Origin of the sequence: Nocardia callitridis (assembly GCF_039543305.1) — a bacterium.
Taxonomy (GTDB): domain Bacteria; phylum Actinomycetota; class Actinomycetes; order Mycobacteriales; family Mycobacteriaceae; genus Nocardia; species Nocardia callitridis.
Genome location: NZ_BAABJM010000005.1, coordinates 1 through 57,671 on the forward strand (window position 1 = coordinate 1; position 57,671 = coordinate 57,671).

Annotated in this window: 43 protein-coding genes (1 of these 43 running past the window's edge); 4 read left to right on the forward strand and 39 right to left on the reverse strand. The window is 66.1% G+C overall.

From position 1 onward, the window contains the following. The 17 genes from ABEA50_RS22605 to ABEA50_RS22685 all read right to left on the reverse strand — a co-directional run. Positions 1-2,544, reverse strand: a 2,544-nt coding sequence (locus tag ABEA50_RS22605; protein ID WP_345497727.1) for an NAD-glutamate dehydrogenase domain-containing protein, incomplete at its 3' end; no start/stop codon positions are given. 109 nt (positions 2,545-2,653) lie between these two features. Then, the gene (locus ABEA50_RS22610; protein ID WP_345497728.1) at positions 2,654-3,352 is read right to left on the reverse strand and encodes a hypothetical protein; all 699 of its coding nucleotides are present in this window, start codon (positions 3,350-3,352) and stop codon (positions 2,654-2,656) included. A 5-nt stretch (positions 3,353-3,357) separates the two neighbouring features. Continuing rightward, positions 3,358-4,431 (reverse strand): discoidin domain-containing protein, encoded by a 1,074-nt coding sequence (locus ABEA50_RS22615; RefSeq protein WP_345497729.1) that lies wholly within the window; start codon positions 4,429-4,431, stop codon positions 3,358-3,360. A gap of 73 nt (positions 4,432-4,504) precedes the next feature. After that, entirely contained in the window at positions 4,505-4,858 is a 354-nt protein-coding gene (locus ABEA50_RS22620) for a helix-turn-helix domain-containing protein (protein WP_345497731.1), read from the reverse strand. Positions 4,859-4,873: 15 nt separating this feature from the next. Further along, positions 4,874-6,574, reverse strand: a complete 1,701-nt coding sequence (gene eccE, locus ABEA50_RS22625) for a type VII secretion protein EccE (RefSeq protein ID WP_345497732.1) — start codon at positions 6,572-6,574, stop codon at positions 4,874-4,876. Between the two features lie 26 nt (positions 6,575-6,600). Then, a complete protein-coding gene (mycP, locus tag ABEA50_RS22630) occupies positions 6,601-7,965 on the reverse strand; it encodes a type VII secretion-associated serine protease mycosin (protein WP_345497734.1) in 1,365 nt (454 codons plus the stop codon). Further along, the gene (gene eccD / locus ABEA50_RS22635) at positions 7,965-9,497 is read right to left on the reverse strand and encodes a type VII secretion integral membrane protein EccD (protein ID WP_345497736.1); all 1,533 of its coding nucleotides are present in this window, start codon (positions 9,495-9,497) and stop codon (positions 7,965-7,967) included. The genes mycP and eccD overlap by 1 nt, the downstream gene beginning before the upstream one ends. After that, positions 9,494-10,546, reverse strand: a complete 1,053-nt coding sequence (locus tag ABEA50_RS22640; RefSeq protein ID WP_345497738.1) for a MinD/ParA family ATP-binding protein — start codon at positions 10,544-10,546, stop codon at positions 9,494-9,496. The genes eccD and ABEA50_RS22640 overlap by 4 nt, the downstream gene beginning before the upstream one ends. Positions 10,547-11,198: 652 nt before the next feature. Next, positions 11,199-12,035 carry an ESX secretion-associated protein EspG gene (locus tag ABEA50_RS22645; RefSeq protein WP_345497739.1) on the reverse strand — a complete coding sequence of 279 codons (837 nt, stop codon included), beginning with the start codon at positions 12,033-12,035 and terminating at the stop codon, positions 11,199-11,201. Positions 12,036-12,085: 50 nt separating this feature from the next. After that, complete coding sequence (locus tag ABEA50_RS22650; RefSeq protein ID WP_345497740.1) at positions 12,086-12,388, reverse strand: hypothetical protein; 303 nt, start codon at positions 12,386-12,388, stop codon at positions 12,086-12,088. Between the two features lie 46 nt (positions 12,389-12,434). Then, on the reverse strand, positions 12,435-12,743 hold the full coding sequence (locus ABEA50_RS22655; RefSeq protein ID WP_345497741.1) for a WXG100 family type VII secretion target: 309 nt from the start codon (positions 12,741-12,743) through the stop codon (positions 12,435-12,437). Between the two features lie 19 nt (positions 12,744-12,762). Then, positions 12,763-14,079 (reverse strand): PPE family protein, encoded by a 1,317-nt coding sequence (locus ABEA50_RS22660; protein ID WP_345497743.1) that lies wholly within the window; start codon positions 14,077-14,079, stop codon positions 12,763-12,765. A gap of 35 nt (positions 14,080-14,114) precedes the next feature. Continuing rightward, positions 14,115-14,429 carry a hypothetical protein gene (locus tag ABEA50_RS22665; RefSeq protein ID WP_345497745.1) on the reverse strand — a complete coding sequence of 105 codons (315 nt, stop codon included), beginning with the start codon at positions 14,427-14,429 and terminating at the stop codon, positions 14,115-14,117. A gap of 96 nt (positions 14,430-14,525) precedes the next feature. Then, positions 14,526-18,533 (reverse strand): type VII secretion protein EccCa, encoded by a 4,008-nt coding sequence (eccCa, locus tag ABEA50_RS22670; protein WP_345497747.1) that lies wholly within the window; start codon positions 18,531-18,533, stop codon positions 14,526-14,528. Continuing rightward, positions 18,530-20,089, reverse strand: a complete 1,560-nt coding sequence (eccB, locus tag ABEA50_RS22675; RefSeq protein ID WP_345497749.1) for a type VII secretion protein EccB — start codon at positions 20,087-20,089, stop codon at positions 18,530-18,532. Before eccB ends, eccCa begins: the two co-directional genes overlap by 4 nt. Positions 20,090-20,150: 61 nt before the next feature. Next, positions 20,151-21,911, reverse strand: a complete 1,761-nt coding sequence (gene eccA / locus ABEA50_RS22680) for a type VII secretion AAA-ATPase EccA (protein ID WP_345497750.1) — start codon at positions 21,909-21,911, stop codon at positions 20,151-20,153. A 676-nt stretch (positions 21,912-22,587) separates the two neighbouring features. After that, positions 22,588-23,559: a C40 family peptidase gene (locus ABEA50_RS22685; protein ID WP_345497752.1), complete on the reverse strand. Its 972-nt coding sequence runs from the start codon at positions 23,557-23,559 to the stop codon at positions 22,588-22,590. Between the two features lie 196 nt (positions 23,560-23,755). Here ABEA50_RS22685 and ABEA50_RS22690 point away from each other — a divergent pair, with 196 nt between their 5' ends. Further along, positions 23,756-24,850, forward strand: coding sequence for a hypothetical protein (locus ABEA50_RS22690; protein ID WP_345497754.1), 1,095 nt, complete (start codon positions 23,756-23,758; stop codon positions 24,848-24,850). Between the two features lie 66 nt (positions 24,851-24,916). On the opposite strand, the gene ABEA50_RS22695 is transcribed toward ABEA50_RS22690, so the two are convergent. The 9 genes from ABEA50_RS22695 to ABEA50_RS22735 all read right to left on the reverse strand — a co-directional run bounded on the left by ABEA50_RS22695 (position 24,917) and on the right by ABEA50_RS22735 (position 36,515). Then, positions 24,917-26,896 (reverse strand): hypothetical protein, encoded by a 1,980-nt coding sequence (locus ABEA50_RS22695; RefSeq protein WP_345497755.1) that lies wholly within the window; start codon positions 26,894-26,896, stop codon positions 24,917-24,919. Positions 26,897-26,965: 69 nt separating this feature from the next. Next, positions 26,966-28,900, reverse strand: coding sequence for a type VII secretion target (locus tag ABEA50_RS22700; RefSeq protein WP_345497756.1), 1,935 nt, complete (start codon positions 28,898-28,900; stop codon positions 26,966-26,968). A gap of 89 nt (positions 28,901-28,989) precedes the next feature. Next, entirely contained in the window at positions 28,990-31,470 is a 2,481-nt protein-coding gene (locus tag ABEA50_RS22705; RefSeq protein WP_345497758.1) for a hypothetical protein, read from the reverse strand. 6 nt (positions 31,471-31,476) lie between these two features. After that, entirely contained in the window at positions 31,477-31,785 is a 309-nt protein-coding gene (locus tag ABEA50_RS22710) for a hypothetical protein (protein ID WP_345497760.1), read from the reverse strand. Between the two features lie 38 nt (positions 31,786-31,823). Then, positions 31,824-32,198, reverse strand: a complete 375-nt coding sequence (locus tag ABEA50_RS22715) for a hypothetical protein (RefSeq protein ID WP_345497761.1) — start codon at positions 32,196-32,198, stop codon at positions 31,824-31,826. Beyond that, on the reverse strand, positions 32,195-32,875 hold the full coding sequence (locus ABEA50_RS22720) for a hypothetical protein (protein ID WP_345497763.1): 681 nt from the start codon (positions 32,873-32,875) through the stop codon (positions 32,195-32,197). The genes ABEA50_RS22715 and ABEA50_RS22720 overlap by 4 nt, the downstream gene beginning before the upstream one ends. A 46-nt stretch (positions 32,876-32,921) precedes the next feature. Beyond that, positions 32,922-33,266, reverse strand: a complete 345-nt coding sequence (locus tag ABEA50_RS22725; protein ID WP_345497765.1) for a hypothetical protein — start codon at positions 33,264-33,266, stop codon at positions 32,922-32,924. Beyond that, a complete protein-coding gene (locus ABEA50_RS22730; protein WP_345497767.1) occupies positions 33,263-34,747 on the reverse strand; it encodes a PE family protein in 1,485 nt (494 codons plus the stop codon). Before ABEA50_RS22730 ends, ABEA50_RS22725 begins: the two co-directional genes overlap by 4 nt. 46 nt (positions 34,748-34,793) lie before the next feature. Next, positions 34,794-36,515 (reverse strand): hypothetical protein, encoded by a 1,722-nt coding sequence (locus ABEA50_RS22735; protein ID WP_345497769.1) that lies wholly within the window; start codon positions 36,513-36,515, stop codon positions 34,794-34,796. An 883-nt stretch (positions 36,516-37,398) separates the two neighbouring features. On the opposite strand from ABEA50_RS22735, the gene ABEA50_RS22740 reads away from it, so the two are divergent. Continuing rightward, positions 37,399-38,853 carry a C40 family peptidase gene (locus ABEA50_RS22740; RefSeq protein WP_345497771.1) on the forward strand — a complete coding sequence of 485 codons (1,455 nt, stop codon included), beginning with the start codon at positions 37,399-37,401 and terminating at the stop codon, positions 38,851-38,853. 15 nt (positions 38,854-38,868) lie between these two features. On the opposite strand, the gene ABEA50_RS22745 is transcribed toward ABEA50_RS22740, so the two are convergent. The 10 genes from ABEA50_RS22745 to ABEA50_RS22790 form a co-directional block, all read right to left on the reverse strand. Next, positions 38,869-39,966 carry a transglycosylase SLT domain-containing protein gene (locus ABEA50_RS22745; protein WP_345497773.1) on the reverse strand — a complete coding sequence of 366 codons (1,098 nt, stop codon included), beginning with the start codon at positions 39,964-39,966 and terminating at the stop codon, positions 38,869-38,871. Between the two features lie 259 nt (positions 39,967-40,225). Next, the gene (locus tag ABEA50_RS22750; RefSeq protein WP_345497775.1) at positions 40,226-41,089 is read right to left on the reverse strand and encodes a hypothetical protein; all 864 of its coding nucleotides are present in this window, start codon (positions 41,087-41,089) and stop codon (positions 40,226-40,228) included. Between the two features lie 47 nt (positions 41,090-41,136). After that, positions 41,137-43,635, reverse strand: a complete 2,499-nt coding sequence (locus ABEA50_RS22755; RefSeq protein ID WP_345497776.1) for a hypothetical protein — start codon at positions 43,633-43,635, stop codon at positions 41,137-41,139. After that, positions 43,632-46,151 (reverse strand): ATP-binding protein, encoded by a 2,520-nt coding sequence (locus ABEA50_RS22760; protein WP_345497778.1) that lies wholly within the window; start codon positions 46,149-46,151, stop codon positions 43,632-43,634. The genes ABEA50_RS22755 and ABEA50_RS22760 overlap by 4 nt, the downstream gene beginning before the upstream one ends. Continuing rightward, the gene (locus tag ABEA50_RS22765; RefSeq protein ID WP_425577693.1) at positions 46,151-46,519 is read right to left on the reverse strand and encodes a hypothetical protein; all 369 of its coding nucleotides are present in this window, start codon (positions 46,517-46,519) and stop codon (positions 46,151-46,153) included. The genes ABEA50_RS22760 and ABEA50_RS22765 overlap by 1 nt, the downstream gene beginning before the upstream one ends. A gap of 152 nt (positions 46,520-46,671) precedes the next feature. Next, positions 46,672-46,914, reverse strand: a complete 243-nt coding sequence (locus tag ABEA50_RS22770) for a hypothetical protein (RefSeq protein WP_425577694.1) — start codon at positions 46,912-46,914, stop codon at positions 46,672-46,674. 37 nt (positions 46,915-46,951) lie between these two features. Beyond that, the gene (locus ABEA50_RS22775; protein ID WP_345497782.1) at positions 46,952-48,046 is read right to left on the reverse strand and encodes a conjugal transfer protein; all 1,095 of its coding nucleotides are present in this window, start codon (positions 48,044-48,046) and stop codon (positions 46,952-46,954) included. A gap of 78 nt (positions 48,047-48,124) precedes the next feature. Then, positions 48,125-49,252, reverse strand: coding sequence for a GAF domain-containing protein (locus ABEA50_RS22780; RefSeq protein ID WP_345497783.1), 1,128 nt, complete (start codon positions 49,250-49,252; stop codon positions 48,125-48,127). Between the two features lie 386 nt (positions 49,253-49,638). Continuing rightward, a complete protein-coding gene (locus ABEA50_RS22785) occupies positions 49,639-50,526 on the reverse strand; it encodes an ROK family protein (protein ID WP_345497785.1) in 888 nt (295 codons plus the stop codon). Positions 50,527-50,569: 43 nt separating this feature from the next. After that, entirely contained in the window at positions 50,570-50,902 is a 333-nt protein-coding gene (locus ABEA50_RS22790) for a hypothetical protein (protein ID WP_345497787.1), read from the reverse strand. Between the two features lie 444 nt (positions 50,903-51,346). Between ABEA50_RS22790 and ABEA50_RS22795 the strand changes: the two genes are divergently transcribed. Then, positions 51,347-52,129, forward strand: coding sequence for a MerR family transcriptional regulator (locus ABEA50_RS22795; RefSeq protein WP_345497789.1), 783 nt, complete (start codon positions 51,347-51,349; stop codon positions 52,127-52,129). Here the strand turns inward: ABEA50_RS22795 and ABEA50_RS22800 are convergent. Further along, on the reverse strand, positions 52,124-52,495 hold the full coding sequence (locus tag ABEA50_RS22800) for a nuclear transport factor 2 family protein (protein WP_345497791.1): 372 nt from the start codon (positions 52,493-52,495) through the stop codon (positions 52,124-52,126). The genes ABEA50_RS22795 and ABEA50_RS22800 overlap by 6 nt on opposite strands. Positions 52,496-52,735: 240 nt before the next feature. Between ABEA50_RS22800 and ABEA50_RS22805 the strand changes: the two genes are divergently transcribed. Then, on the forward strand, positions 52,736-54,223 hold the full coding sequence (locus ABEA50_RS22805) for a short-chain fatty acyl-CoA regulator family protein (protein ID WP_345497792.1): 1,488 nt from the start codon (positions 52,736-52,738) through the stop codon (positions 54,221-54,223). Here the strand turns inward: ABEA50_RS22805 and recG are convergent. After that, positions 54,205-56,472: an ATP-dependent DNA helicase RecG gene (recG, locus tag ABEA50_RS22810; protein ID WP_345497793.1), complete on the reverse strand. Its 2,268-nt coding sequence runs from the start codon at positions 56,470-56,472 to the stop codon at positions 54,205-54,207. The genes ABEA50_RS22805 and recG overlap by 19 nt on opposite strands. Positions 56,473-56,474: 2 nt before the next feature. Then, positions 56,475-57,671, reverse strand: partial view of a DAK2 domain-containing protein gene (locus ABEA50_RS22815; protein ID WP_345497794.1) — the 3' portion only. It continues 957 nt past the right edge of the window; the window shows 1,197 of its 2,154 coding nt (coding positions 958-2,154); the start codon falls outside the window, past its right edge; its stop codon occupies positions 56,475-56,477.

Here is a 57,671-nt window from a genome sequence, read left to right on the forward strand (position 1 = left end):
CTCCAACCGATCCGACCACCGCAAACCACCACGCGCCACCGCACCGAAACGCAAATGCACACCCTCGACCCGAGGCGAATACACAAAAATCTCGAACTTCGGCCTCGGCTGCGGCAATTCGGCGATCGCCTGCGGATTCAGCTTGAACGACAGGTACTCCCGTGGCTGCCGGGTCGCCTCGACCCGGTAGTAGTTGGTGCGCAACGTCGCGGTGATCAGGCCGAGCAGCGCGCGCAGAATCCGGTCGGTGTCCAGACTCAGCACGGCGTCGATCTCGTCCTGCACCCGCTGCGCGATCGTCGAGGCACGCCGCTGGGCTTGCTCGCCGACACCTTCCGGATCGAAGTAGGCGCCGAACAGTTCGGTGCACGAGCGTGCCGTCACCGGGTGGGCCAGCAGCACGCGAGTGATATTGCCGATGGTGTAGGCGAAACCAGCCTGTTGCAGGTATTTCGCGTAGGCGCGCAACACCGCGATCTGACGCCAGTGCAGACCGGCCCTGAGCACGAGCTCGTTGAGACCGTCGACCTCGGCGTGGCCGAACCACATCGCCGCGACCGCCTCGGGGAAGCGGCGCCGCAGACTGGTTTCCGCCACGGCGGCCAGGTCGGTGGTGGCGGCGAGATCGGCCTCGATACCGGTGTCGAGCGCGCCGCGCAACAGGGCGGAGGGCACACGGAGGCCGAAGTCGTAGATCCAGCGGAAAGAGCCATCACGCAGAGTGATTCGGTAGGGTTGCTCGTCGACCACCTCCACCCCGAGGCTGTGTACCACGGGAAGCACCCGACTCAGCGAGACACCGTCACCCGCGACGTACAGCGTGAACCGCCACTCCCCCGACGCCGCGGCCGGGTCGCGGTAGAGATTCGTATCGATGGCGCCCTCGGCCAGTCGCTCCAATCGCCGCAGATCCGCGAGCGCGCGGGCAGGTTCGTGGTCGGCCTGATAACTCGCGGGGAAGGCATTCGCGTAGTCCTGCACCACCGACTGCACGATGCCGGGATGACTCGCCGACTCCGAGACCAATCGGTCCGACCAGCTGCGCGTCGTCGCGAAGAGCAGGTCCTGAATACGCTCGCGGTCGGACTCGGTGACCGGCTCTGCGGTGCCGGTCGCACCGGGATGCACCGTGAAATAGACGACCGCCAACTCGGATTCGGTGGCGCGCGCGGAGTAGGCGACCTGTTCGGCGTCGAACTCGGTGCGCAGCACCTCCCCCATCCGCACCCTGACCTCGGTGGAGTATCGATCGCGCGGCATGTACACCAGGCAGTAGATGGTTCCGCTGCTTCCGTCGCGCCGCAAGAACAAGCGGATCTGCCTGCGCAGTCCCAAATTCATGACCGCCGAGGCGGTTTCGAACAGGCGCCGCGCGTCGGTGGAGAACAGCTCGGCGCGAGGGAAGGACTGCAACATCTCCAGCATCGCCTGGCCGGAGAACGAATTCAGCCCGAATCCAGCCCACTCGATGACCTGGAGCACGCGCCGCGAGATGATCGGAATATCGAGGATGTCCTCGTGCAACCCGGTGACGGTGAAGGTGCCGACGAAGACATGCTCGCCACGCACCGCCGGCTCGTCGTCGGTCGTCGGCGCGTCGGTGTCGTAGTCGGGGACGCTGACGAAGTAGAGATCGCGCGAGCCGGGGACCAGGGAACGCACCGACCCCGTGGCCAGGCGCAGGGCCGAGTGTTTGGCGCCCGATGCCGGTGGATTCACGTCGGCGACGGCCCCATTGCGCAGGATACCGAGCAGTCGGCCGGGAACCCGCTGCGGTTCGACGCCGTGCTCGGCGGCACCGGAGGACCGGAATCGGTAGTAGCCGTAGCCGAGTGGCGCGAAGTGCCCTTCGGTCAGCCAGCGCAGGAACTGCGCGCTTTCGGGGAACTCGGCGTCGTCGGTCGAATCGGCGGCGGTGTCGAGCTGTTGCGCGACGGTGTGCATCGCCTCGAGCATGGTCGGGTTGTCTTCGGCGACACGACGCAGATCGTCCAGCAGCGGGCCCAGCGCGCGTTCGATGCGGTCGACAACGTCGTCGGCCAGGCCCGGTGCGAGTTGTACGTGCATCCACGATTCGGCGAGGGTGCGCGTCCTTCCGGTGTTCTCTACCGTGAGCTCACCATCGTGAGGCGACAGTGACTGCAAGCGGCCCCGCACGTCGCGTACGACATCGAACACCGGGTGCACGACCTCGGTGACCGTCGCACCGAGGCGGCGCAGCGCCGCGGTCACCGAGTCGACAAGTAGCGGCATGTCGTCGTTCACAATTTGAATCGAGACACCCTGCGCCTCAGCGGGTTTCCCGTCCGATGCGGCGTCTTCGACGCTGTCGGCGCCGCGGTCGACCCGGTAGACCCGCGTCCGCACCGACCCGCGCGCGCGGACCTGCGCGAGCTCCAGGTGCTGCAGAAAGATCCGACCGGCCCGTTCGGTGATCACCGAGGCCGCGCCGGGTTGGATCCAGCGGAAGTAGGCCGCCTCCAGGTCGGTGGGCTCATTGCGGAACCGCTTCGAGGGGATCGTCTGCTGCGTGGGGGCCACCATGGATCTTTGCCTTCCCGAGAACTGCGCTCGCTACTGATGACAATCGATGTTACTTGACTAACGTGCCGTTGTATAGTGGCGCATTCAACGGTGGCACGGAGTGCCAGCCCTACTGCGCGAGGCCGGAGCGATCCAGGAACGTTCGCACCGCGGCACGGCCGGTGAAGGCGCCCGTCTCCAGTCGCAGTCCCGTCCTCGTGTCGACATAACGCACCGTCTCCGACGGCCCGATCGCGATGAAGACCTCACCGTCGACCAAGACGGTCCCGCCTGCCGCTCGCCACTTGCGCACCGCGTCGGCCAGGCGCTCGGCGGTGGGCTTCTCCGCGTAGAAGGACATCGCCCTGCCGCCCGCGATCCCACCCGCGAGTATCGAGTGGTCCGCGGCGATCACACACCGCTCGGAGCCGGTGGCCTCCGGAGCGGGCTGGCAGGTCGCGGCCGACCGCAGCGGCGCGGGCAACGTCACCGTGTTCGCGCCGAACCCGTCGGGTGCGACGAACATCGTCGAACACGAACGCACCGCGACAACGGCGAGCACCACCATCACCCCGAGCGCGCCCGCGACCAAGAGCCACTGCACCCGAGGATGGCGCTTGGTGACAAGGCTTTCCAGCTTCGACGCGCCCTCGACCACACGCTCGGCGGACTTCACCGCGTCGGTGACGCCGTGTTCGACAGCGGTTTCCACTCGGCGCACACGGGCACGCAACGGCGCGCCGCAATGGCCGCAACGAGATTGCGCGCCCGTGTTGCGATGCGTGCAGTACTGACAGACGGCGTCGGTGAGATCGGAGAGCTCAGGCATGGCATTCACCGCCCGGTGATCGAGATCGACGAGATCGCGGTGACATTGATCGTCGGGTCACCGGCGGATTGCAGGACCGTCAGCTGGATCTTGGACGCGCGGATCGGCGGATCGAAGTCGGTGACGACGAGCATGCGCTGGTCGAGGGTCTGCTGGGTGGAGACGGTCGTGTCATCGTCGTTGAAACGGTAGGAAACCCGGCTCACCGTGCGGAACTTCGCCCACTGGTCGACGCCTTCGGAATCGACGTGATCCCAACCGGGCACGATGCCGATCGAATCGACCTCGTAGGTCTTGCCGAGGTCGATCGTCATGACCTGCCCGTCCACCTGATAGGCCCGTGGGCACGACCACGCCTTACCCGGTTCGGGGCCGAACGCGTCCATCGCGGGGGTGCCACCCGGCGGACATTTCGACTGCGCGCCCTTCACCTCGATGGTCGAACTCGCGGCGGGCGCCGCCGACGTCGTCGGCGCGGGCTCCGCGGCCGCGGTCGGCGTCGGTGTGACCACCAACAGCGCCTGCTGTTTGTTGTCGTCTCCGCCGCCGGTGGTGATCAGCAGCAGAACGAGCAGAACCACGAGCACGCCCGCCACCGCGAACGCCACCTTGGGCTTGCGCAGTTGGGTGAGCGCGTCACGCGCCACGGCCTCGGCTGGCGCGAACTTGCCGCGGCTACCGGAGGTCGGCGGTGAATTCACACCGGACGGCGCCGATTCCCGCGTGGCCTCGGTGCCGTTGGACGCCGAAGATACCGGCGACGATTCGATCGGGTTCATCGTGGAGTACTCCACGGCGGGGCCCGAGCTCGGTGACTCGCCGTTGAGCAGCGCCAGAATGCGCTCGCTGGCCTTCGGCCCGTCCGGACTCTTACGCGGGACGGGAGCAGAAGGCTCCGAAGAGGGTTCCGGCGCGACCAGCGTCAGGCCGGGTACGCCCGATTCGGTGAACTCTTCCGGTCCGAGCGCCGACGCGGCGGAGCCGGGATCGGCGGGAGCGAATGCCGGATTCGACAGCAACGCGTCGAGGACCGCACCGCGATGGCGGAGAAGGGGATCTCCCGTGTCCTCGTCGGGCATGGTGCGGATCGTATCCACCGCGAGCGCGCGAAACGGGCCGCACTATTCCCGTCATCGAGAACACCGAAAAGAATCAGCGCTTCTTTTCCTCGGTCACGAAATATTCAGGGGGAACATCGAATACGCGCGCCAAAGCGATAACCAGATCCAGGCGCGGAATCGCGTCACCGTGAATGAGCCGATATAAACCCGACTGGGAGACCGGCACATCCGGATAGGCCAGCTCGAGGTGCTGCGCCAACGAATACAAGGTGAGCGACCGCGTCGACCCGTCCTCGGTCGAAACCACCGACTCCGCGATCAATTCCGATAACCGAGACGAGAAGATCGCCGCGGCGGACTGCCGAGGAGTCAACGCTTCCCCACCGTCCGCTGGCGAGAAATCGTCTCCTTCTACAGGGGAGTCCGCAACCACACTGATAGACACTACCGACCCTTTCCGTCAGCTGACCCGACGCCCGCCAGGTTGACCCACCGCCACGGGCGCGCTGGCTTCGGAAGGCCCCGCGCCGATCGCGGGCTGTTCTTCCACGGCATCGAAATAGCGAGTCTCTCCTCTGGGCTCGATGAGATCCACCCGCACAGTGCGCATCGGGATGCCCACATCGATCGCGGCCGCACCGACCTGACTGATCGACAGGTCGGCCGCCCGGCGACGCGTGCTGCCCGGCTCACTGATGGTGAGGGTGGTGTGCGCCTGCGAACCGCGCGGCGGTACTCGATCGAACACGGCGATCGTCGCGGCGGACTCGTAATCGGCGCCGCCGTCGGCGCCCTCGGTGGGCGTCGGCTCGGCGGCCAACCGCAACGACCGAGGATCCCCGACCGCCGCGACGAGCTGGCGCCAGTTGTTCGGCCGCGAGGAATGGATCTCCACCTCCGCTCCGACGACCATCGCACGCAACAGGATCTGTTGCACCACAGGGAGTTTCGCTTGCACGTCAATGGTGCGATGCCGCGGGTTATAGCGTACGGGATCGAACAGCGGCAAGGCGAGGGTATGACGCGGTTGGCCGCTGATCGCGCCGAGAATCTGGCCGTTGGGGCCGATCGAGACCGCAAGATCGGCGGCGAACTCCTCGGCGGCGACGTCGGCGGTACCGGCGTCGGGACGCAGCGCGTGCGTGGTGACCGAGGCGGGCAGCGAGGCCAGCAAGGCCTGCGACTGACCACCATTCAAGGTACGCAGGTACGCGGGCAAGGAATCCGACACCGGCGGGCCGACGAAACGCACCAGCGCGCGCGGGCCGACGGCGCTAGAGGTCAGGCTCACGACCATCGTGGTCCTTCCCCGATTCCACGACCAACAGTCGTCGAGTTCGGCGCCGTCGAGCTTGTCCCAGTCGATCAGGAAGCTGGTGACGGTGCGCCCCGGCACCGACGACTCCAGGCAGCTCCACGTCTCACGCAGATCCGTGAGTTCGACACCGGCATGTAGCTGCCGCGTAGCGTCCCGCAGGGCCGACGCCGGTAGTACGTGTGCGGCGATGCCGCGTTCGCGCAGCCGTCCCGCGATCCGATGTGCCGCGCTGGCCACGGCTTTCGGCGCCACCTCCGCGCACAGGCCACGCTTGCTGAGCGTGTGCAGGTTGCGCTCCTGATCCAGACGCACCACCAGCCAGGTCAGGCGCTCGCCTACCACGGGGTGGGTACCGATCAGCTGGTCGTAGAGCATGCTGTAGCTGCCGGTCTGGCGCACCCGCTGCCCGGTGGTCACGATGTCGATGTCCACATGGATGCCGAACTGATCGAGCATCGGCAGCAACATCCGCACCGGGATCGTATCCTCGGTGTAGAGGGTGTGATCGGCGATGACCGTCGGCAGGTCCAAGTCCGGAGCCAACTGGATCATCGCGACCACCGTCGTCCCGGCTTCGTGCACGCCGCACACACCCGCGGCGACCTGAACATCCACCAGCCGAGCGGGTTTCGTGCGTTCCCGCGCCCGCGCCTCGTGGCCGAAACGGTATTCCGCCCAGTCGATCAACCACCTCGCCGCGGTTCGCCCTGCGACCCGCACAGTCACCATCACCACCAACCCGACGAGGACCACCGCGCCCACCCACCACGGGGCGTGCGTGAACAGCCGAACCAACACAGGACTACCGACAACAACGATCGCGGCGAATGGTCCACGTTCCACGGCAGCCACCCGAATACTCGGAAAGCTCACCGATTACCCCGATTCGCCCGCATCGACTTGTTCATCCGGCTCGCGCCGAACCCGAGGCCCGCGGCCACCAGAATGATCACCAATGCGATGATCCCCGGCCGCGCGTCACGCGCCCGCGGTGGATCGGGTATCGCCAACGGCGAGGAACGGAAAAGGCCGGCGGGCGGCTGCGGTGCGGTGCGATAGGCCAGCGCGGCGGCCGGATCGATCAGACCGGCGCCGACCAGATTGTCGACACCGTGGGCCGGCGCGTGCGCACCGGCTTGCAGACGCGCACCGATCTCAGCGGGCGTCTCGTTCGGGTACCGAGAACGCAGTAACGCCGCGACACCGCTCACATAGGCCGCCGCGAACGACGCACCGCCGACCGGAACCAAACTGTCGGGCGCACCGACACCATTGATCAGCCCGGCGCCGCCCGGCCCGAGCGACTCGATCCCGGTGCCGGGTGCCGCCACCGAAACCCACGGGCCGGTCAGCTGATCCGGCATCGCCGCACCGGTCGCTGTGGTGAATCCGACGCTCAACACATCGGGGGCGAACCAACTCGGTGCCGAGATCGTCGCGACATCGCGCCAATTGCGACTGTCACCGGGACGCGCGGGATCGGGGTAGGGATTCTGCGCGCACCCCGCCGCATTCGTGTCACCGGCACCGGCGACGATGAGCGCGCCACGCACCCGCACCGCGTACCCGATCGCCGCCGACAACATGGATTGGTCCAACCGCAGCTTCACCGGAACGCAGACCGGCAGCGATACCGTGATCACCCCCGCGCCGAGATTCGCCGCACGGGTGATCGCGCGCGCCAGCGTTCGTAGCTCTTGCGAGATACGTTGGGCCTCATCAGAACCCGAATGCTCCTGGGTTATCGCGCCGGAGCGGGTGCGAATCGAGATGATGCGGGAATCCGGCGCGACACCGGAGAAGCCGTCGGCCGGATCGGACCCGGCGCCGATGATGCCGGCGACCAGGGTGCCGTGCGCGTCACAATCGGAGAGGCCGTCACCCCCGGCCAGCATGTAGTCGCCGCCGCCAACCAGATTCGGCAACCGAGTGTTCGGCTGCACGCCGGTATCGATCACGGCGACGGTAACCCCTTCGCCCCGGCTCAACGCCCGCGCCCGCGGCAGATCGAGCGCGAGTTCCGGCGGCGGAGTGCGCGCGATGTCGCTGTCGCGCAACACACCCGAGGCAAGGCAGCCTTTGTCCTGTTTCGTCGGGAGCTCGGGACCGGGCGGATCGTCCTGTGGTGGCGCGCCGACCACGACCACGGGCGGGTCGAGTGCCACGGCTGGCGCGGCGGTGGCCAGCAGCACGATCCCCGCCAGCGCCGCTGCCGCGACGTGGGCGAGCCGCATCAGATCGCTCGCATGGCGGTGTAGACACCCATGATCCAGAAGGCGATGATCGGCACGACGAGGATCAGCGCGTACTCGATCAGATCGATCACCCGCCTGGTCACCGGCGAGAGTCGCTTGCCGGGCAGTTGCAGTGCGGCAACACATCCCGCGCACGCGGCGAGCACAACGACCAGACCGACAACCAGCCGGGCGAACGAGGTCTCGTACGCGCACACCAGCACGAACCCGACGCCGACAACGGTCACCACCGCGGCGCTGATCAACGCGATCGACTGGACCCGATCCGGGTACCACCGCGAGCGCATAGCCAGAATGCCCGCCACCGCGGCGGCCATCACGATCTCACGCACACCGCCGGGCGCGGCCGCCGCCGTCAGCACCGACGAGACCGCGAACACCGTGGAGATCGCGCAGATCAGGCCGCGCAGACTCGTGACAGCCAGCCGTGCCCTGGTCTCGATGCCCACCTCGGCATTGCGGCGCTGTTGCTCGGCCGCCTCGGTGTGCTCGTGATCCTCCCGAACGGTCTCGGCGTCGAAGATGTCGGTGAGGGTGTTCTGCGAAACCTCTGTCCCAGGATCGGGCAGGTCGGGCGGCCGAATCCTGGCTATTACCACGGCAAGTCGAGGTGCCGCGGTCAGCAGGACCAGGCCGACGAACACCACGCCACCGGCGACCTGCGCCACCGAGAGATCCAGGTACGTCAACGGCAGAGCCGCCGCCGTGACGATCACACCGAGCACGGTGACCGTCATCAGCGTGGCGATCCCGAGTCCGGTCAGGCGCAGCATCGTGGCCGCGGCGATGGCGGCGACCACCGCGCCAGCGGCGACATTGGCGGCGGCGAACGGACCTGGCTCCCCGTACGCGGGTGGCACCAGCATCGCGGCACCGGCGAAAAGCAACGGTGTCGCCGACAGCGCGAGGCCAAGGGACATGCGCGCTCCGACAGCCCGATCTTCGCGTTTGCGCGCCGACATGGCGCCGCCCCAACACAGCATGCCGAGCAGCAAGGCGGGCAGTCCGCACCAGAGCGCCGAACCGGTTTCGGTCCACGACCAGGACAACATCGCCGCGACGGCGCTTGCCCCGACCCCGAGCACACTCAGCCCGACGATCGCGGCTGTGCCAGCGTCGAATTCGGCGAATTCGCGCTCGTTGATCAAGGCGAGCGCGTCGGTGATGTCCTCGACGACCGGGGTGAACACCTCCGCCGATTCGACCACCGTGAGCATCAGCACGGCCCCGTCGGAGACGGCGTGATCGGCGAGGCTGCGCCAGCGCGGCATCGGCGGCTCACCGGGCCGCGCGAGGCTCCATTGCCCCTGCGGCGGAACGAAATCGACACTCTCGTCCTCGATCGCCGCGGCGAGCACGACGAGCAGATCATCGATGAAGGTCTCGATGGTGAATTTGGTCGGCACGACCACATCGACCTGATAGGTGGCGACCATGATGGCGATTCTGGCCCTTGCCACCTCAGCTGTCGGCTGTGCCCCGGCAGGCGCTGGCGCGACGGCTGTGCTCATAGCCACGCCCCTCGGTCAGCGGATTCGCCGCCGCCGGTGAGATAACCCGGGAATCCGTCGGCCAGCCAGGCTGCCAGGTCCTCGAATGCCAACAGTGTGTCCTTCTCCAACAGGCGTAGGTCGATCTCGCCGCCTTCGGCAAGATGTTCGTCGTAGGGCACCACGCAGGTGGGGCGTTGCGCGGTGGCGAACAGCTTCTCGATCGCGGAAACCTCGACGGTGGGTTTGGCGGGGCGATGGTGCACGATCGCGACGATCGACTTCGCGATCAAGTGCTGCATGCCGTGCGCGCCGAGCCAATTCAGCGTCGCCACCGCACCGGTGACGCCGCCGACGGTCGCGGGGGTCACCACGACGACGGCGTCACTGGTCTGCAACACCGTGTCGGTGGCGGAATCCAGTACCCCGGTGCCGCAGTCGACCATCAGCAGGTTGTAGTGACGACGCAGGACCTCGGTGGCGATCGCGTACTCGCGACCCGACAGCGCCTCGGTCGCCTCGGTGGTCCACGGCGAGGCGACCACCGCGAGGTCGGCGTTGTTGATCGAGGTGAACGACTGCACCGAGGAGAACGCGTCCAGATAGGTCGATTGCGCGAGATCGCGCAGGGTCAACCCGTAGGGGTGGCGGCTGGTGCGGGTGGCGAGGTCACCGAAATCCGGGTTCGCGTCGATGGCCGCCACCCGGTCGGGCCGCAGCCGGGAGAACGTCGAACCGAGGGTGGCCGCGGTGGTGGTGCGTCCGACGCCGCCCTTCACGCTGACCACGGCGATCTGGTAGGTCGTGGTGAGCTGGCGGCGAATTCGCGCGCGCCGATCCTCCGCACGCTGCTCGGTCGCCGAGAGTCCGAGGTTGAATCCCACCTTGTTCAACGCGCCACGCATACCCGCGTTCGACTTCAGCTGCGCGCGCCTGGCCGCCGCGATGTCGGCGAGCAGGTCCATCGAGGACAGGGTCGCGGGCAGCACCTCGACGCGGGATTGGTCGTAGGCCGCGTGGTTGATCCGGTCGGGGACACGGGAATTCGCCTGCTGCGCGGCGGGCTGCACGGGCAGGCCAGGCGGCGAGTCCTGGTGTGCGGTCGGAGGGTTGGGCTGCGTATGCGAGGACTGACCGGTCGAGTGAGCGGCGGACGCCTGGTGGGTTGTCGTTTGCCGCGGCGCGGACGGATTCGGCGCGGCCACGCTCGGCGCTGAGGCGGGTGGGGCAGCGGTCGATCGCGCGGCAGACGACGACACCCCGGTCGATGTCGAATCCGCCTGCGGTGCGGGCCTGTTCATCGCCGACTGCGGCGGGTTGGCCCACGCGTCGGCAGCGGGCTGCGGCGCGGGGTCGTGCGGCGGCGGCGCGAGAGAGAAGGGTTGCTCCTGCGAATTCGCCGACGGCACTGTGCTGTTCGATGACGCGGCTGGGCTGTTCAACGACGCGGCAGGGTTCGATGACGCGGCAGGGTTCGACGTGGGCGGTGTCGACGCGGAACCGGCGTCGCCGCCTGGTGCCCGCACAGCACCCGGACCCGAGCTACCCGACGGATAACCCTGTCCACCAGTGCCGTTCGGCGCATCGCTAGCAGCCATATCGATCGGCTGCGAGAAGTAGGCGTCGTACCCACCCCGAGCCCGTCCGGGCTCGACCGCATGCCCATTCGTCACCGGCGCTCGACTCATTTCCCTCATCCTCTCGAAAACCCCAGCGGCACATTCAATCTGTTCTGCTGGTGTCGAACCAGCTACGCCCCGGCAGCAATTCGACCAACGCGGCGACCCCCGCGTGCACCGCCGCATCGTCGCCGGGGGCGTACGTCGACCACACCGTCCCGTCCATCGCGACCCTCGGGGTGACGACTATCCGACCCGAGGGGGTGTCGAGGACACTCAGGCTCAACCGCGGCTGCGCCTGGGTGCCGTCGTGGTACTCGAACATCACGATCTCCGCACGACGGGTCACCTCGTCGAGCACTCGACTCAACACACTCGCGGTGTGTGGCGGCGCACCCAATTCCAGCAGGGCTTGCCGCCGTTCATCCTGCTGTGGCGGTACCTCCGTGAACTCGTCGAGCGTCGCGGTCATCGGTGCGAACGACAACGCCGGATTCGATCCCATCGCCGCGACGACCACCGCGGCGAGGGTGTGCAGTTCGCGGTCGGGGTGGTACACCGTTTGAAAGACGACCTCGTCGCCTGAGCGCACGGCCAGCACCGTGGATTCACCCCTGCGCACGAACGACATTCGCAGCATCGCTTGCGGACTCTCGTCACGACCGGTGTCCACAATGCGAGCAACCAGCTCCACATCCGGGCGGTACAGGCATTCCAGCCAGCCCGTGATCGCCGGATGCACCCGGTCGTCCTCGATGACACCCGCCTCGACGAGCTCGCCGAGAACGACCTTGTGGACGCGGTCCCGGTCATCGTCGTCGTAGATATTCGGCGTCAACGCCAAGACCGAAGGATAGGCATCAATTCCCACCATGGTCTGCAACAGCAGCGCCGCATCCACGTTGACGGTGACCGAGACCGGGTCTACTGCCGATGTCACATCGTCCACCGGGTCGATCGCGCGATATCGATCGAGATCACGCTCCCCGACTAGCCGATACCGGAGAACCGGTGACTCTGACCGAGATCCGTCACTCGGAACGTGCCGTCGGAGCCACCCGCCTTCGCCGTCGCGTGTTTCAGCGCGTCGAGCGCCTCGTTGTACTGAACGATCAGCGTCCGCAGACGATCCTGAAGTTCGCCGTTCGCGGTACCGGCGTCACCCTGGAACGACTCCTTGACCTCGGCGACCAGTCGGTCACGCTCCTCGTCCGATACCTTCATCTGCTCGAGCGTCGACTGTGTGCGGACCACCAGATCGTCGACCTGGCCGTAGTTGTTTACCAAAGGCATTGTCTGAACAACCTTTCCCGATTTTCGAATAATTTTCCGGCAGTGCTCAGAAGTCCAAGTTGTTCCTGTTCACCATCGACGCGTTGTTCTGGTCCTCGCTGTCGAATGTGGAACCAGCGGTGTGGAGTGCGTCAACCATTTCCATGAATGTCCGGTGCAGCCGGTTTCCCTTGTCGAGCGACTGCTGCATCGAAGTCTGGACAGCATTACCGGTTTGACCCTGGATCGCGGTGGCGTACTCCATTTTTATGCCTTCCAACACCGCAAGGTTGTTCTTGAAGGTGTCGGCATGTGTGAAGAACCTCTTGGATGCCGCGAAAAGCTGGTCGGAGTCACCGGTGTAGGTAACGGCCATTTCTGTTTCCTCTCTGGATTCAAGCCTTGACTTCGCCCCGGTCTGGTTCGCCGAGGATGTTCATGAGTGGTGATTCTGAGCGCTCGACCGACGGCTCCACGTCGTCGGTGTACTCGATCACCCCGATAACAGGGGGTTTCTCCAGAACCGGTACCTCCTGTGGTTCGCCAGGAACGAAAACTTGTTTCGTGGACTTCTCGTCATCGCGACGACGACGTCGGGTCTTGGGTGCAATGACACCGCGCGGCGCAGCCTTGCGCGCGGGTGACGCACCCGAGGGGTTGTTGTTGAGCGGGGCACCGAACGCGGTGCCGCCCGGCTTTCCGAGCGACCAGTTCGTCGGCAGACGGAATCCGGTAGCACCACCCGGCATCGCCCCCGGACCGCCACGCAACAGTCCGACCGCGACCGAACTACCCATGCCGCCGTTGAGGCCCGCCAGCGTCGACGACTGCGGTGAAGTCCCGAGATACCCCATTTCCGAGGAAGTTCCGTCGATGAAGTCCTCGGAGCCGTAAGGCAGGTCGGTCATCTGCGCCGGATCGGGAAGTGCCTCCGACGCGGGGTTGTCGGCCAGATCGACCGGCGGCTGATCGACCGGCGGCTGATCCGGCTGCACGGGCGCATCCGGGTTTCCACCTGGATCACTCGCCCGACCCGGACCCTCACGCCCTGCGGTGTCACCGAACCCCGCAGTATCCTTGGGTACCGCCGCACCGCCTCCTCCTGACCGGTTCAGCACAGGCAGCCCGGAATGCTGACCGCCGTCGAATCCCGAACCCGGCCCCTGACCCATCCCTGGCAACGACGGACTGGTGATCTCCGGAGCCGGGGGTGGCGGCGGCATACTCCCGGTGTTCGCCGCAGTCTCGGCGTGGTATTCGTACATGACGGCGGCGGCGGTCGCCCACATGATGTCGTAGGCGAATTCGTTGGCGGCGATGGCCGCCGAGTTCTGCGCCATCGAATTGGTGAGTACCAACCCGGCCAACGTGGCTCGGTTGGCGACGATCGCCAGCAAAGACGGCATCTTGGCGAGTGCGGCGCTGTACAACTCGGCTTGGACCATCGCGTGCTGGGAAACCGTCATGGCGATCATGCCCTGATCACGCAGCCACCCGGCGTGTTTGTGAAACGCCAGTTGGGCCTTGTCCGCCGAGTCACCCTGGTAGGTGACGCCCATCGAACGAGTGTCGCTCTCGGAGGCAGCCGCAGCCGCGAGCAAACCGTCGGCGATGCTCGCGTAGGCGGCTGCCGCGCCCAGCATCGGAACAGGTCCTCGGCCGGACATCAGGCGTGCGGAATTCTGCTCCGGGGGATACGCCCCGTACAACACTTCGGCCTCCTCTCAGGACCGCAGGAGTGCTTCGTTCAGAAACTCCCCGAGGCTCGAACGGCCTGCCCGTCCGCGATATCAATATCGCGATAATCGGAGCTCACCGGAACCAGGACCTCGGCGCCGTCGAGCAGATTGCTCAGCCCGGTCTCGGTGCCGTGCAGAAAAACCTTCGTGTAAGCCTTGAACAGCGTCGCCCCGAGCGCACTCGCATCATCGAGCGCGGCGCGACCCGGACTCGCGGCCGTCGCCGCGGCGCTCACCAATGCCGTGATCGCCGTATGATTTCCGCTCATCATCCCGCTGACCGCCAAGAGATGATCCGTTGAGACAGTGGTGGTCTTCGGCATCGTGTTGCTCCAATCAAGGGGTTTACTACCATCCCCGGAAGCGAGGGGTACTGAGGAAAAAGGTAATTCATTCCCAATGGAGGGAATAGTGCTGTGTCACAGCTGTTGTGGCACCCAGCCGACCTGTACCAGGTCCTTATTGGAGCTCATCGGTTCGATGAAAATGCCACGCCCCGGCGGCTGCTTGGTCGCGCGCACGTCGCCGATCAGCACACCGTCCATCTTCGAGCCGTCCATGATCAGGCCGGAGGAGTTCAGGTTCTTCATCTGCCCGATGACGTTGTCGTACAACGCGGTATCGGCCTGCGCGATATTGCGGGCCGCGATCACGTGGAACCCGGTATCGCGGCCGTCGACCAGGATGTCCTTCAACGGCTCAAGCGGGTTCATCTGACCGCGCTGCGCCACCATGTGGTAATCATCGATGAACACATACACCTCGGGTCCGCTCCACCACGAGCGCTCCGCGAGTTGCCGGGTGGTCACGTCCTCCGGTGGCCTCCTGGACTGCATTTTCTGCACCAACGAGGGCAGTGCGTCACGCAGATCCCGCTCGTTGGTCACGTGCCGGATCAACATCTCCTCGGGTACGGTTTCCAAATGCCTGCGGCGGTAATCGATGAGCATAATGCGCGCCTGCGTGAGATCATTCTGTCGCACAATTGATTTCACCAAGGCGGCCAACGTCGTCGACTTACCCGAACCCGGCGAGCCGAGCACCGTGAAGTGCGTCGACGAACCGAAATCGATCGTGGCCGCGGCGAGATCGGACTCCCGAACGCCGAACGGCACGGTCAATCGGTGCGCCAATGTCCTCGGTGCGGGCGAGTTCTCGCGAATCTGTTCGAGATCGATCTGCGCCGGGAGCAATTTCACCTGCGGTGCTCGATGTCCCGGATAGCGCCGACCGATCTCGGCGATCGCGGCGGCCAGCCCTTCGGCGGCGGAATCGACGTCGCCGACACCATCGATACGCGGCAACGCGGTCAGCATATGGAGTCCGTCGTGCGACAGGCACCGTCCCGGCCGGTTGGCGGGAATCGCGGCGACGATCGCGCGATGGGCACTGAACGCGGTATCCGCCAGGTCACCCAGGCGCATCTCGATCCGCGTCTGCATCAGGTCCTTGATCGCCGGCCGGATCGCCATCCACCGAGAACTACTGAACACCAAGTGGATGCCGTAGTTGAGTCCCTGCAGGGCAAGCGATTCCATGACCGGCATGTATTCGTCGAAGTACGGGCCGTTCGTGCCGAACCCGATGTCCCAGCCGTCGATCACCAGGAATACGTCGCCGTACGGGTCTCGATCCCACCACGGCGGTCGTTGTCCCTCGACATTGCGTTGTGCACGAAACTTGCGGGTGGTATCGATGCCGAACTCGGCGAATGTCGCTTGACGGGTCTCGAGCAGGTTGGTCACCAAGGCGATCGTGCGCCTGATCCGGTCGACGTCGCGCGCGGCGGCGACCGACCCCACGTGCGGCAACGCGGTCAGCCCCGCCAGACCACCGCCGGAGAAATCCAGGCAATAGAACTGCACCTGTTCGGGCGTGTGCGTCAACGCCGCGGAGAGGATCAACGTTTGCAAGGCGGTCGATTTACCCGACTGGGTGCCACCAACGATCGCCATATGCCCACCCGCACTGGACAAATCGACCGACCACACTTCTTGGCGCTGTTGGCGCGGCTTGTCGACCAGCGCCAACGGAATCTGTAAGCCACCCGGCGGCACACCCGCCACGAACTGATCGAGCGTCGCCGGAACGATCAACGGGGGCAACCACATCCGGTGCGCCGGCTGTCCGTGGTCGGCCAGTTGCGCAAGCACCGTCTCCATCACCGTCACCGAATCGCCTTCGGGGACTTCAGGTGCCTGGTCTACGGTCGGCTCCACCACCGAGGGCCGCGTGTCGACGATGTGTCTGGCGGTGAAAGCCAGCGGCGGACGGTAGCCGCCCCCGCGTCGGTGCACCCGCTGCGCCGACGTCGTCGCGACGTGCGCGGGCGGAGTGTAGCGCTCGCCGACGTAGGCGGCCTGGAAACGTTGCAGGTCACCGGCGCCCACCCGGAGATAGCCCGCGCCGGGTTTCTTCGGCAGGTGGTAGGCGTCGGCGGTGCCGATGGCATCACGCGAGTCACTGGTCTGGTTGGTGCGCAGGGCGATTCGATATGACAGATGCGCTTCCAGCTCGCCCATTCGGTTCGCCGGGACCTTCTGCGAGGCCAACAGCAGGTGGATACGCAGCGACCGACCGAGCCGTCCGATCGCGACGAACAGCTTCGAGAACGTGGGGTGCTGTTCGAGCAACTCGGCGAACTCGTCGAGGATGATCAACAGTGTCGGCAGCGGACGCAGGTTGGCGCCTTGCTCGCGCGCGCGTTCGTAGTCGGCGACGTTGGCGAAGTTGCCCGCGTCGCGCAGGATGCGCTGTCGCCTGCTCATCTCGCCGGTGATCACGTCCTCCATGCGGGTGACGAGGTCGGCTTCTTCCTCCATGTTCGTGACCACCGCGGTCACGTGCGACAACCGGTCGAAACCGAGAAAGGTCGCACCGCCCTTGAAGTCGACCAGCAGCAGGTTGAGCGAGTCCGGTGAGTGCGTGGCTATAGCCGAAAGGACGAGGGTGCGAAGGAATTCCGACTTCCCCGAACCGGTGGCACCGATGCACATACCGTGCGGGCCCATGCCCTCCTCGGCCGATTCCTTGATATCGAGGTGCACGACGGCACCGGCGGGGTCGTAGCCGAACGGAATGTTCAGTCGAGCACGATCCTCGTCACGCAGTGCGCCCCACGCGCGCTCCACCACGATCGCGCCGGGATCGATGACTCCCACCAATTCCTCCCACGAGGTCCCTCCGCTGGCCTGTTCGGCGGCGACGGCCTCCACCACGGTGGACAGTCGGTAGGGCGAGAGACTGCGGGCCAGCGCGGTCATGGCGGCGGGCGAGCAGGTGTCCACCTGGCCGACGTGGCGGTGGCCACGGGGGGTGACCTCGCTCATCGCACCATCGGGTCCGACCGTGAAACGCAGTGCGCGTGGCGGATTGGACTCCGCGGGGCCCATCCGCAGCCAGGTGCAGCCGTCGATGCCGGAGATGTCGCGCTCGCTCGCCGTGCCGCCGACGTCGACGAGCAGGAGGAAGTGTTTGCGGTCGAGGGTCGGTTGGGAGTTCGCCGAGAAGGGGCCTCGGTTGAGTCCAGCGAGCACCTTGGTGCGCAGTTCGGCGACGGTGCGGTAGACCATCCGGCTGGAGCCGATGGCGTCGGTGTCGCTGGGATGTTGGGTGTGCGGCAACCACTTCAGCCAAGACCAGTGCGCCGCATCGGGGTCGGCGAGCACCGCGGCGATCCCGACCTGGTCGGGACCGTGCAGGATCATGGCCTCGGCGATCATGGCGCGCACGAGCCCGGCGACCGCCGCACTGTCACCGTCGATGCCGACCAGCGGCGCGGACAGCAGATTGATCGCGACCGGCATCCCGCCGACGGTCGAGTACGCCTTCGCGAATCGGGTCAACTCGACCACGCCCACCGGATCCAGATCCGAGGTCGGCGCGGCCTCGGGCACGATCACCCGCACCTGATTGGCGATGCGGCCGCGCCCGACGCGCACCCGAAGGAACTGTGGGCTGGCGACCTGGACCTCCCACATCCGCGTGCCGCCGACCAGTCGGGCCAGACCCTCGGGGCCGGGGTGGGTGTAGCGCAGGTAGGTGTGCAGTTCCTGCTCGGCGGTGTGCACGGTCTTGCGGTTGTCGGTGATGCTGCGCAGGTAGTCCTTACGCTCCTCGTTCAGCCCCGCCGCGCCACCGCCGCCGTTTCCGCTGGCGGCGCCGCCCAACATGCCGAACATCGAGACCATCATCATCACCGGGAACATCAGCATCATCGGCGACATCTGCCCGCCGCCGCGGAACATCATCACCACCATGCCGATCATGGCCGTCACCATGATCAGCGGCATGATCATCTTCAGCCGCGAGGGCGGCACCGGGCGTGGCAGTTCCGTCGGCGGCTGTAATCGCAGCTCGGTGACGGCGGGCGCCTTGGGTCCGCGCACGGTGCGTGCGGGTCGAACGAAGCGGCGGGTGGTGGTCACGGCGGGCCTCCCAGGGCGGCGACGTTCTTGTCGGTGGGGATGCCGTCGTGCTGAATCTTGGCGCCCTGTTGCGACAGGGTCGGACCGACCGCGAACAGCGACACGATGCTCCACGGCGCGGGCACAGGGGATTTCAGCCCGAGCGCGGTCAAGGTCGGGTCGGCGGTCTTGGCGTCTTTCGACGGGTCGACCACGACGCCGTAGCGCACGCCGCTGTCGGAGATCCAGAACAGTGACTCACGCAGGGTCGACCCCGGCTCGGAACCGGTCACCTGAACGAAGCTTCCGGTGTCGCGCGGCAGGTAGGCCGAGTCGGCGGTGGTGCCCCGCGAGTTCGGCGCGGTCACCAAATCGACTGTTCTGCTTTGCTCTTCGGTGCTCAGCGGCAGTTGCCTGCCGACGAGCAGTTCGGTGGCCGCGCCGGGATCGTTGCCGCCACGCGACCACTGGTAGCAGGTGACCTCCGAGCGGCGCGGGTCGACGATCTCGACCGCACCGGCCGGATAGGTGGACGTGCCTGGCCAGGCACCGGGGCGCAGGTTGGCCGCGATCACGTCCGGACCTACGGCGCGAGTGGTGGTGGCGCCCTGGGAATCGGCGTTGCGGATCATCGCCGCGAGCATCTCGTCGACGCGCACCACGCCGGTCTGCGACACCAGGTAATACGCCGAGCCACGATCAGGCGAGGGCACCGTGAGGATCGATCCGACCGGCGTGGTCAATCCGCCACCGAGAGTGACGATCTCGCCCGCGCCCGGCACCCGAGGGACCGTGATCGGTGGTGCTTCCGGAATGGCGCCGAGCAGTCCGCGCGAGGCGGCGACCACGGGTGCCGTCGCGTCTATCCCGAGTGCGAGCACGACCGAGGAGTTCGCGAGATCGATCGCCGCACGCACCACGCCTCGGTCACGGTCGCGGTAGACCAGCCAGGTGGTGGTGTCGTCGCGCAGCAACCGCGCCTCACGCGCCGCCAACGGGCGGGAAGCGTCACCGTCGATGGCGAGCGGGCCGCCGATCACGGTGGAGCGCACCGCCGACAAGCCGACCGTCGGCAATCCGGTCGCCGGATTCACCGGAGCAGACGCCCCGGATTTCGCCGTATCGCACACCGTCCACGCCGAATCCCGCTCCCCGGTATCGAGAATGCCGCCGGGTGCGCCGGGGATTCCCACCCACGGTCCGCGCGGATACTTCGCCAGCTCGGCCTGGGCGACCTGCACCGGATTGTCCGGTGAGCCGATGATCAGCCGCGCCGAGGTGAGATTGAGCGCGGGATGCAACCGGCTGCCGACCTTCACATACAGTGCGCCGGTGTCCTTTTCGGCCACGATGCGCTGATCGGCGACCTTCTTGGCCGGTTTGAAGAACGCGAGCACGGCGGCGCCGGCGATACAGACGCACACCAGCGCGATGCCGATCGACAACGCGGTGGAGCGTCCGCGCTGTGGGTCGTCCAGCATGGACGCGTCCCTACGGACGAGCGCGTGCTCGATCCGGCGGAGCAGAAACCGCCACCCGGAGATCTGGTGTTTGGTCACCACCCGGAAGCGTGCCACCGGTGTCAGTTCCTTCCGCCGACATACCGGCGCACGCTTGTCGCCGGTCGAAGATCGCGCCTCACGCCGCGGCGGTGGGCGCGAGGCTGGTCAGCGCCGCGGCGACATCGGCGGCGTTGATCGTCATCAACTCCTCGTCGGTCATCGCGGTGATGTCGGCATTTTCCCTGGTGAAGCGGTAGTCGCGCTCGGCTTCGGCGGCCTCGACGACATTGCGCACGAACCGGCCGTTACCGGCGAGGTCGATCAGCCGTCTGCCGCTGCGGCTCTGCTCGGACAGTTCCTCGCAGCGCGCCAGCAATACCGCCCGCGCCTCGTCGGCGAGGATCGAATCCTTCTTGTGCGCGATGTGTTCGGCGATCTGCACCAGCTCGTCTCCGCCGTAGCTGGCGAACCGGATGCGCTTGGTGAAACGGGAAGCCAAGCCGTCGTTGGAGGCGAGGAACCGATCGATCTGGTCCTCGTAACCCGCGATGATGACGACCAGCTTGTCGCGATCGTTCTCCATCCGCGCCAGCAGCGTGTCGACGGCCTCCTTACCGAAGGCGTCACCACCCGAAAGACCTTCTTGGATCAGGGTGTACGCCTCGTCGATGAACAGCACGCCGCCCAGCGCGGAGTCGATCAACGCATTGGTCTTGGGCGCGGTATGACCGAGGTGGGTGCCGACCAGGTCGTTGCGCGACACCTCGATCACGTCCGCGTTCTCCACCACACCGAGACCGGCGAAGATCTTCGCGATCACCCTGGCGATGGTGGTCTTTCCCGTTCCCGGTGGGCCGGAGAAGATCAGATGCTGGGAGCGTGATTCGACGGCGAGGCCGCGTTTGGCGCGCACCTGATCCATCAGCACACCGGATTTCAGCCGATCGACCTGTTCCTTCACCGAATCCATGCCGATCTGCGCGCGCAGCAGATCGGAGGCCTCGGTGAGCAACGAGTCGCGCTGCGACTTCGCTACCGACGCCGCGGCCTCGGCGGGGTCGTCACCGGAGGTCGGATCCCATTCGTTGGTTCGGGACGCGACGACCTCCGGCGTGGCGATCTCGAGCCGGAAGGCTTTGTCGCGCACCGCGCGCTGCCATTCGTCGCGCTCGGGCCACAGCGCGGAACCTTGCAGTCCCTTCAGGATCTTGTCCGCGGCATCGTGATCGCCGTTGTTGCGCAGCAACATTCCCAGCAGATAGTGCGCATCCGCCCAGATGTAGGAAGCGTTGCCGGACGCGCTGTCCTCGACGATGCGCTGCGCGCGGGGCAGCGCTTCGCCATCCCTGCCGAGATGCGCGAGCGAATGCGCGGTCATCAGTTCGGCCGCGATGTCGAGCAGACCGTCTTCCAGCATCGGGCGCGCGTTGCGTGCGGCGAGCACGTCCGGCCAGCGCTTGGTGCGGAAGAACAGCGACATCTTGACGAAGTCGGCGACGTCGTCGCTGGGTACCTCGCCGAGAATCGCCGCGGCTTCCTGCCATTCGCCCCCGTCGGCGTAGGCGCAGGCTTGCGCGATGGAGATCTGGTCGCGGTCGGCCATGGCGACACGCAGCCCGTACATGCCGATCTCGACCTGGCACCACAGCGCGCGATCGACCAGACCCGCACGTTGTTGGTCGCGATAGAGATTGTGGACCGAGCGGTAGGCGCCGTAGATCACCTCGCCGGTGACCTCGCCCGCCATGGCTCGTCCGAGCCAGGCATCGCACATATCGGGATCGAGATCCGTCGCCGCGGTGAACGCGGCCACCGCCTGCTGGTCATTGCGTATGCCACCGGCGACCAACGCCAGGTTCTGCACACCGGTATAAAACGCGTCCTCGGCCGCTGACAACTCGGACTTCCCTTCCGCCGATCCCGTTCGTCCGAACAATAGACATGGTGTGGCACACCCGAACACGCCTATCCCCATATATGGGAACAGGCGAGCAGGTCGTCGACGGCCGAGCTGTGACCCGGACAGCCCGACACCTTTACGCCGATTTGTAACGTGCCATCATTCAACGGTATGGTTTAGCCGGGGCTGGTGGTCATCCGCCTTCCGTCAGCCCTTCGCACAGTGGCGGCTGGTGACTGTGATCCGGTTACCAGCCGCCACGCAGCAAATATCGGGCACACTGGCGAACGAAATATTTGCCGCTGAATAAGTGCACATTGCTTGACGATCCACTAAATCGTGGTAATGTCTGTTTCAGATCGTCAGACCCCTCATCCTGACGATCTGACTCACAAGCATCAGCCGGTGGCGCCGGCACGCCACCGGCTGATGCGAGGCAACAATAGTCTTGTGGCCCAACACTTCTGGTGAATCTCCCCGGATCAGGGCCCGACGAACGTCCGCCCACCGGTGGCGTGCGACACCGCATGTACCCCGCGACTCGGACACATCCGTCGCTGCGCCCCTGCGAATCGCGCGTATTCGACGGCACTGCCGCCGTCCGCACGAATGACATTTCAGGTGCGGGACGAACGTCGGCTGCCGTTGCGGCGAACCGCCCTTCCCGCACCTCTCACAACACTCGCACGACCACCGCTTCATTCGACATCCTCGACCACTTGACCGTCGAGCCGGAATGCGGCGCCTCGATAACCATGCCGTTGCCCGCCGCCAACTGCACGTGCTCGGGTCCCCTGCTACTGAACGAACTCGCGGGGAAGACGAGGTCGCCCGGCCGCACATCCGACGGATGCACCCGAACACCGCTGTAGATCTGCTCATAGGTCGTACGCGGCAATACCACCTCGCCGTGCGAGGCCTGGGCGACCGCGTACTGGGTCAGGCCGGAGCAATCGAACCCCCCGCCGCTAGGGCCCGACGCGCCACCGCCACCCCAGATATACGGCGTACCGAGCCACTGACTCGCGGCACTCACCGCACTCCCGCCCGCCGTGCCATTGGAGGCGACGCCCGCGCGACGCGTCAACGGCCCCGCACGTAAACGCGACACCGAACGCGTCCGCGAACGCGTCCTGCTGCGTCGACGCCGACGGGTGGGCGTCGCGCCGCGGGTGGTCTTGGCCTTCGGCACCGCGGGCGGCATGATCTGTGCCGCCTGCCGTTGCGCCGCGACAACATCGGTATTCACCTGCTTGGTGGCATCGGCGATGGTGGAGTGCGCCGCGGCAAGCAGTGCGGGACCGCTGAACCGCGTGTCCCCCACCGCGGCGATCGCCTGCACCCGAGTCTGCAGGTCCGCGATCTGGTTCGACAGCCGTCCCCGGCCGCTCACCGTCGCGTCGCTGGACTCGCCGACGGCCTTGCGCACAACGCCGTCCTTGCTCGCGTGCGCCTGCGCGACGGATTGCTGCATGCCATGAGCGTGGCCGTAGTTCGTGATGCCCGCCGCGCGCTGCGTACTCAGATCCGCTGCTATCGCGGCCTTTTCCCGGGCCTCAGCACTCACATCGGGTTGACCCGCACCGTAGAGTCCGAGCAGCGAACGCAGGACTCCGTGCAGGTCCTCGGTCAGATCCTGGACCATTCGACCGAATCGCCGTCACGCATCACCGACCGCCTCCTCGCATTGCCCCGACCAGCTTTTCGCTCGGAAACAGTGTTGCGCACCGGAATTACCCGCTTTCCCAATCCTGGGAGGCGAGTGACTGGCTGACGTGTCACTTCCCACTTCGGGGAAGCGCCGACAATGAGGACAACCCGAGGAGGCGGTGACGACAACGATGGCCACAACAAACGGGACGAAGTCCGACGCCGAGAAGGCCGTGGCAGCAGAGAAAGCCGCGGCGACCCTGGCCGCCACACCGTTGTCGAATGTCGGCGGCAAGAACTTCTGGACCGTGGAACTTGTCCGGCCACAGGGCGCTTCGACCGGGCTGCGGTCTTTCGTCGGAATGGCCGAAGCCGCGATCCAAACCGCGGTCGATCTGTTGGGCAGGGGAATGCCCACTCCGCCACCCAAGGTGGACGACCTGTTGGCGCCCGCCGTCTACAAGACGCTCGGCGAGGGCGAAGCATCCAAGGCGTATCAGCGCACCATCGACCAGGTCGACGCCCGCCAGCACCAGTTGCTCGGCATGGACAACAAGGTGGTCAAGTCCTCGATCACGGTGGCCGCCGAGCAGAACCAGACGCTGCGCTCCATCCAGGGCATTGTCGCCGGACTGAACAAAGACCTGAAAATTCCGGTGGCGACGGGCAAGGTGAAGCAGTCCGCGCGCGAGATGCTGCTGCTGGACAAGATCGCGACCGCCGTGGAGCGGGTGTACGAGAAGGTCAACGCCGTCGCGCAACTCAACGACGACATCGCCAACGGCGACAGCGACTCCGGCGCGAGCGGTCAAGCGCAACAGACCGGCGGCGGGAACGGGGGCGGCGGCGGAGACGGCGGCCTCGGATCCCTTGTCCAGATGCTGGGCATGCTCCCCATGATGGCGGCGCCGCTGCTGTCGCAGATCCCGGAATTGCTGGCCGAGCAACAAGAAAAGGCCGAAGAGAAACAGGCCGAACAGGCAGCGCAGAACCCCCAGAACCCTGGCGCGGCACCTGCCGATCCGAATGCACCCTCGGCGCCGGGGACACAGCCACTCGCACCTGGCGACGTCGCGCCGACGCCGAACACACCCACCGACCAGGGCCGTCCTGCCGAGGAATCCGGCCGACCGGCCGCGAGTCCCGCGACCGCGCTGGCCGCGGGCGGACTCGGTGTCAAACCCGCCGCGCGCACCAAAACCCCTACTGCTCAGCATGACTCGGCGCAGGACGAGCAGCCCGACGACGCGACCGACGAAGAAGCCCTCGCGACAGTCGAGGTCTGAGCGCGCCCGGCCGCCCTCGGTCGCCGGGCGCACCACCCCGCGGCACGCCCGGCGACGACCGAAAGCTCAGACCGCGGCGGGCGGCGAAACCGGAGGTGGCGCCGCGGGTGCCGCGTGCGGCGCGACCACCGAGGTCGGCCCTTGCGGAACCTCCAGCTGGTTGTCCCTGTCGACACCGCTGGGATGGAAGTACCCCTGAAACGTGCCATAGTCCCCCTGCCCACCGTCCGGCGGGTTGTTCGGGTCCAGCGGCACGAGTTGACCGTTGAGCAGGAACTGCAGACCCGCGTCGTTCACCACGATCAGCGCGCTGCGATTCGACCACTGCACCACGTCACCGGTGTGCACATTCGCGCTGTCGACCGCCGACCACGGATTGCTCGGCGTCGATGCACCCGCGGTGCCCTGATAGGCCGCTGTGGCATCGGCGCCGTTGAGGTTCGACATCTCCTTGTGAATGGCCTCGGCGGCCACCGAGGACATCTTCTGCGTCGAACCGTCCGGCAGCGTCATCTCCGTCATCGAATTCGATCCTGCCAACGAGGACACGGGCACATCCGACGGGATGGCCGACACCGTCGCGGTGCCCGGTATCTGTTCGGTGGCGGTCGCCGTAGCGGCGGCGTTCGGGTCGCCCCCCTGCTGGAGCTCGCGCTCCCGCTTTTCGAGTTCGCGCTCGCGCTTTTCGAGTTCGCGCTCGTGTTTGTCGTTGCCCGTGCCCGCCGCGCCGTTGCGATTCATCATCGACATCATCATCGGCCACATCATCGCCGAAGAGTCCTGACCCGATGCCGAATTCTGGTTTGTGCCACCGGAGTTCGCTGCCTGATTCGCCACTCCTGCCCCCGAACCAGCAGCACCGAGCCGCTCGATCAACGCATCGATCGTTGCGGATTTGTTCCCCGCGGTTCCGGAGGAATCCGATACTGCGATGACACCGTTGCCGATACTCGATGTGGTGGAATCCTCGCCGGTGATATCCCCGTCGCCGCCGAGCAGATCATCGATGATCTCGCTGAAATCCGAGTCGGCGGGTTCGGGAATCTCGGTGTCGAGCCCGCCGGGGGTTGTCGCGCCTGTCGGCACTCCGGGGTCCGGGCCCGGACCCGGACCCGATCCTGTGCCCGGGCCTTCCTCGCCCGAACCCCTCGGGGTCTTCGGTCCCTTGTCCGTGATATCCCCGCCGCGCCTACGGTTGCCCTCCAGCGTCGACCTGATCAGCTTCTCGACCGCGTCGACCTTCGTCAGGATGTTGTGCTCGATACGCTCCTGCAAGTCCGGTTCGATCCGGTCGTAATACCGATCCTGTTCCGGCAGATGCGCCTTGACCTGCGGGGTGGCATCGATCTCCGCGCGCTCCACATGGTTGTCTGCCGCGATGAGCTGGTCGTTGAGTTCATCGACCTTGGTCAAGATGTCGTCCATGACCGAACTGGATGCCAGCTTGGTGTCGTAGGCGCTGGCGTCGATCTCCTTGTCCAAGTTCTTGAAATCCTCTTTGATGCTCGCGATATCGGAGACCTTGTCACCGTAATTCTTGATCATCTCCGAGCTGTTGACCTTGTCGATCAACCCCTTGTCGTGCAACCACTTCGACAGATCCGGCGCGTCCGAGGCATGACCCGAACCCGTGAGATCCAAACCCATTTGCAGGCTGTTCTGCGCGTTGTCGATCAAGAACTTCAATCCGCCCACCTCCGCCTTGGGGTGATGCAGCAAGATCAACTGGAAGTGCGGCTTCAAACCGGAAGCGATCACGGTCTCCATCACTTCGCCGTCTTCGCTGAACGATTTGATACTGCCGTCTCGGCCCAGTTTGAAGTCGAAGACATAGGAGGAAAACGGATCACCTGAGCCGGAATAGCCCCACAGGAGTTGTTTGTCGGCGCCCTCGCCCTTGCTCAGCACATAGTCGCCGTTGTCCTGGCGCGACAGGGTGTAGTCGCCCGACTCGAGCGAGTCGCCCTTCTCCAGCGGCTTGCCCGCCTTGATGATGGCGCCCTTGGACGTGCCGGCGCTGTTGGTCTCCGAATCCTCGTCAGCCATGCTCCGGCCCGCTCCACGCCGCCGTCGAGATCCCGACGGCCACGACGAATCTCAACAACAACGCGCCGCTCATTCCTCGGCGGTCCTGTCCCCCGCCGGCGACGACGGGTCGCGCGGTGCCACCACCGGTGGCGGCGACATCGGCGCGGCCACCGCACCGCGCGGCGGCCCCGCCGAGACCACCGACCCCGAAGGTGCGGCGGAACTCGGCACGGTGACGCGAGGCGCCTCGGCCGCCGACACCGCGGCGGGCGCGGCGACGAACTGCGGGTGCTCGATGATCTGGCCGTGCGCGTAGTGCGCGTCACGCAGGCTCTGCGCACTCGACTCGTCGGCCAACATCAGCACCAGTTCGTTGCACCTGCGCTCGAATACGGTCGCGCGCAAGCCCGCTGGCGAATCGTCGGCGCGCAGATCACCCAGGCCGATCCTGCCGACATCGATGCGCTGCGACAGCATCGTCGCGGCGAGCAGGTCGTCGACGTCACGCAGTTCGTCCCATACCGCACGCTCGACCGGCCGACCGGCGCGCACCGCCGTCAGAATACGGTCGCGCAACTGTCGCGCCTGCACCGCCTCGGCCGGGCCGGTGACCGACCTGACGACCTGGGCGTGCGCGTCGGCGGCCAGTTCGACGCAGCGCGACCGCAGTTGCGCCTGCGGCACGCTCGCGAAGTCGTCGGTGGATTCGCCGGGATGGGCGAGCGCGAGGCGGTCGGCGGTGTCCGGGGTGAACCCGCGCAGGTCGACGTCGTCGGACGGGGCGACCATGCCTTCGACCGCGGCGTCACCGAGTTGGCCGCGCAGTCCTGGATCGATCGGGCCCGACGAAACCAGTGCCGACAGTTGTGCGTTCGCCTTCGCGCCCCAGACGAGTCCGAATTCCGCGAGCACGCGGGCGGGGTCGGACAATCCCTCCCATGGCGACCCACCCACATCGGCGAGCAGTCGGTCCCACGCCCACGGGGTGGATACCTCGCCGGGCAGGAACAGACCCGCCGGCATCCAGCCGCGCCCCTCGTTGGAGGTGATGAACACCCCGGCACCGCCGGGACCCCGCATCACCGACACCGCCCACGACATGCCCACCTGGGACTCCACCGCCGCCAACACACCGCTGAGCAATGTCTTGGCGAGGACGAGGTCGTCGTTCACCTCGGCGCCGACCACATACGACGGCTCGGCTTCCTTGTCCGTGGCCTTGGCCACCGCGGCATTGAACGGCGTCTGCATCGGGATCGGGGTGGCGTCGCTCTGCGCGGTCGCCCCCGAGGGCGGCTGCGACGCGGTGCGATCGTCGCCGGCACCGGACTGGCCGGAGGCGCCGATCATTCCCCCGGTCGGCGACGAGATCGACGGTGGCGCGCCGACCCCTTGGCCCTGCTGGGACGAGGTCGTGCCGGTCGACCCGTTCGTGGCGGTGTTGTCGCTGTTCGGCATGCCCGCAGGGGGCATCGCGCCGTGGGGGGCACCTGCGCCGAGCCCCTCGTCTTGCGGCGTGGATGCGGAAACGCCGGGGCCGGTGGGTGTTGCGCCGGTGGCGTCCGGGACGGTCTGGTCGTTTTCGGGCGAGATCGGTCCGCTGGGTGGACCGGTAGGACCACCGCCGGGCGGCGGGGAAACAGGATCCGAGGGACCGGCGACACCTGTCGGGGGCGCGGAAGGCTGCTGCTGCGGCTGGTTGCCGGTGAACGCGTCGCCGGATTGACGAATCCCCGAGGCCATTTCGTCATCGGCCCATTCATAGGCGGCAGCGGACTCGCGCAGCGAGTGCGCGGTGCGATCGTGCTCGTCGGCCAGCGCGTTGCCCGCTCGCTCGCGTGCGTCGTAGTAGCCGAGCAGCGCCTTGTGCACCGGGTCGGCGATGTGTCCGTAGGTGCCGGGAAAGGAGGTCAGCCAGTCGGTGGGTTGTTCGGCCCATTTACGCGTATCGCGGGCCACCTGCTCGTGTTGTAGAGCGAGCTGACGCAACACATCAGGGTCGATTTCCAACCGTTCCGGCATGCTCGATCAATTCCTTTCCCACCTTCGACGTTCCCATTGTCGATTCTTCCCATCCGTGGGATGACCGATCGTGGTCGGACACCGCCGCGTCAGCGCTCGGGCCCGACCGTGATCGTCGGTCGAGCGCCACCGCCGGAGGATTCCGTTGCCGTAGTGGGTGTTCGGCGAAACAACGGGTGGTCGATCAGCTGTCCGTAGGCGTACACCGCGTCGCGCAGACACTGCCGGTCCGGTTCCTGGGCCAGCAGCGAAACCAGCTCGTCGGCACGTCGTTCGAACACCATCGCCCGCAGCTCCGCCGATTCCGTGCGAGCTTGCGGATCCTCGGACCGCAACTCCCCCAACGCGATCCGCGACACATCACCGCGCCGCGAGAGCATCGACGCCGCCAACAGGTCATCGACCTCCTGGAGCTCATCCCACCATTCGCCCGGCACCGCTCGACCGTGCCGGACGGCGTCCAAGATCCGCTGGCGGGTCTGCGGTGCGTTCAACGACTCCGCCGCCCCGGTGCGCTGCGCACCCAAGCGCACGTGCGCGTCCCATGCCAGCTCCGCGCACCTGGCCCCGATGCTGCGCTCCGGGACCCGAGTCACCCGCTCGACCAGCTGTCGGTCGCCGACCAACCCGAGTCGATCCACCCTGCTCGATCCGGCCGTCGTCAAGTCCATCACCGCCGACGCACCCACCTCACCCTCGGTCGCGACGTCGAGCAACTGTCCACGCATTCCCGCCTCGATCGGCTGTGTCGAGACCACCGCCGACAACCGCGCGCCCCGACTACGCCCCCACGCCAGCCCAAATTCGACCAGCACCCGAGCGGGGTCGGCCACGCCTTCCCACGCGGAGCTGTCGGACACCTCCCACACCCACGGCGTCGAAATCTCCCGTGGCAGATACAGACCCGACGGCAGCCAGCCGCGCCCCTCGTTGGAGGTGACGAACGCGCCGAGACCATCGGGGTGGCGCAGCACCGAGACCGCCAAGGACAATCCGACCACGGTCGGGCCGACGGCCGCCACGATCCCGCCCAGGATGGTCCTGGCCAGCACCAGGTCGCCGTCGACCCGTGCGCCGCCGACCAGGAACGCGGGCACCGCCGCCGAGGCCATCGCCGCGCCCACCGTTTCGCGCATCGACTCGTCGCGGCCTTCGTCGTTGTCCCGATCGCCCGGAAGCGCCGGTACGGCTCGGTTCTGTTGCTGCGGCTTGTTGTTGGACGCGGAAACGCTCGAACCCGGCGCGGAGGAGCCGTCGGTACCCGCCGATACCTTCGGTGGCGCGGCGACCCGCACCTCCGGGGCCGAACGTGCCTGAACCGCACTGGGATTCGAAGCTGAAACCGAGGCCGAAGCGGGTGTGTTGGGCACACCGCGCAGCTGCGTAGGCGCCGACGGCACCGCCGATGGCGTCCCGCCTGCCTGCGCGCCAGGCAGGACGGGTGGCGGGAAGGACATCCCCTCGGTGGTGTCCTCGCCCGCGCCGCCAGCACCATCCATGCCCGCGACAGTATTGGAATCCGTTGTTGCACCGCTATTTTCCGATACCGGCTCCGCCTCGAGCGACGCCCCCGAATGCGGCCTACCGGTCGCTTCCGGGTCGGGATCGGTCGACCCCGCTCGTCCCGGCATCGCCGCATTATCGGGCGTCGAACGCGCGGGCACCGAGTCCGGCTGAAGTGCACCGATATTCGCGTGCGTCGGCGCCTCTCCCATACTCGGCGCCGATACCGACGGCGAGACCGACATCGGCACCTGATTCGGCGCGTACGGGGTATTCGACGCGTCGGAGGGTGCTGCGGGGATCTCCCCCCGCGGCACCTCCGCGGTGATCTGCTCGGCCGCCGGGAAATCCGGCTCCGGCACAACCGGATGCAGCCCGTCGATCAGTCGCCACAGTTCGTCGGGGAACAACTCGATCGGCAGGTGCGCTGGTTCGCGGTCCACTCCTCGCGGGGAATGCGGATACTGAACCGGCTCCGCTTGTCGATGCCGTGCGGGCGGATCCCACGGGCCGGGCCGCCCGAGCCGCCTCGGCACATCGCCGAGCGACGGCAATCCCGACGGACTGATCGAGCGCAGCGCATCGCGCGCCACCTCCGCCACCTCGCGCCTCGCCTCGGCGACGATCTGCGCGATGCGCGCACGCACCCGCGCGGCTTCGGCTTCGGCTTCTGCCTCGGTCTGCTCGTCGCCACCGTCCGGCGGCGGACGCGAGGCGTCCCGAATCTTGGCTGTCGCGTCCGCGACAACATCCAGGATCCGATTTCTGGTGCGGTAGACCAGGTCCGAGAAATCACCGAATGTACCGGCCGCGGCAGTCAGCGCCTCCGCGAACGCCAGTGGATTCCCCCGCTGCTCGGCCATCTCGTCCTTGATCGCCTGCACACTGGCCCCGGATCGCGCCACTTCGTCGAACGCCTTGCGCGCCTGGTCGGCGGCGAGAACGTCCAACGCCTGGGCTCCCGCCCGTGCGGTCGAGGCCAGTTCGCTCCAGTCGCCGGGACCGATCTCGGGCCAATGATCGCCGACGATCGCATCCCAGTACGGACTGTCGCGTTCGGAGTCCATCCGCGATCAGACCGACCGACGTCGCACTTGTGCCTGTCCGGCCAGATCCGCGTCGTGCAAGGCGGCCATGGTGCCCCGCGTCCGATGGAAGGTGGCGTCGGCCTGCGGGGAACTGGCGGCCAGTGTCTCGGCCAACGGTGTGATGATACACCGGCGGCGTGCCAAATCGAGGGCATGATCCAGCGCCGACACCGGACGACCCGGCGTCTCCAGCTCACGCAACGTCGCGCGAACCTGCCCGGAGACCGTGTTCAGCGCGCCGGCGAATTTGCCCGCGACCGAGTTCACCTCGGGCGGCTCGTCGGTATCCAACATGTCGTGTCCTCTCTCCTGGTGGGCGCGGCAGCCAGCGTTCAGCTGGTCGGTTTCCCGAACTCGGCTTCCTCCATCGCGCGGTAGGACGCCTCGGTGGGCAGGTCGAACGAGTCGATGGTGTAGGGACGGGTCCCCTTGTATTCCATCTCTTTTCGCAAACCGAGCCGGGACTTGGCGTGCGCCAGCCGTGCGATCCGCAAGATCTCGGCGGCCAACCAGGCGTCCCCGTTGTCGCGCGCGTCATCGGTGATGTGCAGGCCGACCACCTCACCATCGCGCGCGCACGCGACACCCACGGTGTGATCGGGATTGAACACCTCGTGGGTGTCGCTCCACCAATCCGGTCCCGCCGCAACGGCTTCCTCGCCGTAGTCGTCCAAACCGTCCGATTCGGGCAGGTGTGTGGTGGTCATCGAGTGCCTTCCGAATGTCGTTCGTCGAACTGCGCGAGCAACCCGCCCCACGCCGCGTCGTCGATGGTCATGATCTGCGCCAGCTGCCAGAATCGGGTCCCGAGGTACAACTCGGCGGTCCCGTCGACCGCGACATCGAGTTGATCGGGGCCGTCGGTGGCCGAATTGAAGGAAATGGTCGTGATCGGCGGCTGCTTGTCATCGACATTGATCATCGTGGCGCCGCCACCGGGGATAAAACTGTGCCGACAGCGCGGGCTCGCCGCGATCGCCACCGCGGCGCTGTTGGTGGTGAGCGTGATCTCCTCGTTCAACAGCAACTGCGTCACCCACGCGCGCGCGACCGTCTCGGGACGATCGGCATTGATCGAGAATGCCAGGGTGGCAGCAAGATTCAGCACCAGCACGGCCTGGCTCGTCGTGATGCCGACAATCAACAGCCGGCTCGCCGACCCGGCGGGATACGGCAGGTCGTCGGCGTCGATGGTTTCCACATCGGAGCCGACCCCCGCACCGGTCGCCGGGTGCACCGATACCGCGCCCGTCGACACATCGATGGTGTAGGCGGCCACCGGCCCCGACCTGCGGCCCGCCACACCCGCGAGGCGAACCAGCCCCTCGTCGTGCAACCACCGCACCGTGTCGGCGACAGTCACCCCACCGCCGGGATCGGTCACGACCCGTCTCCCACGCAGCACCGGATCGCCACAGCGTCAACACCGTTCACGCGGGTGCTGCCGTCTGCTCGTCCTCGGCCTTACGGTCCAGATCCGAGGGGTCGGCGCTCATCACCACGCGATACTGCCGTTCCGCGTCGGCCGTACTCTCCCGGATCGACGCCATGATCTCGGTGACAAGTTCGGGCGAGTCGAAATGATCGGCGGTACCCGGCGCAAGATACAGCGCGGTCAGCCGCCCCATCGCGTCGACCTCGGGGATCACCATGCCGCTCGGCGACGGTCTGCGCGCGCGAATCGCATCGATCCGCTCGCGCATATCGGCGATCCGGTGTCGCAGATCGCGGGCCGCGTCCAGGGCGGCCTGCACCTCGGGGTGGATATCACTCATGCGCTACCTCCGGAAGGAGTCGGATTCGGGGTGCCGGTGTTCGGCGTCAGCGGGGTTACCGTGGGGGCGATCGACGGGCGCTCGCCGATGACCTGCTCGGTATGGGGTGTGTCGTCGACATACATGAGGCGATCGGGATGCCAGGCGACCACCCGGTTGCGGTCGTTGTTGTTACCGGCACCGGCGCCACCCATCCCCGGTCCCATCGGCATATACGGCATACCGGCCCCACCCCGTGCCGCCGAGGAATTCCCCGCCGAACCCGACTGCAAGGGTTCGATCACCGGCGTTCTCGGCAGACCTGCGGCGCTCGCCTGCGAGGCGTTGGCCGCCGCGACCATGGGCATCGGGCCACCGGCGAAGGTCTGCGAATCCGACACCGGCGCGCCGATATCGCTGATACCCATCGACGAACCGATACCGCCCGGCGAACCATAATCCGTCGGGAAGCCGTCCGCGTCGTAGCCGTAATCGTCCAGGCCGTAATCGGAGTCGTCGGCCGAGCTGGACGCGAGGTCGCCGCCCGCACCGGCCATAGCGCTCATCAACGCGGGCAACATCGCGTTCAACATGCTGCTGTCGCCGGACTCCGAGGAACCGCTGCCGTTGCCCGTGGATTCGGCGCCGGACTCGCCGTCGCCGTCACCGGTGACCTTCGAGTTCACATCGGTGGTGTATCCGGCGATGGTCTCGGCCGAGCGCGCGTTCTGCTCCTCGAATTTCGCCAACGCCTTCTGGATGCCGAGCTCGTTCTTGGAACGCATCGCCGAGACGAGTTCCTTTCTGGCGGCGATGATTTCCTGCGGCGTCGGATGCTTGGCCTTCGCCGCGCGGAACGCGTCACCGTAGGCGTCGATCCCCTCGGCGAGTTTGCCCAATCCGGTACCGAGCTGATCGAGCCAGCCACGGTATCCGGCGAGCTGGTCGGATGCGGCGCTGCCGACCGGCGTCCAGTGCTGCAATGCTTGCGACGCGGTGTCGATACCGCTGATCGCCTCGGTGTGAAAACCACCGGCGTACTTGCGAATCGACTCGGCGAATCCCGCAGCCATCGAGGGGCCAGGCCCGGCGTGCAACTGTTGTGCGAAGGTCAGCGGGTCAACCGAACCCCCAGCAACGCCCGAGGGCATCGTCGGCACCTCGCGAGGCGCGAAATTCTGCACCTCACCCACCGGATTGGCAAGCAGGTCGCCGCCGCTACCGCCGACGGTGCGCGCACTGCGGTCGTCCTCGTCGGTGTAGGCGGCCGCCGACGCACCCACGTTGTGTGCGGCGCGTTGCACCTTGTTCAGCATGTCGCTCACCCCGTTGAACAGGTTCGCGGCATGCGCGTTGAGCTGGGGCACCGCCTCCGCCGAGATCGGATCGGCGCCCGCGGGCACCACCCAGCCCTTCGGCAAGGCCGCGCCGGTGTCACGTGACATGCGGGCCAGCTCAGCTGCCACAGCGACCAACTGCGCGGGATCGACATTCAACGCCATCGCGGTCTCCTCCCGTCAACCGAATCATGCGAGGGGCTCAACCGATTCACGCCGGAGCCGTGAGTGCGGGCGCCGCGGCGTCGATGCCAGGGTCGCCGCCGGTCGGCGCCGGTGCGGTCTGGTCCTGTGCTTCGGTCATCTCGATGCCGTTCGGGTGGGCGAACCCACTGAAATCCATCGACTCTTCGGCGAACATGTCACCGGTGAACGGCTTCATCTCACCCTTTACCACCACTTCCAGCGGCTGGTCGGGGCCGAACGACACGATGATCGCGGTGCGCTGACCGGTGTCGGCCTCGCCGCTCGACGCCGAACTGGAAACGTCCTTCGCCGCGACGATCGCACTGCGCTGACCGCTGTCGAAATCGCCGCTGGACGCCGAATCCGCTGCCTCCCATGTCACGACGTCGCCGGTCATCAACTGCGAAGGGTCGACAAGGACACCGATCTGCTTGTTGTCGGTCCACTTGGCCGACGTCTTCTCGTAGGCCTGGCGCGCGTCGGTCGCCGACTTGTTGAAGAACGCCGCGTCCAAAGCCTGCGCGACCACCGGCGATACCCGCTGCGTGCGGCCGTCCGGGAAGGGGTATTCCACGCTGCCGTCCGGGCCGGGCGTACGACCGGGTGCCCCGCCGGTCGGCTGGGACGACGAGGAGTTGGGCGGCGGTGCGGAATGCGCGGGCGCGGCCGGGGCTGTCGACGGCGCGGCGGGTGCCGGACTCTGTGGCGCCGCTTGCACCGGCATCGGCGCATGGTCCAGGGGATCCAAATCCCTCGCCTGGTCGTCCGTGCCGGGACGGTTCATCATTCCCTGCATCGCCTGCATCATCATCATCTGACTCATCATGTCGCCCATGCCACCCATGCCGCCGTCCGACGACATCGGGGTCTGCATCGCGGCAGGGTTCGTCGCGGCCTGATTCTCCAGATTGTCGATCGCCCGCGAGATGTCGTCGTTCACCCCCGAACCATTACTCCCGTCGATCCCGTTCGGGTCGGTGAGATCACCGGGATCGTCGGCCCCGATGTCGGGCATGTCGGTTTCCGGAAGTTCCGGAACTCCAGGCGGGTCGACGGGGTCGGGAAGACCGTTTGTGCCGTTGGGATCGTTCACGACCGGGTCGGGAGTCGTCACTGCCGGCGGAGTTGTCGGCAACTGCGGTACATTTGGCGGCTCTGCTTGTAGTTCTTTGACCACCCCTTGGAGGCGCTTGATTTCCTTCTCCAGCTCCGCCATCTTGTCGGTCTCTTTGGAAACGTCGTCAGCGACGTCTTGATTGGCTCCACGCGCCTCGTTCAATTTGGCCTCGGCACCCTCGTATGCCTCGGTCAGAAATGACACGATGTAGTTGTTCTCACTCACCCCTTCGGGCGGCACTGTAGGGGCAGACTCGCTGATCACGTCGATGAAATTGTTTATCTCGATGCGTCCCGCATTCGAGATTTCCTCGGACTTCTTTGCCAGTGGCGCGAGGGACTTTTCCGACTCCTGAACATCGAGAATCGCTTGGTTCAGCGTCAAGGCGACGGAGGCATAGTTGCGAAACACGTCGGAGCTATCCACGAGCGGGCCCATTGTATTTGGCAACTGTGGAGCATCGTCCTTCGTCGGCGGCGGAGTCTTCGCCCCCTTACCGAAACTATCGAAGGCCTTTTTGAAGAAATCAGGCATACTGAGATAGAAAACGTTCACCCAGCTTGCGAAATAATACTCCTCAGGATAATCGTCCGAGTTCATATCGGGGATCAGAATTTTATGCATTTCCATCGCCTACTCCTCATTCCGAAGTAGGCTCGAGTATTCTGGTCGGCAGTACGTCGGGTCTCTCTTTTTTCGACGGCGTGAGGAAATGGCTGGCGGCGGCCGCGGTTACACCGGATCCCACACGACTCGCCACACTGCGACCGAGCACATAGCCTCCGCCAGCATTGACAGCGGTCCGCGTAGCCGCGCTCGCGCCAAGCCTGGAGACTCCGGCACCGATCAATCGGGCTGCCCCCCTCCCCAACGGCCCGCCGACAGCACCCGCAACACCATCAATGAGACCGGCCTGGATACCTTTCGTCACGCTCCCGGTTTGCACTCCGGTCCAAATTCCGCCGACGGCGGCGCCTAGCAGGGGACCGACCACCACCCCTGCGCCTGGAATCAACCCGCCGGCGACGGTCACCGCCCCAACAGTGATGTCCTTCCAGGGGATACCGAATAATCCCATGGGTCACCTACCCGCTGACAATCGAACAGTGGAACCTGTCACCCGAAGCTGCTCGCCGAGCATCCTGCCGATGTCGGCGAGACGGCCGAAACCCGCCTGACCTCTGTGTGTCATCACCGGGTTCACCCTTCCGATCGAGCTCTCGACATCGGCAACGAGGCCGCGCAGCGACAGCCTCTGCGCTGAGCTGTTTCTCTCGCCCCAAGTATCAAGGCTTCCCAAATATGGGAGCCTTTGTTTCGGCGCAGAGAGGCACGATGGTGTTCCCGAGATACCAAGCACGATGTACCGGAATTGGTGTCGCCGGCGGTTTTCCGGGCTGTCGGTCTCGATCGAGGGAGAACTACCGGGTATGAGCCTCCGCCACCGTCGACCCGACCACACACGGACACTCGACGCAGCTTCATCGCGGCCGCGTACACCTGGCGGTGCACAATGACAGTGCCGGTCGGAGTCGAGACCGACTTCGCCGATCCTGATGCGGACGAGACAGCGGATACGGCGGTCGAAGGCGAGGCAGGCTCGCCCAGCCCGGTGACACCGTGGTCGGACAAGCAACAGCGCGATACGCAACCCAAGTTGGGTCCGCCGACCACGGCACCGGGCGCCAACGGCCAACCGCAGCAGCAGAATCCGCCCGCGTCGGCGCAACCCACACCTGCTCCGCCCGGCACGCCAGCACCGGGTTCGGGAACCGCTGCCGCGCCCCAATCGACCCCGGCGCCCGCACCAGCGCCGGGTGTCGCAGCAGGACAACCGAATCCGCCGCCCGTCGTCGCGGCACCCGCCACGACCGCACCGCCGCCGGAACCCGCGGCGCCACTGGTGGACCCGGACATGATCAGCGCGTTGGCTCCCGCCGCGATCAGCGCGGGCACCATGGCCATGGGGATGCTGCCGATGATCGCGTCCGCGCTCGCGGGGCTCGGCAGCGGCGGGGGTTCCGGTAACGGCGGTGGTGATACCGGTGAGGCGGCCACCGGCGCGCTCTCGCCGGAATCCCAGAAGGCCCTCGAAGTACTCAAACTGCTCAAAGACGTGTACGGAGACGGCGAAGCCACCAGTCCGGAAGTCAAGGAGCTTCGTAAAGAACTGGGCGTCAACGAGTCCGGTGCCGGAAGTAGCAGCGGCACCACCGCCAGAGCGGTCAAGGCCAGGCAGCTCTATCAAGCCAATGCGCACACCGCGTTCAACAACCTCGACAACCAGTTGGCTCGTTATGTCATGCGGATCGCCGGTGACAACAAGGTCGACAAGAAGGCCGTCGTCGCACTGCTTCGCGAGGTCAATGTCGCACTGGCCCAACTCGGCACCGAGGCGTACACCAAGGCCGGGCAGCAGAAGGTACATCAGATCCTCGCCGCCGCGCTCGCCAAAGCGCAGGCCATTGTCTCCGGCGGTCAGGCCAGTTCCGCCGAGACCGCCAAGGCGATCAAGTTGCTCACCAATCAATACCTGTACAACATCGCCGGTCAGAAATACAACGCCGGAATCACGACAGGGACGGGCTCGGGTTCGAATTCGAGCACATCGTCGGCCGCCAACGCCGCGATCCAGGTCGCGCTCGGCAAGCTCGGCGTCCCCTACGTATGGGGTGGGACAGGACCGAACTCTTTCGACTGTTCGGGATTGATGCAGTACGCCGCGGCCAAGGCGGGTGTCAAGATTCCTCGGGTCGCCGACGATCAATTCGACCAGCTGCCCCAGGTGAATCCGGCGGACATCCGGCCGGGCGACCTCATCTTCCCGAACAGTTCCTACAAGAACGGCGAATTCGGCCACGTGATGATGTATGTCGGAAACGGGCGTTGCGTAGAGGCGCCACACACCGGGGCAAACGTTCGAGTGACCAACTTGCCCAGTGGATACCGCGCCACACGCTGGTCGTAGCCGAACGAATTCGATTCAGTACCCCACGTACGAGCCGCCCGAACGCAGTTGGGCGATGCCAGGCACGTTCTCGACCGAACCGTAACGATCGATCGAATAACGCACGCCCGCGATGATGTTGTCGACCGGATTCCAGATGTCGCGGTGACCGGGCAGCGCGTGGGCGTTGAAGGTGGGGTCGATGGTCTGCATCAGCCCCTTGGACGGAATTCCTTTGGCTGCGTTGCTGTCCCAGAGATTGATGGCGTTCGGGTTTCCCCCGGACTCGTGGTGGATGATCGCGGCGATATCCGCCGGGTTGATCCGACTGGTGTCGTAGCCGTTGTCCCGCAGCACCCGCATGGCCTCGTTGACCCACTGCCCCAGCTGCCCGGAGGGGCGTGTCCCTGGCGGACCTCCGCTTGCCCCGTGCGCCGTCGCACCCGAACGACGTGACGGGCGTGGGCGCGCGGGCCGCGAATCGCGCACATACCGATCCGCCAGTCCCGCGACCCGATCCGCGGTGATCCGCGACGCGGCCTGGCCCTGACCGACCACAACACCAGCGCGTTGTAGCGCATTACCCAACGCGGCGTTCACCATTTGACGTCCCGCCGCTGTATCCGAGACGTTGCCCAATGCGGTGAGAGCGGTGTTCACTTCGGCGATGATCGCACCGAGCGCCGCGCGTCCCCGCACCGTGTCGTCCACCGCGCCATCGAGGATGCGTGCGAGCTCGGCATTCATGGACCCCACCGCGCTCACCTGCCCCGCGCGCTGCGCGCCGCCAGCCGCGTACTCGGACCCGAGCGCGCCATCCCACGCCACCGGCCCGGTCGGCCTGCCGGCAGCTGCCAGAGTCGGCGGTGCGTGCGGCTGTCCGGAGTCGGCGGTGGGGGCGCCGTCGCCGTAGTGCGCGGCCATCATCGCGAGCGCGCCGAGCGCGGCCGCCGTCATGGGCAGCTGCGCACCGGGCATTCCGCCGACGTCCGTCCGCGGTGCGGGCGCCGAGGCGCCCGCGGGAGTGGGTGATACGGCGGTGGGCGAGGCCGCGGCTCGGGTGGCGGTCGCGGCATGGCCGACGGCGCCGGAAGGCCCCGCGGTGTTCGTCGCGGCCGCGGGCGGCGTCGGCACTCGCGAGGACCCCTTGCGAGCCGGCTGCTTTCGTGGTTCGGCAACGGTGGCCCCCGGCCGAAAGTCGCGGGGCGCGTCGTCGCGCCGCGGTGGCTCTTCTCGGTTCGGTGGCGGCATCAGTACGGCCGGTGTGCCCCGCCGAACACCGACGGTGCGCGACGTTCGCTGGTCTGGCACCGACGATCCGCCCGTCCAGGGCAGGGCGCGAAACAACGAGCGTGCACCCGTGCCGCCTCCGCCGCGAGCGACGGTCTCGCATTCACGTTGCCCCGCCCAACACTCGCTTGACGCGCACGTCAGGGTCCGCGGGAATCGCTTGTTCGGTCATCGTGGCGGTTGCCGGATCGCCGGTGACCATCGCGGAACCTCCGACCGCGATTCCCACGCGGGTCGGCCGGTGCGCGCGGTAGTCCCAGAAGATCAGATCACCAGGCGACACCGCGGAGATCGCTACCCGCTGACCACAGACACCCTGTGCGGCAACAGTGCTCGGCAAAACCACCACTGAACTCCCGGCTACCTGCCCACACGATTCGCGACCCGTTTCCGGAGCCAGGCCAGCAGCGGTTTCGGCACCGGCATCGACACCGGTCCCGGCCGACTGTGCGCACCGGCCGGTGACACTGGCGTTCGAGGCTCGATAGATCACCGACCGAACCATGGTCGCCGAGTCCGTGTTGGCCCCCGAAATCGCTTCCCGGAGTGCGAGTTCGCGCGCACACTCGGCGGCCGAGCCCGTGTTGGGGTCCAGCAGCGAAGGAAGTTGGTACGGCGCCTCGCTCATCGCCGACACACACGAGCGCTGCCAGTCGGTGACATTCGCATCGCCCTGCTCGATCTCCAAGGCCGCGTACGGATTCGTCGTCGGAGCGGTAGACGGGCCGAGGGCCGCGGTTTCCCGTGCGACCGCGCGTTCGGGGAGCGGCTGCTCCTGTACGGTGCTCGAGGGGTCGGGGCCGACAGCACTGTCGCACTGGTAACTGAAATCCGTTGCCAGGGAGGAGGTCGTCGTGCCCGCGATCAACACCACGACCATGGATATCCCGAGAAAGGCGACAACGATCGCGATCAGCAGCCACACCCACGCGGGGACCAACGCCAGAAAGAGATAACGGCGAAGCATGCGAACCTTTCTCGAATGTCGGCGTCAACAGCAGCGGAACCCTCGAGTTACCGGAAGCGACGGTCCACCTCTCCCATCGTCGAGGACCACCTGCGATGAAACTGCACGTTGGGTGGGCCGGTTTTCGGCACAGACATCGAAGCCCACGGCGTGGTCTTGAGCCCTGACGCATCCCGGTCGACCTCTACCGGTAGGGCAGTTGAGGTGCGCACGTCCCGCAGCGCATCGGGATTCGAGACGTCTGCCATGAATGTGCGCATCGCACTGCTGTTTCTGGCGGCGAATTCGTTGCCGATCCATTGATTGAGCCTACTTGCAGCCCTTTGTCGTTCAATAACATCCCCTCCGCCCACCTGCTCCAATAGAGTCCCTGCCACGTTCGTATGGTTACCGGATCCAACCTCTTGCAAGAGCTTCATTTTTTCTTTGGTGGGGTTTCGCATGAAGTCATTCACAAAGTCGCGTTCCGGACCTTCATTACGTCCGTTGTCCAACGTCACGCCGCCGGCCTTGTTTCGCCGGAATACTTTTGATGCCATTTCCATCGTCGCGAAGTCCGCAGCCACGGAATCAGGGTCTCCCCCTTCGCCGTACATCAGCTTATGAGCCGAGGCTTGGGACCGTTTCACGGCCGCAACCAGGAACGAAAGATCCTTGTCCGCCATAGTTTCATCTTCAGCGGCTGCGGCAACCACGCCACGAGACCGAATCGCTCGGTACATCACCTTCTTTTTCCTGAACCCCGCACCGTCCATCGCGCCGAAAGTATCAGGAAGCAGGCCCCCGACATCCAATACGGCCTGCACGGCCGCGGCAGCGCCTCGGACGCTATTGATCCCTCCGTTTTCTTTCGCGGCCTCTTTGGCCGCCATCCTGTAGAGCAATCTGTTTTGCACTGCCATACCCGCCGCGCCGTGCATCCCCGAGAAATCCCGACTCATCCCCATTTCTTTCGCAAGTTTATGCATCCTGGCCTTCTGCCGCGCCTGCGGGTGCCAGAACCCAGGAACCCCGCCGGCCAACCATTCCGTCGGCGGCGAGTTCGAAATCGTACTCGCCGCCCCGAGAGTCGCCAGAAAACCGAGGTGCCCCTTGTTCGACGCACCGATATCGCCCATGCCCAAAGCAGTCCCCCCACCGCCACCGGAACCCTTCTGCACTGCCCCGCCGTTCTGAATCGCCAACGCGAAGCGGTTGGCCACCCAGTCATTGCCCTTGTCGATACTCGCGCTCAACCGCTTCAGCTGCATAATGGCGATGATTTCGAAGATCGCCCCGATGACGAACACGGCCATCACCTGCCCCTTCGCCTGCGCGAACAGGTCGGCGAGCACCAGCTCCCAGATGCCGAGGAAGATCACGAAGGCGGCCATGCGTCCCGCCGAGATGAATCCGTGCACGACACAGCGCACGGTGAAGGTTTGGGTCGGGCCGTAGATGAAACCGCCCGCGGCGAATCCGAAGATACTCAGGAATCCGTAATAGATCGTGTCCAGCGCGGCCCAGATCACCTTGATCGCCAGATAGGCGCCGAACAGCAGCAGAATCAGCCCGGAGAGCAGCAGCAGGATACCCGCTCCGATCTGGCCGAAACTCGGATTGTCGGCGGCCTCGAACGCGGCGCGGTCACCGCAGGATTTCAGTCCGCTCTTCACCCGGTCTTCGTCACCGGCTTTTACCCCCGCTGACCACGCGGCCCTGCACGCAGGACTGCTGTCGATCACGTGCCCGAAGTTCCAGACCTGCAACGGCTTTCGCGCGAAGTTCTCGGCCATGTCGGCCTGCATCGAGACAACGAGTTGATTCGGGTTCGGATTGCTGTTGCCGTTCAATCCCGCCGCGACCGAAAGGCCGAGGTCGCGGCCCTGCGCCAGCAGACCGTGCGGCGCGAGCGCCTCGGCCAACGGCGCCGCGAGAAATATCGGCCCGAACAGCGCCACCACTATCATCGTGACGATCTGGGTCACGGCCTTGGCGTGCAAGCCGCGGACGATGAACCAGCCGACGAAGAACGCGCCGATCGTCGCCGCGGCGGTCAACACCACCGTGGTGGCGACTTGCCCGGCCAGGGCGTGTGCGACGCCTTCCAACGGGCCGCTGATCAGTTTCAACCAGCCGAAATCCATGGTGTCGGTGGGCAGCCAGGTACCCGTGGTCACCATGACCAGCCAGATTGCGAACAGCACCCCGATGAACAGCGAAAGCCCGAAATTGCCAGGGTGCAAAAGGCTTCCGTGGTTGGTCGTGAACATGTAACTCGACAGTGCGACGCCGTCGTGGTCTTTGATGTCCATCCAGCCGAGCGCGCTGTTGGCGGCCGACGCGGTCGACCCCGCGGCCGACGTCGAATCCGCCGACGCCGCCACGGCGAGCAGGCCGGGACACACGAACAGCGCGATCAGCGCGATCACCGCCCACACCGCCGCGCGCCGACGCCGCGTCTGCCCGACCCACACCCGGCACCGATGAGCCACCGCGGTCGGGCGCCAGTGCTGCGGATCCCATTGCACCGCGGCCCCCGTGAAACCGAAGTCCGGCGAACTCATGGCGCGACCGGTCGTCTCGCCAGCGCTGCCGCTGAATTCGGTGTGCTGGTGATCGCGGCGGCACGATCCGCCCGCGCCGGTCCGAGCACCTTGCCTCGACCGATGCGGTTGAGCGCGTCGCGCATGAACATCTCCCCGCGCCGTTCGTCTGGCACCTGCCGCCCGGCTCCTACCGGCGGCGAGGTCTCGTCGCGCAGGATCTGCAGCAGGTACGGCGCCTGCTGCAGATCGACTCCGAGCCACTCCAGACTGTTGCGCGCCAAGGTCTCGTCCCGCTGACGGAAAACGAACCGGTTCGGAATCAGATTGTGTGCCGCGCCTTGGAAGTCGGTGGCGGGGTCGTGGGAGGCCAACCCGATCGCGGCGAGGTGCTTACGACCATCCCTACTGAAGTCGGAGGTGACCGCCGAGCCCACCTGGGTCTGGGTGAAGTGGTGCGCCTCGTCGCCGACCAGCAGTCCGAACCTGCCGTTGTCGGAGAGAAACGCTTCGCGCGCGGCGACACCGACGAGTTCGTAGAGCGCGGTGCCGAGCCGTTTGGTGAGCGGCAGCCGGTTGTACAGGTGCGGGGTGGTCAGTTCTTCCGCCGTGGGCAGGGCGAGATTATGACTGCGGACTACGGTTGCGGCAGCGTCCAACCGCAAGGGCGGTAACGACGAGTCGAACAGCACAGGAACTCGCTCGATAACGGTGCCGAGACGTGAGGCGAGGTCCGCGTACTCGTCCTCACCCCCGGGAACCTCACGGAGTTTGCGTACGACATGGAACAGATCGAGCAGGCTCTTGATCCCGTGCTCGTGAATTCCCCTTTGGGACAGTAGATTACTTGCCGCAGCGCCCGCGCCAGAGGTCGGCGAGAGATCGAGCAAGGGCAGGATGGAGTCCAGCGCCCGTTCCCCAGCGACGCGCGGCTCGAACAGCCGCAACGGATCCAGCGACACGGTGGGATCGGCGAGATCGATAATGACCGCGTTGTCGATCGAGGACGCGAAGTGCTCCCACTCCCCCACCTGACTGCGGTCGATCGCAAGGAATTGTCCACCCATGTCGTGCACGAGCACAGCCATCAGTTTGAGGAAATACGATTTGCCCGAACCGAGTTCGCCGGTCACCGCGAACGAGGCCGACAGGTCGTGCAGCGCCGCCTCCATAATACCGAAATGGATCGGTTCGAAGTTCCCAGACAAGAGATTCACGCCGATCACCGGCCCGCTGTCGTCGCCGATCTGGCTGGAGGTGAATGGAACGAACCCCGCCCACATGTCCGAAGGGACGATGTGTGCGAAATCGTCGAACGCGCGCCGAGGCGGACTACCGGGCACCAGCATCGACCACAGGTCGACCTGCGCACCTACCGGTGTGGTCATGTCGACCTGAAAACGCTTGTAACGGCGCTTGATCGCGTTGACGGCGTCGATCGTCATCTCACGAGTGAACCCACCGACCGCGATAACCGTGGTGAACGACACCTCGGATTCACCACTGTTTGCCTCGAAATGGTTGTTGTACTCGCTGAGCATCTGCGCTTTCGACATCAGCGAGTTCTGCGCGAAGGACACCTCTTGATCGCGCTGATCCATCTGCTCGCCGAGTCTGCGCAGACTCAACTCGTTGTTCTTGGTCACCTGCTCGGCGGTTTTCGTCGATACGCGCATCCCCCAGTCGACGTTGACGCCCTCCAAACCTTCCAGCACATTGAGGAACTCACTGCCGCCGGGGAAAGTCATTCCACCATAAGGGAAAGAACGCGGTGTCAGCATTGCCTGATAGGACGGTTGGTACTCGGATTCGGGTTGTACCACTTTGATTACCGGGATAAACGACGGCCGAATCCGCCGGTTGCCGTCGGTGCGTGCGCCCTCGTCGAGCGCTGCCGACCCGAAGACCGCGGACGTGGCGTCGTCCAGTGCACCGACTCGTGTCGGCGCGACCGGATCTCCACCCGCCCCCCGAGTGAGATAGTGCTCCCACAACCACTGGAACATGGCTGCGGGGACGGGAACCGGTTCGAATTCGCCACCGATCCGCGACAGGACGGACTTCGCCTTCTCATCGTATTCATCGAGGTCGGCACGCGACAGCGCAGCCGCATCGATGGTGCTCGTGCTGCCGCGCCACAGTCGAGACAGCGCGGAAATCCCGGAATTGCTCGCACCCACCGGAATCGTTAGCAGAAATATCCTCGTCTGCGGCACGATCGACTTGACGCGTTCGTACGATGCGACGACTTCGTCAGCGTAATCATCACACTCGTCGATATCGACGCCCTCCACCATCTTGGTGAGGACATCGACGGTATTCAGCCGAGCCTGGATACCTAGCAGCAGGGAACCACCCGGCAAGTTGGTGACCAACGAGTGGTGCGCCATCTTCACGTCGTATTTGTCGGATGCCTTACGCAGCCCATAGCCGAGCGGGTTGATGAAATACGTGGCGGTGACCAGTCCTGAACGGGTGAATTGCAGATTTCCGCGTATAGCTGCGGTAGGCTGAAGATCCTCGTGCCCGAACGCCATCACTTCCCCCTTTCGAGCGAACCTGCTGCACTCGCGCCGAGTCTCGCCTCGAGATCTGCTCCACTACCTGCGCCGACTATCGCGAAATCCGGTCGGTCTGCGCCACCAGGGACCGAACCCGTGTCATAGTCGGGCAGAACAATAACGACCGATTCTTCGATAAACGTGGCCATCCTGGCAGATTCTGCATCAATCGGAACACCGGAGGCAGATACCGGTTTGGGGGATACAAGGAGCCGAACGATCCAGAAAATCCTCGAGGTAATGCGGACACCGGTGTACGGCACGAGCCCCATCGCAAAAACGCTCGCCACTGTAATCGCCAGACCCGTGATAAACGTTACGGCGGGATTGAATGGGAAGGTCATCGCACATATGGACGTGACAACTAGGATTCCTACACCAACCCCGATCTGGGGTAGAGTATAGGGCCCGAACGGGATTCTCTGCCCGTTCGGAGCCTTGCCGACCATGGTAGGGACACGTTTGATCGGCGTAAATACCTTGATTACCTGGACGGTCAACGATAACTACCGATCGGCTGATCGGGAACAATGATCGTCGAGTCGGATCTACCGATATTTGCCAGGTTCGGAAGCGACCAGAAAACCATAACAGCGAGCACGCCCGACGAACCGACGACAATAATTTTGACCGGGGACAATCTGGACTTTACTGCCTCCCCGATGAACACCCCCATACACCCGATCGTAATGACGATGACACCGCCCCAGCGAAAGAAGATCAGGACGTTGTACATCACCGCGCTCAAATTACCCATTAACCGGCCTCTCGTGGTTTCACTTCTGGGTGGCGGGCGGAATCTGAACCGCCGATGACAGCGCAGTACTGGTAGTCGCCGCCGCGCTCTCAGTGCTGCTGGCATTACCCCTTCCGGGGTCCTGGTTGGCGATCACCGACAATGGTTGCGACAGCGCGGGAATCGAATCCATGGACTGGACCTGCCACTGCCCGCCGTCACGAACAAGGGTCAAGGGGTATACCAGGGTCGCGGCGGTTGCGGACTCGGTCTTCGGATTGACCGTTGCCAGCACGTGCGCCACGGTTCCGTTCGCACCACACCCCGAGTCGTCAGCGGTCACCGTGACACCGTCGAGTCCGGTGAACGGGGCGGGCCGCAGCGCGACGATGGGTACACCAAGCGCCGTGTACCGCCCGACATCGCCGGTGCCGGTGAGGAATGTCGTGAGAAACCCGGAGGTCACCTGAGCCAGAGGGGTCTCGCTCGAGCAGGGCGAGTCGTACACCGCACCGAGGTCCTCGCCTCGAGCGGGCGGCTCTACCATCGCAGGCAGCGCCATAGCCCGTGGTCGGCCACCAGCGAGAACAACTGGTACGCGGTAATACTCGTGTAGTCGCTCCGCCGCCTGCTCATCTTTCGCGGTGCTCTTCGCGCCGGTGGTCGCATGGGTCGTCGAAGCACCGGCGCGCGTGGTACCAGTGTCCGTACCGCCAGCGTGATCGGTCACTGAGATCGTCGCCGACCAGACCTCGAGCCCGGCACCGGAGACCTCGCGCGACAGATAGATCACGGCAGGATCGGACACCTCTTTGCCCTTCGACGGCAAAGACACCTGCGGCACGGTAACGAATTCCGCCAGCCGGTCCTGTTGGCCCGCTGCGGCACCGAGATAGGTAACCACGAACCGCTCGGCGAACGAGCCGACCAATTGCGCATGGCCGATCGCCACTGTCGCCGAACCATCCACCGGAGGGGGCGCATCCGAGGTGAACATACTGAAAATCGCGTGCCCGCCCCCGAGCACCGACAGCACAGCGAGCACAGCGAGCACAGCATTATCGCGCCGTCTACGGGCCGCCATGCGACGGAGCAAGGCTTGGCCCGAATCCGCCTGTCCAGCAACTGTCCTCACTCTCGGAATGGTAGAGAGCACTACGGTCACCACGGCGCTCGATCGCTCCCACCGATGGGAATACTCGCCGGTAATACCTCAGTAGGCGGGGCTATGTTTCCTTCGACCCGCCAACCAATGCCGCAATTGCTCGTCATAACCCACGGGCGCGCCACGTTGTCTGGATTCCGAGGCGGGCCGAACCTGGTCGAGGACCGGGAAATTATCGGCGATCCGCACCAGCTGCGCGATGGCCAGCTGACTGTTGGCATAGCCGGGATAGGGGTAGAGCAACAACGAGGTCGGCGTGTATCCGCCGCCGTAGTCGAGCGCGCGAATCGTGACACCCGCGGTATCGCCGGACCGCAGCCGCGCACCCAGTTCCACCAACCGGGGGCGATCATCCTGATGAAAGACATCCACCGGACGGAACAGGTAGTCCCAGCGCACCCACGGCGCGGGATCGGTGAGCCAGTGCGAAATGCTGGTGTGCTCAAGCTGGACGACGGCGAGGTGGGTTCCGGCGCGGCGGTGGGCTTCGCGCAGGCCGACTCGTTCGAGGGTCGGCCACTCGGCCGGGGTGTCGGCGGAGGTGACGTCTTCGATCAACCACCATGCGCCTCGGGTTCTTTCGTCGTCGCGCGCTCGAATGGTGATGCGCCACTGCCCCGGCGGACGTCCCGACCAGTCGGTGACCGCCACGTCGAACTGGAGCTTGGCGCCCGCGCGGGGGCCGTAGAGCAGATCGAGCACCTCGGCGTGGCCGTCGAAGGTCGGCATCTGACGAAACAGCTCGGCGATCGACATTCTCGGCACGTACCGTTCGGCCGATATCCCGGGCAAACGGGTGCTGCCGCTGGGCAATTGGAGGGTTTGCGTTTCGAGGTCCCAGATCGCGCCGACGGCGGCGTTGGACTGCGGCACCGATTCCGAAGCGGGACCCAACCACATTCGCATCGCGTGCACATCGCCCGCCGGGCCGAAGACCGGCCGCAGTTTCAGCAGGTGCGGCCCCGAGCGCGAGGGAATCTCCAGATCCAGCTCCTCGGCCCGCTCGCGCGCCGTCTGAACGGCCTCGGCGATCGCCGAGGTCGTGAAGGTGTCGTAGACCGCGGGAGTCTTGGACAGTAGTCGTTGCACTACCCGCTGCCACCCGGCAAAGCCGCGCGGCGCCTCGCCTACCGACGCCACCGAGATCATCTCGGGCGTCAACGTTTCGATGGTCACCCACGGAATCACTGCGTCACTCGCATCGCACTCGCCCATACCAGCCGTTTCTCTGAACCCTCGTCCGAAGACGAGTCATTCTGTGACTTGGGCAATGTACCGTTGTTTAGCGGTTCGATCAAACGGCAATCTGATGTCGTACGTGTGTCAAGCCGGGTTTCACCAGGTCATCGCCGAGAAATGCCGCACGGAGCCGTCGAACGACTCGATGTTTACCCACCCGACGGTCAACGTTCATGCCTGGTCGGACCCGAGACGAACGAAAGGGTGACGTGATCGCGAAACCACGTCACCCTTCGTGTCCACGGCAACCAGCCACTCGACACCCGAAATACGTTCCCGCACAACGGATAACCGGCACTACGCGCGGTGTCAGGCGGGTCGAGTCAGCCCTGTGCGGATAATCCGAGCACGCCCGCACCCGCGAGAACGCCGAGATCACCGAGCTGGGAAGGCACTACCCGCAGCCCGGGCAGGAAGCTGAGCCTGGCATGGGTCGCCACCGCCTCGTTCAGCGGCTGCCACAGCGCGGGCCCAGCCTGCGCGAGATCGCCGCCGACGACCACACGATCCAGATCGAGCAACGCGGCGACCGAGGCGATCACGCGACCGAGCGCCGTTCCCGCCCGGCCGAGCGCGGCACGCGCCACCTGGTCGCCCGTCGCCGCCGATGCGATCAGCTCCGCGGATGTCGTTGCCTGCCAGCCCTGTTCGCGTGCCCACCGAACGACGGACGCGGCACCCGCCACGGCCTCCAAACACCCACGCCCCCCGCATTCACACTGGTCGTCGAAACCGGGGGCGATCATGTGCCCGATGTGGCCGCCGTTGCCCGTCCTGCCGACGGCGACGAAACCACCGACCATCACCCCGGCGCTGATCCGGTCGGAGACGATCAACGACAACGAATCCATGACCTCGGTGGTCATCCCGAAGTTCCGCTCGGCGAGCGCCTGGCACACCCCAGCGAATCCCAATTGCACCGAGGCGGAGGGGAATACCTTGCCCACCGCCTCGACGATCGCGAAGCCCGTACGCCACTGCGCGATCTCCGAGGGGGCGACAACCCCCGCAGGCATATCGATCGGCCCGATCGAGCCGATTCCGACGCCGGTGACCTGGTCGCCGCGCGCCGTCTCCAGCAGCAGGTCACGACACCTGGCCCACGCGTCGCTGGTCGGCAAGGCGATACGCCGGACGCTGTCGGGGTCGTCGTCCTCGATCCGACTGGCGGCGAAGCCCTTCGTCCCGATCTCCAGCGCGAGCGTGGTCATGCGTCGACCCTCAGCACACGCGGCGACGACACGCGAGACGCCGTCATCCCGCCTCGATTCCGGTGCGCTCCAGCGGCCGCCCGAGCACGATGTGCCTGCGTGGAGCCGCGAGCGCGGGGCCAGCACGCAACGGTCGGGAACCATTGCGGATGATCCGCATCGGACGCTTGTGACCCACCGGCGTCACGCGGTGTCGGTCCAGGTTCTCGACGATCGTTCCCGAGTTGTCGTAGGCCACGCCCGCCCAGATCATGGCGCGGGGGCCGTCACCGCGCTCGATGAGCTCTCGCACCAGTTGCGTGCACTGCGCGGCGAGCGGGCAGCTCCCGCAGACCTGAACGGCGGCGTGCCAGGCCTCGGGGCTTCCCGTGTCCATGTCCCAGTTGTCCGGAGCATCCGCACACGGCGGACGTTGACTGGATTTCGCGCGACTGGCGACGGGCCGGTTGTTCGACCGTTCGGCGGCGGGAATCGCGGGCTCGCGGGGGGTAGTTGAAACCTTTGCTACTACAGAGGTTTTGGGGGAAAGCGGAACGATCCGCGTAATGCTCATAGCCATCTCCGGGGACGCCGAGGGCACGCGGCGAATCCGCTGCGTGTCCCATGGATCGGGTGGTCATCAGGGCTGCTCGACAGTCCCCGGAACCCAGCCGTGAAGAGCTGGTCATCGCACGTTAGCCCACGGTTGTCCGCGCGGCAAGCTTATGTGCTCCCAAATAACGGCTCGTTGACCTGTCAGCAACTTAACGCTATCGTCGTAACGGTACGTTATCGAACGGTTCATTTTTGACGGGGTCATAATTATGGTTACCTGGTAAACATGGCTGCAGACTCTGAATTCACGATTGATGAGCTCGCACGGGCAGCCGACACCACCGTGCGCAGCGTCCGCGTCTACCACGAACGCGGACTGCTGCCCTCACCCGAAGTGCGTGGCCGGATCGGCTATTACGGTTCCGACCACCTCGGCCGGCTACAGACGATCAGTCGTCTGCTCGGCCGGGGTATGAAGCTGAACGGGATCAGGGAGTTGCTCGAGGCATGGGACCGCGGCGACGGACTCGCCGACGTCCTCGGCGTCCGCGATGCCGAAGACTCCCTGGCGAGCATCGGCGCGCCCGACGGCGCGGAAGGCGACGGCGAGCAAGCGCAACACGAGCACTCCGAGCTGCCCGAATACGCCAGGCAGGCACTGGCCAACAGCGACGACCCGCTCGAGGCCTACCGGGTCACCAATCCGCGCTGCTGCGACCTGGCGACCAGGCTCGCCGATACCGGCCTGCCGGCCGCGGATACCTTCCGGCTGATCGAACGACTCAGAACCGATGTCGACCGCACGGTCGACCGGTACGCCACCGAGTTGTTCTACCGACTCGCGGGGCAGTCCTACGAAGAGTCCGACCGAACGCCCCGCGACCGCGCGAAGTTGGAGACCGACCTCGCCATCGCGCGACTCATCGCCACCCGCGCCGCCGCCGAGCTGTTGGATCAGGCGTTCGCACGGCACTCCGAATTACCCGACCCCGCAACGTCCTCCGACCCGTCGGCGACCACCGATCCCATCCTGCGTGTCCCCGCCGAAGCACCCCAACCTTCGTCATGACCCGAAGGCACGAGTGATCGCGGCCATGTCGAAGTAGTCGCGCCACACGGTGATCGCGCCGTCGACGACCTCGAAATACCCCATCACCGGCAGTCGCGTCACCTTGCCGGCGCCGCGCAAGCTGTCGGTGCGCTCGTTCATCACGATCGACCCCGACGCCACCTGATGGTGGATCTCGAAGTCGATCGCGTCGAACGTCGCGAGGAAGCCCGCGATGAAGTCGCGGATGGCCGCGCGGCCGATCACCGGCTCCATCGGAATATTGTGGTAAACGGCGTCTTCGGCGAAGAAGTCGCTGATCCGATTCGGATCGGGGTCCGACCAGCTCGCGCACATCGCGCGGACCAGTTCGCCCTCTGTCTGCATGACCACACATCCTTTCCGCTGCCGGCGAACACCCTGTTACGCGCCAACCAGCCACCGATTCCGCGATAGTCAACCAAGCATTTGTTCGTTTCGGGCGGGAATCGACAGTTTGCCGGTCGGTCGCCTCCCGGCATCCGTGTGACCAGGCATAGCGCATCCTTCACACGCTACGCAGCGTGAATCATCGGCTATAACTCCTCGAAACAGCATTTTTCCCGAGGAAAGACCACTGGATATGCGATGTTTGCGAAGCATGACAGCTACCATCTGCCCGTGCGCAAGATGTATGCGGGCGCCCGCTTGCGGCGACTGCGCGAAGAACGCAGACTCACCCAGGCCGCGCTGGCCAAGTCGCTGGACCTCTCGCCCAGCTACCTCAATCAGATGGAGCGCGACCAACGACCGCTCACCATTCCCGTGCTGCTCAAACTCAACTCGACCTTCGACCTGGACGTCCGATTCTTCGCCGCCGACTCCGACGCCCGCCTGGTCTCGGACCTGCACGACGTGCTGATGGACACCGCCGGTGCCAACACCGCACCGCTCACCGAGGTCGAGGAACTCGCCACGCGCCAGCCCGAAGTCGCACGCATCCTCGTCGCGATGCACCGGCGACTACGCGCCGCCACCGACCAGCTCGATCTCTTCTCGGCCAGGATCACCGCGCCCGCCGACGCGCCGAGTATGCCCGCGCCCTCCGAAAACGTCCGCGACTACTTCTACGACCACCACAACCACATCCCGCAGCTCGACCTCGCCGCCGAACTACTCTTCGAGCAATCCGGTCTCGGCATCGGCTCACTCGACCGTCAGCTGGCCAGGGTCGCCGAGGAACGCGCGGGAGTCACGGTCCTCGTGCGCGGTGACGGCGCCGACACCAGCATCCCGAAACGTCACTATGACGCCAAGACACGCACGCTCACCCTCGCGCGACGGTTACGAACCGGACAGCGCGCCTTCCAGATCGCGGCCACCCTCGCCTACCTCCTCTACGGTGCCGAGCTCGATTCCGCGCTCGCCGAAACCCCTTCGCTCACCGGCGAATCCCGCACCCTCACCAGAATCGCGCTCGCCCATTATTTCGCCGGCGCACTGGTACTGCCCTACGGGCGGTTCCTGCGCTCGGCGGAGGAACTGCGCTACGACATCGACCTGCTCGCGCTCCGTTTCGAGGTCGGCCACGAAACCATCTGCCACCGGCTCAGCACCCTGCAGCGGCAAGGACAACGCGGCGTCCCGTTCTTTTTCATCCGCACCGACCGCGCGGGCAATATCTCGAAACGCCAGTCCGCGAACGCATTTCACTTCGCCAGAGTCGGCGGCAGCTGTCCACTGTGGGTCGTGCACGACGCGTTCGCCCACCCCGGCCGCATACTCACCCAGGTCGCCGAGATGCCGGACGAACGGCGCTACCTGTGGATCGCCCGAACCACCACCGCCAGCACTGGATTCGGCGCGCCGCCCAGGGAATTCGCGATCGGGCTCGGCTGCGATATCGAATACGCCGACCGCACCGTCTACGGCGACAACCAACCACTCGACGACCCGGCGGCCGCCGTCGCGATCGGCGCCGGCTGCAAGATCTGCGAACGTGCCGCCTGCCCACAACGCGCGTTCCCGCATCTGGGCACCCCGCTCGCGGTCACCGAGCACACCGCGACCGACCTGCCCTATCCCCCGTTACCACGTTCACCGGTATCGACAGACGGTCAAGATTTCGCCAGATAATCCAAACGCTGCGCATCGACGGCGGCACGCATCATGCCCGCCAAGCCGGGATGCGCGCGTAGGCCGGGATCGGATTCGATGATCTGTCTGGCGAAATCCTGTGCCGCGGTGATCACTTCGAGGTCGTCGAGCAGCGAGAGCAGCCGCAGCGATCGCGTGGTACCCGATTGCGCGGCCCCGAGCACATCGCCCTCCCTGCGGGTACGCAGGTCGAGTACCGCCAACTCGAAACCGTCGGTGGTCGCCGCGACCGCCTCCAGGCGCGCCATCGCCGACCCGGTGGGCGCGGCATCGGTGACCAGCAAACACAGCCCCGCGTGCTTGCCGCGACCGATCCTGCCGCGCAGCTGGTGCAGCTGGCTGACGCCGAACCGATCGGCGTCGAGAATCACCATCACCGTCGCGTTCGGCACGTCGACACCGACCTCGACCACCGTGGTGCAGACGAGCACATCCAGTGCCGCGTCGTTGAACTCACGCATCACCTGATCCTTCTCGTCCGAGGGCAGCCGACCATGCAGCAGTCCGACGCGCACGTTCGCCAACGGACCGTCCCGCAGCGTCTCGAAAACCTCCAGCGCCGCCTGGGTTTTCGGGGTCTCCTTTTCGGCGGCGGCCTTCTTGCCGCGCTTGCCCGTCGTACCCTCCTCGTCGTCACCGATGCGCGAGCACACCACGTACGCCTGCCGCCCCGCCTCGACCTCTTCGATGATCCGGTCCCACGCGCGGTCCACCCATTTCGGATGTTGCTTGCGCGGCACGACCTTCGACGCGATCGGCGAACGCCCCCTCGGCAACTGGGTCAGCGTCGAGGTCTCCAGGTCTCCGAGCGTCGTCATCGCGATCGTGCGCGGAATCGGCGTCGCCGTCATCACCAGCAGGTGCGGGCTCGCATCCGCTTTCGCCTTGGCACGCAGCGCGTCTCGTTGCTCCACCCCGAATCGATGCTGCTCGTCGACGATCACCATGCCGAGGTCGAAGAACTCGACATTGTCCTGGATCAAGGCATGCGTGCCGATCACGATCCCCGCGTCACCGCTCACCGCCGCCAGCAACGCCGCGCGCTTGGTCGCCGCCGACATCGAACCGGTCACCAAGGTGAGCTGGGTCGAATACTCCGCGGCACCCAGCTCACCCGAGGTACCGAGGTTCCCCAGCATGGCGCTCAACGATCGATAATGCTGCGCGGCAAGCACTTCCGTCGGCGCGAGCAACGCGCATTGTTGACCGGCGTCCACCACCTGGAGCATCGCGTGCAAGGCGACGATCGTCTTGCCCGAGCCGACCTCACCTTGCAGCAGCCGATGCATCGGATGCGTGCGCGACAGGTCCGAGGAGATCTCGCCGATCACCTGGTGCTGTCCCTCGGTGAGCTCGAACGGCAACCGCTGCTCGAACGCCGCCGCGATCCCGTCCGCGCGCGGCGGGCACGCGCGGGCCTTCCGCGCCGAATTCTCGTGCCGTTGCTCGGCAAGCACCAACTGCAACGCCAGCGCCTCATCGAAACACAGCCGCTGCTCGGCCGCATCGATATCGGACTTGCGTTCGGGCAGGTGGATCAGCCGCAACGCATCCGACACCGGCAGCAGGTCGCGCTCGGCGAGCACCTGCTCCGGCAGCGGGTCCGCGATCGGGTCCAGCTGGTCGAGCACCTGACGCACGCAGGCGAGCACATCCCAGCTCTGCACCTTCGCGGTCGCGGGATACACCGGGATGAACTCGCGCTCCATGAACGAGGCATCCACTCCACCTTCCCCTTTCGCGCTCTGCGCCAGACCACGCAGGTGGCCGCCGCCGCGCACCTTGGTGAGCGCGGCGACCGAGTCGTCATCGCTCTCGGGCAGAATCAGATAGCCGGGATGGTTCAAGCTCCACTGGCCGGGGCGCCAATAATTGACGGTGCCCGACATCATCGCCCGCGAGCCCTCGCGCACCACGTATTTCACCTTGTCGCCATTGAAAAAGGTGACGTCGACGCCCTGGCCGGAACCGGTATCGAGCACCACCTTCAACAGCGAACCACGACGGTTGCGCATCGGTCGCAACTCGGCCTTGGTGATGCGCCCGATCACGGTGATGTGCGAGCCGTCCTCCGGCGCTTCCTCGGTGAGCGGCTGGCCGTGCGTGGCATACCGCGTGGGATAATGCCGCAACAGGTCCTCGACGGTGTGCATATCGAACGCGTCGACCAGCGACCCCGCCGCCTTGACGCCGAGCACATGATCGAGCCGATCACTCAGTGCCGCCATGCCTACTCCACTCCGATCTGCACCAGGTCGTCGGGCTGTCCCCCCGAATACACCGCTACCTCCACACCGGGAAAGCCGTGGCCGATATGCGCGGCCAGGCCCGAGGACAGCTCCGGCGGTGCGGTCGCGCCCATGAGCAGGGTGACCAATTCACCGCCGAAGGCGAGCATGCGATCGAGCAGCGTCACGCCCGCGGCGAACACCTCGCGCTCGATCACCACGACATCGTTGCCGACGAGTCCGAGCCCGTCCCCCGCCTCACAGGTGCCGACCATGGTGAGCGCGCGTTCGTTCGCGGCACGCAACGCACCCCAGCGAGTGGTCGCGGCGGCCTCCGACATGGCGAAGGTGTCGTCGACGGCGATGCGGCCGCGATCGTGGACAGCGAGCGCCGCGAGCCCCTGCACCATCGACCCGCTCGGCAACAGCAGGACGTCGCGGTGGGTGTCACGAGCCGCGACACCCACCGCGACCAACTCGTGCGCGGGTAACGCGCCATTGGGCAACACCAGCACCTCCCGATTCGGCATCGCGCGAATCGCGTCGAGTAGCGCGGGCGCGGTGACCGGCTCCTCGGCGCCGAGCACCACCGCACCAGAGTCCTGAAACAATGCCGCCGCGCCGTGCCCCGCGACGACCGCGAGCACCCCGCGATCGGCGGGCTCGTCGGGCGCGTCGGGTTGGGCGGGCGCGGCGCCGACCTCGACACCGCGGGAACCCGCCGTGGGATCGGCGACCACATTGGCCGTCTCCGATTGCGCCACCACCACATTCGCCGACACCTGCGCCAACCGCGCGCAGCGCTTGTGGTCTCGCCGCGCGTCGTCCGCCACACCCTGTGCGGCACCGGGCGCCACCGCCCCGGATGCTTTCCGTTCGACCGCATGACTTTCGGCGTGCGCACGGACGGGACCCGCCTCGTCTGACCGGGCCGAACTGCCTTGCGGCCCCAGGTTGTGCACCTGACCCAGGTGGTCGATCCCGCTCGACGCCGCGGTGTCATGGCTCCCGTGCGGGCGTTCGGCGGGTGCGCTCGACGGGATCGTTTCGATACGGATTCCGGCGAGCGTGCCCGCGGCGAGACCGGCCTCGACGGCGGCGCCCGCGTCCGCGCAGTGCACGTGCGCCGACCACGCGCCCACGCCGTCGTCGACCACCACGACCGAATCGCCCAACTCGGCCAACCGCGCCCGCAACCG

Excerpts from the sequence above, each read along its gene's own strand:
- eccD (WP_345497736.1), bottom strand. The coding sequence starts at position 9,497 with ATGAGCACAGCCGTCGCGCCAGCGCCTGCCGGGGCACAGCCGACAGCT.
- ABEA50_RS22805 (WP_345497792.1), top strand. The coding sequence starts at position 52,736 with ATGTTTGCGAAGCATGACAGCTACCATCTGCCCGTGCGCAAGATGTAT.
- ABEA50_RS22795 (WP_345497789.1), top strand. The coding sequence starts at position 51,347 with ATGGCTGCAGACTCTGAATTCACGATTGATGAGCTCGCACGGGCAGCC.
- ABEA50_RS22730 (WP_345497767.1), bottom strand. The coding sequence starts at position 34,747 with ATGGCGTTGAATGTCGATCCCGCGCAGTTGGTCGCTGTGGCAGCTGAG.
- ABEA50_RS22755 (WP_345497776.1), bottom strand. The coding sequence starts at position 43,635 with ATGAGTTCGCCGGACTTCGGTTTCACGGGGGCCGCGGTGCAATGGGAT.
- ABEA50_RS22700 (WP_345497756.1), bottom strand. The coding sequence starts at position 28,900 with ATGCCGGAACGGTTGGAAATCGACCCTGATGTGTTGCGTCAGCTCGCT.
- ABEA50_RS22760 (WP_345497778.1), bottom strand. The coding sequence starts at position 46,151 with ATGGCGTTCGGGCACGAGGATCTTCAGCCTACCGCAGCTATACGCGGA.
- ABEA50_RS22790 (WP_345497787.1), bottom strand. The coding sequence starts at position 50,902 with ATGGACACGGGAAGCCCCGAGGCCTGGCACGCCGCCGTTCAGGTCTGC.
- ABEA50_RS22740 (WP_345497771.1), top strand. The coding sequence starts at position 37,399 with ATGACAGTGCCGGTCGGAGTCGAGACCGACTTCGCCGATCCTGATGCG.
- ABEA50_RS22750 (WP_345497775.1), bottom strand. The coding sequence starts at position 41,089 with ATGCTTCGCCGTTATCTCTTTCTGGCGTTGGTCCCCGCGTGGGTGTGG.
- ABEA50_RS22690 (WP_345497754.1), top strand. The coding sequence starts at position 23,756 with ATGGCCACAACAAACGGGACGAAGTCCGACGCCGAGAAGGCCGTGGCA.
- ABEA50_RS22685 (WP_345497752.1), bottom strand. The coding sequence starts at position 23,559 with ATGGTCCAGGATCTGACCGAGGACCTGCACGGAGTCCTGCGTTCGCTG.
- ABEA50_RS22725 (WP_345497765.1), bottom strand. The coding sequence starts at position 33,266 with ATGAGTGATATCCACCCCGAGGTGCAGGCCGCCCTGGACGCGGCCCGC.
- ABEA50_RS22610 (WP_345497728.1), bottom strand. The coding sequence starts at position 3,352 with ATGCCTGAGCTCTCCGATCTCACCGACGCCGTCTGTCAGTACTGCACG.
- ABEA50_RS22735 (WP_345497769.1), bottom strand. The coding sequence starts at position 36,515 with ATGGAAATGCATAAAATTCTGATCCCCGATATGAACTCGGACGATTAT.
- ABEA50_RS22800 (WP_345497791.1), bottom strand. The coding sequence starts at position 52,495 with ATGCAGACAGAGGGCGAACTGGTCCGCGCGATGTGCGCGAGCTGGTCG.
- ABEA50_RS22665 (WP_345497745.1), bottom strand. The coding sequence starts at position 14,429 with ATGCCGAAGACCACCACTGTCTCAACGGATCATCTCTTGGCGGTCAGC.
- mycP (WP_345497734.1), bottom strand. The coding sequence starts at position 7,965 with ATGCGGCTCGCCCACGTCGCGGCAGCGGCGCTGGCGGGGATCGTGCTG.
- ABEA50_RS22765 (WP_425577693.1), bottom strand. The coding sequence starts at position 46,519 with ATGACCTTCCCATTCAATCCCGCCGTAACGTTTATCACGGGTCTGGCG.
- ABEA50_RS22615 (WP_345497729.1), bottom strand. The coding sequence starts at position 4,431 with ATGCCCGACGAGGACACGGGAGATCCCCTTCTCCGCCATCGCGGTGCG.
- ABEA50_RS22695 (WP_345497755.1), bottom strand. The coding sequence starts at position 26,896 with ATGGCTGACGAGGATTCGGAGACCAACAGCGCCGGCACGTCCAAGGGC.
- ABEA50_RS22655 (WP_345497741.1), bottom strand. The coding sequence starts at position 12,743 with ATGGCCGTTACCTACACCGGTGACTCCGACCAGCTTTTCGCGGCATCC.
- ABEA50_RS22715 (WP_345497761.1), bottom strand. The coding sequence starts at position 32,198 with ATGACCACCACACACCTGCCCGAATCGGACGGTTTGGACGACTACGGC.
- ABEA50_RS22785 (WP_345497785.1), bottom strand. The coding sequence starts at position 50,526 with ATGACCACGCTCGCGCTGGAGATCGGGACGAAGGGCTTCGCCGCCAGT.
- ABEA50_RS22650 (WP_345497740.1), bottom strand. The coding sequence starts at position 12,388 with ATGCCTTTGGTAAACAACTACGGCCAGGTCGACGATCTGGTGGTCCGC.
- recG (WP_345497793.1), bottom strand. The coding sequence starts at position 56,472 with ATGGCGGCACTGAGTGATCGGCTCGATCATGTGCTCGGCGTCAAGGCG.
- ABEA50_RS22705 (WP_345497758.1), bottom strand. The coding sequence starts at position 31,470 with ATGGACTCCGAACGCGACAGTCCGTACTGGGATGCGATCGTCGGCGAT.
- ABEA50_RS22710 (WP_345497760.1), bottom strand. The coding sequence starts at position 31,785 with ATGTTGGATACCGACGAGCCGCCCGAGGTGAACTCGGTCGCGGGCAAA.